This is a genomic window from Actinocrinis sp., from assembly GCF_035946395.1.
GTDB lineage: Bacteria > Actinomycetota > Actinomycetes > Streptomycetales > Catenulisporaceae > Actinocrinis.
In genome coordinates, this window is record NZ_DASYZI010000140.1 from 1 (window position 1) to 57,671 (window position 57,671).

Here is a 57,671-nt window from a genome sequence, read left to right on the forward strand (position 1 = left end):
CGCGCTGGTTGGCGCGCTCGTGGTCGTCGCACTGCCGAGCACCGCCAGTGCTGCGGCTGGAGCCGGCACGTACACCATCGTCAACAACGCCAGTGGTCTGTGCCTGGACCTGCCCGGCTCCAGTACCGCCGCCGGCGTGCAACTGGACTTGCAAGCCTGCACCGGGGCAGCCAACCAGTCCTGGACCCTGACTGCTTCCGGTAGTGGGTTCGCCATCACCACTCCGGTCAGTGGTCTGTGTCTGGGCATCATCGGCAACAGCACTTCCGCTGGCAAAGCTGTTCAAACCCAGGCCTGCAACAACACCACCATCCAGCAATGGACCCCCACCCCCAGCACCACCGGCAGCACGTTCTACCACGTGATCAACACCGGCGCTGCCAAATGCCTCAACGCCAGCAGCAGCGACACCACGCCCGGCACCCTGGTCGTGCAAAACAGCTGCGACACCAGCGCCACCAAATCCTGGGACCTCAACCCCACCACCACACCCACCAACACCCCCAGCACCACCCCCACCAGCACACCCAGCCCCAGCCCCAGTTCCAGTCCCACCGCATCCGCAACACCCACCCCCACCACCACAACACCACCACCGCAGCCCGGAGAACCGAGCGTGCCCGGTACGTGTGCGACAGTGGCGGCGCAGCTGGCCAAGCCGAGCAACGAACTGTTCACCAGCGCGCAGGAGTCCGCGCCGCCGGACACCTCCCGCATCCAGTCGGCGCTGAACACCTGTGCCGGCACCGGGAAGGCGGTGGAGCTTCAGGTGAGCGGCGGCAACTCGGCGTTCCTGTCCGGGCCGCTGACGATCAACGCCAGTGAGGTGCTGCTGGTCGATACCGGCGTCACGCTGTACGCCTCCCGCAACCCCGCCGACTACCAGATCTCCGGCCAGCCGACCTGCGGCACCATCGGCGCCGCGGACGGCAGCACGATGGGCACCGCCACCGGCTGCCTGCCGTTCATCGCCATCCGCGGCGACAGTTCCGGCGTCATGGGCACGCAGAGCGGCTCCGGTTCGCAGGGCACCATCAACGGCCGCGGCGACCAGGACATGCTCAACACCAGCACCACTTGGTGGGCGCTGGCCGAATCGGCGCACAGCGACACCACCAAGCAGCAGGAGAACCCCAAGCTGATCACGGTCTACGGCGCGTCGAACGACACGCTGTACCACATCAGCCTGACCCAGTCGCCGATGTTCAACGTGCTGGTCGACGGCGGTAGCGGGTTCACCGCGTGGGGCATCCGGATCGACGAGCCGGACAACGCGCGCAACACCGACGGCGTCGATCCCGACAGCGCCAGCAACGTCCTGATCACCGACAGCTTCATCAACGACGGTGACGACGGCGTCGCGGTCAAGGCGGACGCCGGCGGCCCGGCGACCAACATCACGGTCAGCAACAACAACTTCTGGGGCATCCACGGCCTGTCGGTCGGCAGCCAGACCAACGGCGGGGTGTCGAACGTCACCTTCTCCGGCAACAACATCCACGGCGGCACCGACATCCACGGCACCACCGCCTCCAGCAACAACGGCGCGCGGGTCAAGAGCGACACCAGCTTCGGCGGCACCGTCACGGGCGTCAGCTTCGTCAACACCTGTGAGACCGGCGTCGAGCACCTGATCCTCATCGACCCGCAGTACCTGAGCGGCAACGGCACGACGACCCCCAACTTCGCGGGCATCACCGTCAACGGCCTGAAGGCGGTCAGCTCCTCCTCCGGGAAGTCGACCCTCAACGGCTACTCCGCCTCGTTCCCGCTGAACCTGACCCTGGAGAACGTGCAGCTGGACGCCACCAGCGTCGCGTCCCAGTATGCCAATATCAAGATGTACAACTCCAACATCTCGCCCTCGGGCACCGGCGTCACCGTGACCAGCTTCACCGGGACCGGCAGCGTTCCCAGCTGTAGCAGCCTTCCGGCCTGGCCCGGCCTGTAAGCCGATCCGGACCGCCTGAAGCGCGCCGAGCGGCGGGCCGCCGGTACTGGCCGGCGGCCTGTCCGCACGGAACGGCCCGCAGGCGCGCACTGGTATTCGAGACCGGACAGAGTCCTCTTCGAGACCTGCACGCAAGCCTCCCGCGCTCCGGGGCGGCGGTGTGACGATGACTCGCATGTCAGTGAGCGCTCCGATCGGCGTCACGCCGTCTGCCGTGCCGCCCGGCTTGTTGTCGGCCTGCCGGGACCTCGCGGTGCGCTATCGGGGGATCTACTCGCCGGAGACCGTCCTGCGTACGGCGTATGAGTCGTATCAGCTGTTCGTCGCAACATCGGGTTCGGCAATCCGGACGGGTGAAACGGCTGACGCTGTGGACAGTGATGAAACCGTGGACAGTGCAGGGGAAGCCGCGGTCGTTCACGCGACCCGTTTCGCGGCGGACTGGCTCGCTGACGCGGCGCGTGGCCGCATGGTTCAATGCGCAGTCCAGCGCGCGGTTTCACCGATGGCGCGGCGGCCGCGCGTGCTGTTCGTATGCTTACATGGCACGGGCCGCGCCCAGATGGCGGCGGCGCTGCTGCGCCGACGTGCCGGCGGCCGGGTCGCCGTGCTGTCGGCCGGGCCGGTGGCGGGCCGTGCGATTCAGCCGACGGTCGTACGGGCCATGGCTGAACTCGGTATCGGCATATCCGAGGAGTATCCGCAGCCGCTGCTCGACGACATCGTGCGAGCCACGGATGTCGTCGTCACGATGGGTTGCGGTGACATCTGCCCGGTCTATCTGGGCAAACGGTATCTCGACTGGCAGCTGCGCGATGCGGTCGGGAACGGCGTCGCGGCGGTTCGATCCGTCCGGGACCAGATCGATGAGCGCGTGGAACACCTGCTGGAGGAGATGACGGCGAATCGCGCGCGGCGATCCGGACGTGCGGACCATTCGCAGAATACGCACCGTGGTGAGGCCATCGAAGTGATGGCCTCACCACGGTCGTGCCCGAACTAGGAAAGCTTGGAGAAGGCCGGGATCCGGCCGCCAGCAGGAGCCGTCAGGAGCTGTCAGGAGCCGAGAGCGGCCTCGACGGCCCTGGCCATCGCGGCTTCGCCTGCCGCGTTCGGATGGAAGGGCGCGGCGGCCGCGAGCGGTATGGCGCCCTCGATCCACTTCGTCCCGGGCAGCTGGCAGATGTCGTGCCCGATCGTCGGCGTGTACGTATCTACGTACCGTGCGTTGTTCGCGGCGGCGACGGTGGCGAGCATCGCGTTGAGCCGCTTCTCGGTCGCCCTCAGGTACGACACGTCGCCATACGCGAGAGGCTGGAGCGGCCAGCAGCCGTTGTTGTACTCGGGCAGGATGTCCGGATAGCCGACCACCAAGACCCCGGCCTGCGGGGCACGCTGGTGGATGGCTTGCAGCACGGCGGCGACTTTCGGCGCGGTCGCGTTGATCGCGGCGGTGAGCTGGTCGGTGCCGCCCGTGGTGTAGTGATCGGTGCAGGGGTCGCCGAACGGGCTGGTCAGGCTCTCGGCCGCGCAGGTCAGGATGATGTTGAGGAAGCCGATGTCGTTGCCGCTGATGCCCAGGGTGACCAGGCTGTCGGCGGAGGTGACCGCGTTCAGCTGCGGACCATTGATGGTGATCGGGCCGTCGGCCTGGGAGTGTGCCATGTTGTCGGTGGTCGCGCCGGCGCAGCTGGCGTCGGAGAACGCCGAGAAGCCGCGTGCGCCCGCGACCAGCGACGGGTAGTTGCGGTCGGAGCGAAGACAACCGAGGTCGACCTGGTTCGGGATGAGCGGGCCGGACACGTACGAGTCGCCGAGGGACACGTATGCGCCGGTGGGAGCAGCCGCGGCGGCGGTCGCGGTCGTGGCGGCGAGTAATAGCGCGCCGCCGATGACCGCCGCGGTGCGAGTGCGCATGGCGAGAGGCATGGGGGACTCCAAGCGCGACAAGATGAAGGTTGACGAGTGCGAGTAGTGGGTTACTCGCCAGTAGCTATGCAGCTGCCGGTGATACTGGACGCCCCGTTACCTCACGTCAACAAGGCTGCCGTGCTCAACGTCCTGCTTGGCCAGGTCTTTACGCGCCGTCACGTGCCGCCGCAACAGCGTCCTTACGGTCCGCTGCGCGATCAGCGCCGCGACGAGCAGCACCACCGCGACGATCCCGTCGGCCCAGTAGTGATTCCCGGTGGCCGTGACGACGAATATGGTCGCAGCCGCGTGCGCCATGCCCAGGTAACGCCATCGTGAAGTGCTGACCCGGTATGCGCACACGGCGACCAGCACGGCCCAGCCCACGTGCACCGACGGCATCGCCGAGAGCTGGTCGGGATCGAACCCGCCGGCCGCGCTGTAGACCGACTGCCCGTACTTCACCGCGGTGTCGACCATGTCCAGGCCCGGGATCATCCGCGGCGGGGCGACCGGGATCAGCTGGATCAACAGGCACGCCGCGGTGACCAGGGCGATCGTGGTGCGCCAGCGCGAATAGGCCTCCTGATGCCAGGCGAACAGCCAGACCAGGAAGAAGATCATCACGCCGAAGTGCATGATGTCGTAGTACAGGTTCGCGGCCTGGACGATGACCGGATGGGGCAGGATCCACCCCTGGACCGTGCGCTCGCTCGGCAGCAGCGCCGAGCGCTCGGTGTTCCAGATCCACTGCCCCCGCCCGACCGCGGCGTACGTTCCCGAACCCGCCAGCGAGCCGGCGAACTGCCATAGCCCGTACAACCCGATGATCAGCGCGGTCTCGCGCAGAAACGGCTGGGCGCGCTGCCAGGCCCGCAGCCGCCGCAACACGACCCAGCCGGCCGTGAGCAATCCGGCGACGGCCACGGCCTCCTGCCAGGTCCACATCAGGTTCGGCATGCTCGGCCATTCTGCTAAGCGGTGATCCGGACTCGGCTGATTATCCGATCTTATGAGTCAAGGGACTTGGATGAGTGTTGCTGCCGGATACTCGGGCCCGGGCGGCAAGATGGGGCTTATGTTCTGGATTGTTGCCCGTACCCTGTTTCGTACTGCCGGCGAAGTGATGATCACATGCGGCGTGGTCATTCTGCTGTACATCGTCTACCTGCTGTGGTGGACCGACGTCGTCGCACACCGGGCGGCTGCGGGCAATGTGTGCGAGCTGGGCCGGGCGTGGGCGAAGTCGGAGTCGATCGTGCCGGCGCCGGGACAGCCGTTCGCCACGATCCAGATCCCCGGCATCCGCAATCCGGAGACCTGGCCGGTGCTCGACGGCATCAAGCAGCCGGAGCTGATGCAGGGCGTCGGCTGGTATCCGACGACCCAGCTGCCCGGCCGGGCCGGCAACTTCGCGGTCGCGGCGCATCGGCGCACGTGGGGCGACATGTTCCGCTACCTCGACGAGGTGAAGGCCGGCGACAAGATCGTGGTGCGCGAGGGCAACACCGTGTACACGTACCGCATCGTCAAGGATCCCGTGTACATGCCGGCGACGGCCGTCGAAGTGCTCGCCCCGATTCCCGGCCGCTCGGGCCTGAGCCGGCCGGGCAGCTACATCACGCTCACCACCTGCGATCCGGTGTTCAACGCCTACCGGAGGATGGCCGTGTTCGGCACGCTGGAGTCCGAGCACACGACCGCGAGCGTTCAGGTCTGCTGAATGCGCAGTGCTGATCGCGGGCAGGCTGCGTGCTTCACATCTGCGGTTAACGGTCCGTTCCCACGGTCCGGTTAGACTCCGCGATCATGCGCTTCGAGGTGGACGCCCTGCTGTTCGACATGGACGGAACGCTGGTCGACTCCACGGCTTCGGTCCTGCGCAGCTGGGACACGGTGTCCGCCGAGTTCGCGATTCCCGGCGAACTTCTCGCCGTGGTGCCCCGGCACGGCCGCCCGGCTACCGAGATCCTCGCCGATCTGGTGCCTCCCGACGTCATCGGTCCGGCCGCCGCACGGCTGGACGAGTTGGAGATGACCGATACCGCCGACGTCAAGTTGCTGCCCGGTGCCGCGCAGCTCATGGCTGCCGCTCCGCTCGGGCGCTGGGCCGTGGTCACCTCGGCCGGGCGCGCGCTCGCCCGGATCCGGCTGGCTGCCGCGGGGATCGACGCGCCGCGCGTCGTCACGATCGACGACGTGAGCCGTGGCAAGCCGGACCCCGAGCCCTTCCTGCTCGGCGCGAAGCTGCTCGGCGTCTCGCCGGAACGGTGCCTGGTCTTCGAGGATGCTCCGGCCGGGCTCGCGGCGGCGCGCGCCGCCGGGGCGAGCACCGTCGCCGTAACGACCACGCACACCGCCGATCAGCTTGAAGCCGATCTGATCGTCCCGGATCTGACGGCGGTCCACATCGAGCGGGGCGGCGACGGGCAGCTTGTCGTACTGCGGCGGTGACGTTCGGTTCGCAGCCATTCAGCGACTATTCCGCGACTATTGCGCCGCAATGCCGCCGAGGCCGGGCTCTGACTTGCGCCGCCGCCTGATCCACCACGCCTCGCCTATGACAACAGCCACCAGGATCACCGCCGTCCCGGCCGTGAGCGTGTACGCGATGGTTCCGTGCGGTGCGGCGAAGTTCAGGGTGACGGTGTGCGTTCCTGCCGGGACCGAGACGGCTACCACGCCCTCGTCGGCGGGGAGCAGTGGTGCCTTCTTGCCGTCCACGGCGGCCGTCCAGCCGACCTGGTCCGCGTCCGCAACTACCAGATAGCCCTGGCCGTTCGCGTTCACCGTGGCGGACACGGTGTCGAGGCCGTCCTCGTCCACGTCCACCGAGGCGGGCTGGCCGGCGGCCTGCGGGCCGCCGCTGGAGAGCAGCACCGAGTCGCCGTCAACCTGCCCGGCGGCGAGCATCTGCACGCGCTGGTTCTGATCGGTGACGACCTGGCTGTTCGACGCCCAGCGGATGCGCGGCTGCGCGGTCGTGCGCTGGTAGATCGCGCTGGTGCCCACGTGCACCAGCTTCAGGCCGTCGGCGGCCCCGGCCACCGTGGTCAGCGCCGGAGCGGCGCCGTTGGTCGCGGCCAGCGTCAGCGGGGCGGTGGCGTGCAGGGTGATCGTCGCGGTCAGCCGGGTGCCGGAGGCCACCGAGTCGGCCGTCACCGGGAACAGGAACGGGTCGCTCGTGTTCAGCTCGTTGGTCATCCGCTTGGACTGGGCCACCTGCGTCCCGGACGGGTCGCGCAGCGTGACCTGGATCCAGCTGTCCGGATCGCTGGCGCCCAGGGCGTCGGGGATCGTGCCCTGTGCCGTGATGCCGACGCCGCGCAGCGCCCCGATCGCCGGGACCGGCTCGCTGACCGACTGCCCGGGGCGCAGGGTGAGCTGGGAGCCGTCGCTCTTCGCCGCGGTCTCGGTGCCCAGGATCGGGTCGCTGAGCGCGGTCACGAAGTACTTCGTGCCGAGCGTGTCGAGGATCGGGCTGGTGGCCGCGGCGGTCGAAGCGTCGATGTCGATGTAGGTCGCGAACGGCACCGGGTTGCCCGGGATGCCCTTGAGCAGCGCGGTGAACGCGGTGTTGATGAACGCGTGCCCGTCGACCGAGCGCAGGTCGTATGCCACGTTCGTGCCGAAGACCATTCCGCTGCCGCCCGCCGCGTACCGCTGCTCGCCGAGGTTCGCGGCCAGATACGAGTGGGTGTCGGTGACCGGGTAGAACGTGTCGGTGCTCGACTTCGGATAGTACTCGGTCAGCAGGTTGATGCTCTGGCCCGCGATCAGCAGCGGCAGCGCCGCGGCGGCGGCGAAGCGGATCCTGCGCCACGTCCGCTCGCCGCCGGGCAGTTCCCGCCGCCGCGCCGCGATCCACAGCAGCGCCACGCAGGCGATCGCGGCCAGGATCAGCAGCCACGAGTAGATCATCTGGTGCCAGAACGTCGGCCACGGCGTGCCCGGGGCGTGCGCCTGCCTGAGCAGCCGCTGCTCGGTGCGCGAGTCCTTAACGCCGAAGTACATCAGGACCGCGGTGACCCCCGTCGTGACCACCACGACGCCGGCCGCCCAGCGTGTGCCGGACCGGGACCGGGCCGCCGCGCGGTGCCGCAGCAGCAGTTCGAAGCCGACGCCGGCCAGCACGGCCAGCAGGAAGCCGAGCACGCTGCGGGAGCGGCCGATGTAGTTGATCGAGAACACGGAGCGCAGTCCCGGCAGGTCCTGCACCGCCACCAGCGGCCAGCCGCCGAGGTAGATCAGCCCGCCCCAGGCCAGCGTCGCGGCGGCGAAGAAGACCCACACGCCGCGCGGCAGCATCGCGCGCGCCGAGCGCTGCAACGCGAAGGCCACCAGCACCAGGACCGCCGCCGCCGCGCTGATGTAGCTCAGCGACTCGACGAGGTTGGGGCCGACGTAGGACACCGGCGGGTTGTTCGCGTTGACACCGCCGAAGGCCCAGGGGGCGAACGCGGTCAGCAGGGTGGTCGGGTCGAGGTGCTGTGCACCGTTCTGCGCACGGCCGTCGGTGTACCAACTGTGCAGGAATGCGGAGAACGGCAGTAGCTGGAACGCGGCCAGCCCCACGCCCGCCGCCGCGCCCAGGCCGGTGCCGACGAGCGGCCGCCATGCCTTGCGCAGCGTGGAACGGTGCTCGACGGCGATGCGCGTCAGTGCGTACGCACCCGCGGTCAGTACCGCGTAACCGGCGACTGCGGGGAAGCCGCCGAGCAGCATCGAAGCGAGCGGGAGGGGGATCAGCGCCGCGTCGCGCAGCCGCCGCTCCTGAAGGTACCGCTCGATCGTCCAGAACAGCGCTGGAATGAAGGCCGCCACCCGGGTCTGCGGGAAGTTCAGCCACGCGACCACGAAGCCGCTGGTCGCGAACACCATGCCGGCCGTGATCGCGGCTGGACGGGACAGCTTGAGCCGGCGCAGGAACAGGTAGCAGCCGCCGACGCAGACGAGGACCTCAAGCAGCCGCTCGTAGGCCGGGGCAAGCCACGTCGGCAGCGCGTAATAGACGAGCGAGAGCGGGGAGGCCAGCGCGTAGTTCGGCGTCGAGGCGAGCGGCACGCCGCCGCTCATGTACGGATCCCACTGGCCGTTGGTCAGGCCGCCCTTGAGCGCCGACTTGTACAGGATGACGCTGGGAAAGAGCGAGGTGTACGTATCGTCGAGGTATGCGTTGGTTGTCGTGCTCCCGACGAATCCGGACTCGGCGTAAGGACTCTCGCCGACCATCTCGCTGGTCGAGGTCAGGGACGAGGTGCCGATCAGCGGAGTGCCGATGCCCCAGAGCGCGAACAGCGCCACGGCGAGGAGCGAGACCACGGTCAGCGCGGCCGGCCGCCGCCGTGCGCCGGAGCGGGCCGCCTGGCCGTCCCCGCTCGCCGCGCCGTCGGGCACCTCGCCCGGACGGCCCTGCACAGCGCTGGGGTTCTCGGTGGTCACGGCGTCGGTTTCCCTGGTCATCTGTTCCCGTTGCAAGTTCGGAAGCGGCGGCGTGCGCGGCCGGGACTGAGCGAAGATAGAGAGCCAGCATGAAGGCTAGCTGAGCCTCTCCTGCCGCAGGGCGAAGAGTTCCGGCGGGCGCGTGGCCAAACGTTAGCAGCGCTGACTACCCTGGGGACGCCCACGGTCCAACTGGAAGGGAACCTGCACGAGTGTTGCTCACAGATCCGGCCAAGCCGACGGCCGCCGCGGCGTCGGCTGACGGCACGCCATCCCGCGGCGGCGAAAATCCGCACGTCACGGTGGTCCTGCCGTGTTACAACGAGGACGCCCACGTCCTGATGGAGATCAAGCGGATCAGCGCGGCGCTGGACGGCGCCGGGTACAGCTACGAACTGCTCGCCGTGGACGACGCGTCGACCGACACGACGCTCCAGGTGCTCCTCGCCGCCGAGGAGGAGTTCCCGAACCTCAAGGTGGTCGCCTTCCGCCGCAACGGCGGGGCCGGCACGGTGCGCCGGATCGGGTCGCAGATGGCGCGCGGCGAGATCGTCGTGTGGACCGACGCGGACATGACGTATCCGAACGAGCGCATCCCCGAGCTGGTCCGGATGCTCGACACCGACCGGAGCATCGACCAGGTCGTCGGCGCGCGCACCACCGAGGAGGGCACGCACAAACTGCTGCGCGTCCCGGCGAAGTGGCTCATCCGCAAGATCGCCGAGCGGCTGGTCAACCAGAAGATCCCGGACCTCAACTCGGGTCTGCGGGCGATGCGCCGCGAGGTCGCGCAGCCGTACCTGCGGCTGCTGCCCCCGGGGTTCTCCTGCGTCACGACGATCACGCTGGCGTTCCTGTCCAACCAGCACGACGTGGCCTACGTGCCGATCGAGTACGGCAAGCGCTCCGGCGTCTCGAAGTTCAAGTTCGTCAAGGACGCCTACCGCTACATCCTCCAGGTGCTGCGGATGGTCATGTACTTCAACCCGCTCAAGGTCCTGATGCCCCCGGCGCTCTGGCTGGTCGGTATCGGTGCCGCGAAGGGCGTCTACGACCTGGTGGCGCACCCGCTGCGGATCGCCGGGGACACGGTGCTGGTCTTCCTGACCGGAATGATCATCGGCGCGATCGCGCTGCTCGCGGACCTCATCGTCCGCTCCCGGGGCGAGTGACACCCCGGTGCAAGTAGGTGGTAGCGCTGTGGGCGGCGTTACCACCTAGTGCTGTAGCGGCCGGCCTTAGCTTGCAACAAGGCGCGCCAGGGCAGGGCTAAGGTCGGCCGCCACAGCACTAACCAGCAGCCCGCTGGCTCGCCGGCAGTTGCGCCCTGGCGACCAGACCCGTGCCGTTGCGCGGGAATCCGCGCTGCATGTACCGGAACGGGGCGGTGCCGAAGCGGGCGACCCCTCCGTACAGCGAGCCGCGCGGCTGGTACAGCCGGGCCGAGGCGCCGGTCAGTTCCTCCATCGACGCCTTGGGCGCCGCGGCCAGCCGCCGCCGGCCGACCACGTTGCGTCCGGCCTCCAGCAGGAAGCCCAGCGGCATCCCGTACTCGCGTACCTCGACCCGCTCGAAGCCGGTCTTCTCCAGCAGCGCGGTCAGGCCCGCGGGCTCGTAGCGGCGGAAGTGCCCGGCGATCTCGTCGAAGGCGGAGAAGCGGGCCTGGTGCGCCGGGACCGACAGCAGCAGCCAGCCGCCGGGGCGCACCCGGCTGGCCCAGGACTCCAGCGCCCCGCCGTCGTCCTCGATGTGCTCCAGCACCTCGAAGGCGCACACCAGGTCGAAGCACTGGTCGGCGGGCAGGTCCTCGGCAAGCACGTTGCGCACCTCGCCGCGGCCGCTGCTTGCGATACGCGCCTCGGCCACGGCGAACGACTCAGGGCTCGGCTCCAGCCCGAGGTAGTCGTACTGCGCGGCGAGGCGCACACCGACCGCGCCCATGCCGCAACCGATCTCAAGGACGTCCCGTACGGTCGGCGGGATCATCCGGCGGACCAGGTCGTACCGCAGCCAGGCGTTCGGCGCCAGCGGGGCCAGCCGGTCCAGCGCAGTCCGGGTCGGCGCGATGCTCGGTCCGTTCGCGCTGTGGTCGCTCATTGCGGGGCCTCTCAACAGCTCACGTGGGTCGTCGTACGGCGGCGGGGACGAGTTCGTCGAGCCGCTTGATCAACGGTCTGACGATCTGCTCGGAGGCGAACGAGCTTAGCGCGAGGTGCGCAGCCGCCTCGCGGGCCCGGCGCAGCCCGGCCCGGTCGCCGGCCAGCCGCAACAGCGCCTCGGCGAGCGCGTCCGGGTCTCCCGCCGGGACGAATACGGCGGCCTCGCCGAGGGTCCGGCGCTGCGGGGCGGTGTCGGAGGTGACGATCGCGCAGCCGGCGGCCGCTCCCTGGAAGACCTTGTTCGGCACCACGCGCAGCGCCTTCGGACCGGTGCCGAAGATCCCGAGACACACGTCGTGCGCCGCGACCAGCGCGGGCAACTCGTCCGGGGCGACCCAGTCCAGCCAGCGCACGGCGCCGTTGGCCGAGGCCGCCTGCCGGGTCTCCGCCGCGTCCTGGCCCTTCCCGATCATGGTCGCCTCGACCGGTGAGCCGGAAAGGCGCGCAAGGGCCTTTCCGATGACCGGTGTTCCCTGGAGCGGGGTGTACAGCCCGAAGAACAGCACGCGCAGCGGCGGATGCTCCCGCGTGCCATCGGCTGGATCATCAGCTGGCGTAAGGGCGGCGTCGAACCACGTACGCGGCGCACCGACCGGCACCACCACGGCGCGGTCGCGGTACTCCGGAGGCAGAGTGCTGAGGTGCTCGTCGGTGTCCACGACGACCAGGTCGGCCGAACGCAGGGCGCCGGAGTCGATCGCGCGCAGCAGAACCTGCCGGAACCCGCCGGACAACTGCCGGTCGCGCGCCGTGTCGCTCGCGCCGATGAGGTGGTCGAGGACGATCGGGGTGCGCCGGAACAGCAGGCGGGCCAGCCGAACGTCGAAGTGTCCGAGGTAGCCGACGAGCACGAAGTCCGGCCGCGGCTGGCGGCGGGCGATGCCGATGAGCCGCAGCCAGCGCCGTGCCAGTGTGCCGAGCAGCACCGGCACTCGCCACGGTTGCGCGAGAATGGCCACGCGCGCGGCGGTGTCCAGGCCGAGCGGGGCGTTGCACTCCTGCACCTCGTAGCCGTGAGCGCGCAGGCCGTCGGCGATGATTCCGACGCGGGGGTGCGCTTTGACGTCATAGGTGCCGAACACCGTCACTCGCATGCCACCAGACAATAGCCGGGATGCCTGATGCGGAATGCCCGTTAAGCTCGCCCTGTGAGAGAGCGGACGACCATCGTGCGTGAATCGGCTGACGGCGACGCCACGGCCGAGGCGCAGCCCGCAGAGATCCCGTCCCGGTCGCTCACGTCACGCGTCACCGCGCTGCTCGGCAGCAGGGCCGTGCGCGTCGTGTTCGTCCTGGCGACCGTGGCGCTCGGCGGTTACGCGGTGGCCGATCAGTGGCCGCAGGTGCGCTCGGGTTTCGCCGACTTCGGCGTCGGCGCGCTTCTCGGATCGTTCGCGTTCGTGCTGCTTTCGCTGGTGGCGACGATGCAGGTGTGGCGCTCGCTGCTGGCCGCCGCCGGGTCACGGGTGCCGGTCGCACCGGCGGCGCGGATCTTCTTCGTCGGGCAGATCGGCAAGTATCTGCCGGGTGCGGTGTGGCCGGTGCTGGCTCAGATGGAACTCGGCCAGGCACAGCGGATTCCGCGGCGCCGCTCGGCGACCGTCGCCGTGGTCACCATGCTCGTCTCGCTGGCCGCCGGGCTGCTGACCGCGGCCGTGGCGGCCGTGGCGGGCCTGACCGGCTCGGCCACCGGGGGATACGGCTGGGCCTTCCTCGCCACGCCGGTGCTGCTCGTCGGCCTGCATCCGCGCGTGCTCAACCCGATGATCGACCGGCTGCTGCGGCTGGCCCGCCGACCGCCCCAGGAGGTGCCGCTGACCGGTCGCGCGATCGTCGTGGCGACGCTGTGGGCCATCCTGTACTGGGTGCTGAACGGCGCGGCGGTCTGGCTGCTCGCGACGCGGCTCGGCGCGGCCGACGGCCGCACTTTCCTGCTGGCCACCGGCGGATTCGCGTTCGCGTGGTGCGCCGGCTTCCTGGTCGTGCTGGCCCCGGCGGGCGCGGGCGTGCGTGAGGTCGTGCTGGTCGCATCGCTCTCGCCGGTGCTCAGCGTGGGCAAGGCCACCGCGGTCGCGCTCGCCTCCCGCCTGCTCACCACCGTCGGCGATCTGCTGTCCGCTGGGTTGGCCGCCTGGGTCGGACGGCGTCGAGGGCACGACCACGACTAAGCGGGCCGGGTCAGCAGGTGAGCAACTCCGCCTCGACCAGGCGGCGCAGTTGATCCCGGATGCGGTCGAGTTCGGCGCGCTGCGCGGACCACGCGGCGTAGGCACGCAGCCGCCAGCGGCTCGGCCGGGCGGCCAGCCAGGCGTCCCGCGCGACCCGCCAGCAGACCTCCTCGACGGCCGCCTTCAGCAGCGTCGGTGACTTGGCCACCATCGCCGCCGGAATGCGGATGCCGATCGACTCGAAGCGCAGGTTCCACGACTCGCCGTCCGGCTGCTGGTCGCGGCGCCGCTCCCGGCGCCCCCGCCGGCCCCTGCGGCCGCGGTCGCTGCTTTCGGGTTCCATGTTCGCCTCCTGACGCCGAGCCGCTCGCGCGAGGCTCCGCCCCTTCACGATCGCATACGGCACGGGGTTTAAGCACGCTTCGAATGGCATCGGTCAAACACGCGCCGAGCTTCGCCAGGCGTGCCAGTGTTCGTAGTGCGGCGGTGGAACGCGAGTGCGCCGCGAGGAGCACGGTCGTCGGGTGACGATTCACCCGACGAAGGCGGCGCCGACGTGCGCGTCTTCATCGTGGACGACCGCAAGATCGTCCGGCGCGCTGATCAGGACACGGCATCCGTTCAGCGCCGTGTGCGTGCGCTGAGTTCGCACTCTTACAGTCCGCACTCTTACAGTTGCGTGCTCTGATCGGGAAGAAGAGCTATCGCGTCGGGCGCACCATGCTGCCCCGCTGCCCCGGCGCGGCGCGTTAATCACGTACCGCGTGCAACAATCGTCGGCATCCCTGACCACATGCATTGTCACAGCTGTCACAAGCGTCACTGAGGAATCAGGTTGCGAGTAGACGTCCACCAGCACCTATGGACGGCGGGGTTCATCCAAGCGCTGCGCGAGCGTACGGCGCCGCCGTTGCTCGATGGATGGACGCTCGTCCTCGACGGCGAGCCGGACTACCCGATCAACCCGCGCGACCACGACGTACCGCACCGGTTAGGGTTGAACCGCGCCGACGGGCTAGGTCTCGCCCTTGTCTCGCTCTCTTCACCACTCGGCATCGAACTGCTGCCGGCGGACGAGGCCGCGCCGTTGCTCGATGCGTATCACCTTGGCGCGCTCGCGCTGCCGGAGGGCTTCGGCGCGTGGGCTGCCGCCTGCGTCACCGAACCGGACCGCTCAGCACTCGGCGCCTGGCTCGATGCCGGGTGCGTTGGCCTCCAATTACCGGCGACCGTGCTGGCGGACCGCGCGGGCTTTGCGCGCTGCGAGCCGCTGCTGCGGGTGCTGGAGGAGCGCGGCAAGCCGCTTTTCGTGCATCCCGGGCCGGCGACCTCGCGCAACGCTCCCGCGTGGTGGGCCGCGAATGTGGACTACGTCCAGCAGATGCATACGGCGCACCACGCTCTCGCCGCGTTCGGGCGCGCGGCGCACCCGACGCTCAAGGTGTGCTTCGCCATGCTCAGCGGCCTCGCGCCGCTGCACCGGGAGCGTGCCGCGGCGCGCGGCGGCCCGGACCTCGCCGCCGATCCGGCGGTGTGGTTCGACACCTCTTCTTATGGCGCGGTCGCGATCGCGGCGGTCGGCGCGGCGCTTGACGCGGCGCGTGGCGGTTCTGCGTCACTCGTGCTCGGCTCCGACCGGCCGTATGCCGTACCCGCCGTGCTCGCGGACGAGGCGGGTGCCGAGCGCGCGACCGCCGAACTGCTCGGCCTGCCCACAGGGCTCAGTTGTGAATAGTCAGACAGGCCGTCTGGTTCAGCGTGGTGTCGGTGAAGCAGAAGTTGTCCCCGTTGGCCAGCCACACCCCGCCGCCTGACGCCCAGCTGACGGTCAGGTGGTGGTTCGTCGGGTGACCGTAGATGCTGATCACTCCGGCCGTGTCCCACAGGTGTCCCCAGTCTGAGTCCGGACCGTCGGTCTCGCCGGTGACCGATTGCACGTTGAGGCCGCTGCCGACGACGGTGATGCAGACGTGCGCGCCACTCCAGTAGTCATAGGTGTGGCAGCCCGTGCCGGTGAACGGCCGGACGAGATGGGGCCTGATCGCACCCGTGTTTGTACTCGGCGACGCTGTTGACGCCGTTTTCGCGGCGGCGGTGCCCGTCGGGCCGGCCAGCGTGCACAGCAACACCGCCGCCACGACCAGGACGGAGCGCCCGGCTCCACCGAGAATCCCGCTGTGCATCAGGCCCTCCGCCACTGCTGCGCCACTGTGTATGACACTGCCGTCCACCGGGACGCGGTGGACGGCAGCCGTCACTTGTGGCACAGAGTACGTGGGTTGCCTTGTGCGAACCAGGTGGGGGAACCGGATCGGCCAGTTCCCGCCACTTTCACGCAGATAATCTGCCTGCTTAGATAAACCGCGCCTAGATCAGGCCCTGAGACGTCAGCCAGTCCTTGGCCACCGTGGCCGGGTCCTGCTTCTGCGACTGCACCTTCACGTCCAGCGAGAGCAGCGTCGCGCTGTCCAGCTTGGCGTCCACCGCGTTGAGCGCCGTGACGCCGGACGCGCTGAGCGCACTCTTGTTCACCAGCGGCAGCACGTTCTGAAGCCCGAAGATGTTCTTCGGGTCGGCCAGCGTGACCAGGCCGTTCTGACTGATCGTCGGGTCGGTGGTGAACAGGTCGCCCGCGTCCACCGCGTTCTGGGACAGCGCCGTCTCGGTCAGCGTGCCGCCCGCGTCCAGCGACTTGAAGGTGATCTGCGAGGCCTTGAGCCCGTAGGCCTGCTCCAGGCCGAGGATGCCCTGGTAGCGGGTCTGGAACTCGGCCGCCGCGCCGATCGACACCGGGCCGCCGTTCAGCGCCGTGACGAAGTCGGCGATCGACGCGCCCGCCTTCAGGTTGTACTTGCCCGCAGCGCTCTTGCTCAGCGTCAGGGTGTCGTTGTCCTGCGCCTGCGCCGGGTCGAGGACCTCAAGGCCCGGCGCGAGCTCGGTGACGATCGCGCTGTCCACCTGGGCCGTCGAGGTCTGCGGCGAGGTCTTGCCGGCCAGCTTGTCCAGGTATGCCAGCAGCGCGCCGTTGTACTCCGGCTTGAGGGTGATCTGGCCGTTCTTGAGCAGGCCGTAGGTGACCTCACGGCTGGCGATGTTCAGCTTGTAGCTGACCTTGTAGCCCTTGGCGGCCAGCGCCTGGCCGTAGACGTCGGCGAGCAGCACGCTCTCCAGGAAGTTGTCCGACCCGACCACGATGGAGCCGCCGGCCTGGTTCCCGCCGCCCCCGGTGAGCGGGTTCGACGTCGTGCCGCCGCTACTGCTGCTGCAACCCGCGAGGAACGCGCCGGTCAGAAGTGCAGCGGACGCGGCGGCGGTGAACCGCGTGGTAACCCTGGAATTCACAGTGGCTCCTTCAGCCCGGAGGTCCGCGGCGGGCGGGTTCCCGGCGCGGAATGCAGGAAATGCCCTTATGCAATCCAATCGACCGGGCCGACGGGCAGTCAACCAGCGTTCGATCACCGATAGGTATCGCTTGCGCACTCAAACAACCACGGTCAACAACCGCGACCAACGTCGACAACCGCCGTCCCGCGGCTGTTAATCCCGCCGGAACAAACCGCCGAGTGACCGGATGGCGACAAACCGGCGCCTGATTCGATACTGTGCTGCCCGGCTCGGATCTAAAGTCTGATCATCATGTCGAGGCCGCCCAATTTGCACTCGGACGGCGTACTCGGCGCCCGGGGAGGCAAGCACTGTGACTGTGCGCAGCGGGCAGGAGCAGGGACGTCCGGCGCACGGCCGCAGACCGGAACGGCGGCTCGACCGGGTTCCGTTCCGGCGCAAGCTCGACGCCCTGATCGCGCTGCCCGCCGTCGGCATCATCGTGCTGCTCACGCCGCTGGTGACCCAGCAGGTCAACTCGGCCCGCGACTGGGAGAGCGCGGCCTCGTACATGAACACCACCGAGCAGGTCAGTACACTGATCAACGACCTGAGCCTTGAGCAGGAGGACGGGCTCGGGGTGATCGGCAGCATCCAGCTCGTCGACATCACCGCGTACGACCGCGCCATGGAGACCACCGACAAGCAGCGGGTCGTGGTGCTCGCGGCGTACAACGACAACCCGCCGCAGAAGATGCGCGACGCGCTCGACCAGGTCGGCAAGCTCGCCCACGTGCGCAAGCTGGTACACAGCGGGTCGATCAACGGCACCATCCTGTTGGATTCCTACACGAAGACGATGGGCGACCTCAACGGCGCGATCGGCCTGGAGCAGATGGCCTCCGACCCGGTCCCGTCCGCCGTCCCCGCCGCCGAGCTCAACACCCTCTTCGCGACCGACCTCGCCGCCAACGAGCGAGAGGCCGCCCTCACCGACATCGCGGACAACCCGACCGAGGCGGCCGTCCAGTACCCGCTGGCCGAACAGTACGACGGCGTGGCCTCCGCGTACGCCACGTCACTGGAGGGCTTCGTCCCGCACGCCGACTACGTGATGTTCGCGGGCATCCACGACAACTCGCAGCAGGAGACGATCGACCAGTTCGAGGAGAGCGCCGGCGCGGCGTTCATCTCCGGCGACAAGGTCGCGCTGATCCAGCTGACCGGCTACTCCCGCCAGATCAGCGACGACGTGCTCGCCCAGAGCGATGCGCGGTCGATCATGGAGCACACCATCACGGACAACGTGGTGAGCCGGGCCGCGCACAGCGCGTCGGTGGCCGCCTGGACCGCCGTCGCGCTGGTCCTGCTGGCCCTGGCGCTGCTGACCGGCCTGGTCGTGCTGAGCGTGATAATCCGGCACTCGATCGCCCGCCCGGTCCTGAGGCTGACCAGGGCGGCCACCCGCATCGCCACCGTCGCGGAACAGGATCTCCAGCGGGTCGCCGACGACGATCTCGGGCAGGACGGCGGCGCCCCCGAGTTGGAACACGTCTCGATCGCCACCCGCGACGAGATCGGCGACCTGGCCGAGTCGTTCAACCGGCTCCAGGGCACCGCGGTGCGGGTCCTGGAGCGCCAGGTGCTCGTCCGGCGCAACACCGCCGAGATGTTCGGCAACGTCGGGCGGCGCATCTACAACCTCACCGGCCGCCAGCTCGCGCTCATCGACGCGATGGAGCGCAGCGAGACCGACCCGGTGCTGCTCGAACGGCTCTACCGCATCGACCACCTCGCGGTGCGCCTGCAACGCGGCGCGGACAGCCTGGTGCTGCTGTCCGGGGAGCGCGAGCCGGCCGTCGACGCGACCCCGATGCGGCTGACCGACGTGGTGCGCTCGGCGATCGGCCGGATCGAGGGCTACCAGCGGGTCGTGCTCGGCACCGAGGGCGACTCGATGGTCACCCCGTCCGCGATCGGCGACCTGACCCTGATGATCGCCGAGCTGGTGGAGAACGCGGTGGCGTTCTCGCCGACCTCCAGCACGGTGGACGTGGCGGTGCGCAGCGCCTCGCACGGCGCGGTGGTCGAGATCGTGGACCGCGGCGTCGGGATGACGACGCAGCGCCTGATGCAGGAGAATGAGCAACTGGTCCGGCGCGAGCGGCTGGACCTGGTTCCCACCAAGGTGCTCGGCCTGTTCGTGGTCGGGCGGCTGGCCCAGCGCACCGGAGCGCAGGTCACGCTGTTGCAGACCGCGGGCGGCGGGCTGACCGCCCGGATCGCCGTGTCCGACGAGCTCCTGCTCGGCCCGGTGGAACTGGCGCAGCGCGGTACGGGCGGGTCCGCCCCCGCGCCCCGCACCGTCCCCACCCCGCCGATGCCGGAGCAGCGCCGGGACCAGGAGACACCGGTGGCCGCGGGATTGGCGCCGCGTCCGGCGGGCAGGCAGTTGGAGGGATCGATGGCGCAGCGGCCGCCCACGCTGCCGCGCCGGGTCCGCGGCGCGGGACCCGCACCGCAGACCTCCGCCGCCGGGGGCATCTCGCTCGCCCCGGCGACGCAGCTCGACGCGGAGGCGGCGCGCGCGGCGATCGAAGAGTTCGAAGCCGGGGTCGACCAGGCGTTGCGCGACAGCGCGCAGGGTCTGCCGATCCAGCCTCCCGGGGCGGACGGTGACGTGCCGCCGCCCATGGGGGACACCGACGAGGAGAAGGGAGAGAGGCAATGACCGCCTCCACCACCGACGCGGACGGCATTCGTGCCGCGGCCGCCGATTTCACCTGGATGGTCAGCCGCTTCGCCGCGGAGACCGCGGGCGTGGTCGACGCGATAGCGGTCTCCTCCGACGGACTGCTCATAGCCGTGTCCCGACCGGGGGACCAGGCCGACTCCGAGCGGCTGGCCGCCATCGTCTCGGGCATCACCAGCCTCGCGATGGGGGCTGCGGGCAACTACGGGCTCGGCGCGCTCAACAAGGTCATCATCGACATGGCGGGCGGCCACCTGCTGGTCTCCTCTATTGGCAGCGGCTCGGTGCTCGGCGTGGTCGCCTCGAAGGACGCCAAGCTCGGCAACGTCGCGTACGAGATGACCCTGTTCGCCAACCGGGTCGGCACCATCCTGAGCCCGGCGCTGATCGTGGAGTTGAAGAACACCGTCGGCGCCGCCGGAGCGACGGGGTGAGCAAGCAGGGCGGGCGGCAGCAGAACCCGGCGGGCCCGGCGGCGGGGCGCGACGGGGCGCCGCAGGGCGCCGGCGCGGATCGCGCCTCGGCGGTCCGCCCGTTCATGGTCACCGACGGCCGGGTCGCCGCCGAGGCGGGCCTGCCGGTCGAGACGCAGGTGGTGGCGACCGCCGAGGGACTCGGGAAGATCGGCGCGCTGGCCTTCGAGCGGCGCGCGATCGTCGAGGCCTGCGGCGCCCCGCTGTCCCTGGCCGAGGTGGCCGTCAAGCTTCGACTGCATCTCAACGTGGTCCGGGTGCTCGCGGGGGACCTCCGGGCCGGCCAGTTCCTGGCGGTGCACGTGCCGCGTGCCGGCACGGCATCGGACATCGACGTACTGCGAAGGGTGATCGATGGACTCCGCGCCATCCCCACTTCCGTCGGCTCACGGGATGCCGACTGAGGTGTACACAGAGACGGTGCCGGCCACGCGACCGCCGCTGCCGGTCAAGATGGTCGTCGCCGGCGGCTTCGGGGTCGGCAAGACCACGGCCGTCGCCTCGGTCTCCGAGATCGAGCCGCTGACCACCGAGGCCTCGATCACCGAGGTCGCCTCCGGCGTCGACGACGTCTCGCTGACCCCGAACAAGACCACCACCACGGTGGCGATGGACTTCGGCTGCCTCACGCTCGACCCGACGCTCAAGCTGTACCTGTTCGGCACGCCGGGCCAGGACCGCTTCGGCTTCATGTGGGACGACGTGACCGAGGGCGCGCTCGGCGCCCTGGTCGTGGTGGACAGCCGGCGCCTGGACGACTGCTTCCCCGCGGTGGACTACTTCGAGCGCAAGGGCATGCCGTTCGCCGTCGCGGTCAACACGTTCGACGGTGAACTCACCCACCCGATCGACGCGGTACGCGAGGCACTGGATGTGGTCGACGAGGTACCGGTTATCTCATTCGACGCGAGGGACCAAGGCTCGGTACGCGATTCACTGGTCGTGGTGCTTGAGCACGCTTTGGCGCGAGCAGTCGCCGCCGCATGAGGCAGTACGGGATCAGAAGCGTGCGCCGAAAATGCGGCGGTAGGAATTTCGAACCAATCGAGTGCACGTTTGTGCAAACGGCCCCGGGATGAATTTCCCGGGGCCGTTTGCACAAACGTGCGATGGCGGGTACTGATTCGGCTTTTCCGCTTTCCGCCCGGGTGACCGGTTCAGTCGCGGCGGCGCAGGCCGGGTGAGACCAGCAGCCGGGAAAGCAGCGCGAACAGGGCGAGCGTCGCCAAGGAGAGCATCGTGACCAGGAACGCCCCGCCGACGACCTGGTTGTAGTCGTACTCGAACAGGCCGTCCACCACGTAGCGGCCCAGGCCGCCGAAGGAGATGACCGCGGCGATCGTCGTGGTCGCCACCACCTGCACCGCCGCGGTGCGCAGCCCGCTGAGGATCAGCGGCAGCGCGGAAGGGACCTCGACCCGCAGCAGGATCTGCATCGGCCGCATGCCCATCCCGCGCGCCGCGTCGACCACCGAGCGGTCGACCGCGCGCAGCCCCTCGTGCGTCGTCAGCAGGATCGGCGGAACGGCCAGCGCCACCAGCGGGATGAGTGCGGCGTAGAAGCTGAACACGCCGATCTTGACCGCCAGCAGCACGATGAGCCCGAGGCTCGGCATGGCCCGCCCGACCGCGGCCAGCGCCGAGATCGGGCCGTCGCCGCGCCCGGTGTGCCCGGTCAGGAAGGCCAGCGGCAGCGCGATCGCGGCGGCGCAGGCGATCATGATCAGCGAGTACCAGCAGTGCTCGGCCAGCCGCTGCCAGATGCTGTCGTAGCCGGAGTGGAACTTCGGGTCGCCGAAGAAGGCGCGGATGTCGTTGACCAGGTTCACGCGCGTGCGCCTCTCCGGTCGGCCCACGGGGTCAGCAGCCGCTGCACGCCGCGCAGCGCGACATCGGTCAGCAGGCCCAGCGCGAACAGGGTGAACAGGCCGAGCCAGACCAGGCGCTGGTCGAAGAAGCGCAGGCCCGTGATGAACAGCTCGCCGAAGCCGCCGAGGTTGCCGAGCACCGCGCCGACGCTCATCAGGCTGATGCTGGAGACCGCGGCCACCCGCACCGCGGCCATGATGTTCGGCGCGGCGATCGGCAGCTCCACCTGGAAGTAGCGGCGCGCCGGGCCGAAGCCCATGGCGTCCGCGGCGATGCGCACCTCCGGCGGCACCGCCCGGATGCCGTCCACCACGCCGGGCACCAGGACCGCCAGGCTGTAGACGGTCAGCGGGATGAAGATCGTGGTGTCGGTCAGCCCGAAGTAGTCGACCAGGAACACGAACAGCGCCAGCGACGGGATCGAGTACGCGATGGTGACCAGCGAGAGCACCGGCGGGTAGACGAACCGCCAGCGCGCGCTCGCCTGCCCGATCGGCAGCGAGATCAGCAGGCCCGCCCCGGTCGCGCCGAACGAGACCTTCAGCTGCTCGCCGAGCAGCCCGAGATAGGAGTGCTGGATGTAGCTCGGCAGGTCGAAGATGCTCATCGGGCCTGCTCCATCGGCGCCGCGGCCGTGTCCTGCGGCTGCGCCTCCTCGCGCTGCTGCTCCGCGCTCTTGCTCTCGTGGGCGTGCGCGGCGCGGATCGCCGCGGCGATCGCCTCCTGGCTGATCACGCCGAGCACCCGGCCGTCGGCGTCGGTGCCGACGGCCCAGCCGGTGGGGGAGAGCACCGCCGCGTCGAGGGCGGCGCGCAGCGAGTCGGTACCCGCGGCGAACGCGTGCCCGAATCCGGTCAGCCGGGCCCGGCCGATCGGTCCCTCGCCCGGCAGCGCGGCCGGGTCCGCCCAGCCCAGCGGTCGCCGGCCGGCGTCCACGACGAGCAGCCACGGCGTCCCCGCGGCGAGCGCCGCGTCGCGGGCGGACAGCGCGGGCGTGTCCGCCGCGACCACCGGCGCCTCGGTCAGGCTCAGCCCGTCGCTCGGATAGAAGGTGAGCCGGCGGATGCCCCGGTCCACGCCGAGGAACTGCTCCACGAACGCGTCCGCGGGCTCGGCCAGCAGCCGGTCCGGCGGGTCGAACTGGGCCAGCACGCCGCCGGCGCGCAGCACCGCGATCCGGTCGCCGAGCTTGACCGCCTCGTCGATGTCGTGCGTGACGAACAGGATCGTCTTGGCGATCTCCGACTGGATGCGCAGGAACTCCTCCTGGAGCCCCTTGCGTACGATCGGGTCCACCGCGGAGAACGGCTCGTCCATCAGCAGCACCGGCGGGTCGGCGGCCAGCGCTCTGGCCACCCCGACGCGCTGCTGCTGCCCGCCGGAGAGCTGGTACGGATACCGCTTGGCCAGCGCCGGGTCGAGTCCGACCAGGGCCATCAGCTCGTGCGCCCTGGCCCGCGCCGAGCGTTTGTCCCGGCCGAGCAGCCGGGGCACGGTGGCGATGTTGTCCACGACGGTCCGGTGCGGGAAGAGCCCGGCGTGCTGGATCACGTAGCCGATGGACCTGCGCAGCTCGGCGGCGGGCCGGGCGCGCACGTCCACCCCGTCGATCGCGATGCGGCCCTCGGTCGGCTCGATGAGCCGGTTGACCATGCGCAGTGAGGTCGTCTTGCCGCAGCCCGACGGGCCGACCAGCACCGTGATCGCCCCGTCCGGCGCGACGAGGCTCAGCTCGCTCACCGCGACCGTGCCGTCCGGATACCTTTTCGTCACCCGCTCGAAGGATATCAAGGTACTCCCTAACCAGGGCGGCCCGCGAAGCCTCAATCGTTCCCGGACGAAGTCGGGACTGTCAACCTGCGATATTAGCCGCCGGCGCAGACGGCATCGCGGCGGCTCTTCGAACAGGGATCCCGGCTACTGGTCACCGCTGCGGCGCGCCGGGGGCGCCAAACGGTCGCCAACCGGCAGGGTGTGGGATAAATGTTGAATATGGAACTCGCCGCCTCGCACCGCCGGCCGCTGCCCAACTCCGAACTGCTCGGTCCGGTCGATCCCGACGAGCACATCCAGGTCTCGCTTTATCTGCGGCGCCGACAGAACCTGCCCGCCGACGTGGCGGCCGGCCGGCTCCGGCTGACCCGCGACGAGTTGCGCACCCGCTACGGCGCGCACCCCGACGACGTCGAGCACGTCCGCGAAGCCCTGGTACGGCACGGCATCGAGGTCGTCGAGGCGGACCCCGGCGCGCGCCGCATGGTGCTTGCGGGAGCTGTGTCAGCCTTCTGCGAAGCGTTCGGCACCGCGGTCTCCCGGGTGCGCACGGCGCACCCGCAGGCCCCGGACGGCGTGGCCCACCGCTACCGCACCGGGCCGCTGAACCTGCCGAACGCGCTGTCCGGTGTGGTCACCGCCGTGCTCGGGATCGACGACCGGCCACAGGCGCGCGCGCACTTCCGCTTCGCCGCCGCCGCGAGCGCCGCGACCTCGTACACGCCGGTGCAGGTCGGCACGGCCTACGGCTTCCCGGCCGGCTTCGACGGCTCGGGCCAGATCCTGGCGATCATCGAGCTCGGCGGCGGCTTCGCGCAGGGCGACCTCGACACGTACTTCGGCGGCCTGGGCCTGGCGACCCCCGCGGTGACCGCCGTTGCGGTGGACGGCGGCGCGAACAGCCCCACCGGCGACCCGAACGGCCCGGACGGCGAGGTCCTGCTCGACATCGAGGTCGCCGGCGCGCTGGCCCCCGGCGCGGGCCAGGCGGTGTACTTCGCGCCGAACACCGACCAGGGCTTCGTGGACGCGGTGGCCGCCGCCGCGCACGCCACCCCCGCCCCGGCCGCCATCTCGATCAGCTGGGGCGGCCCGGAGGACTCGTGGACCGCGCAGGCCCGCGACGCGCTCGACCAGGCCTGCGCCGACGCCGTGGCGCTCGGCGTGACGGTCCTGGCCGCCTCCGGCGACAACGGTTCGAGCGACAACGCGCCGGACGGCGCGCCGCACTGCGACTTCCCGGCCTCCAGCCCGCACGTCCTCGGCTGCGGCGGCACCCGGCTGACCGTCGACGCGGCCGCATGGAACGAAACCGTGTGGAACGAAACCGTGTGGAACGACGGCACCGGCGGCGGCGCGACCGGCGGCGGCGTCTCCACCGTCTTCCCGGCTCCGGACTGGCAGACCAACGCCGGCGTCCCGTCCTCGGGCCGCGGGGTGCCTGATGTCGCGGGCAACGCGGACCCGCAGACCGGTTATCAGATCTACGTTGACGGCCAAGAGGGGGTCGTCGGCGGCACGAGCGCGGTGGCCCCGCTCTGGGCCGCGCTGGTGTGCCGCTTGGCGCAGCGGGCCGGCAAGCCGCTCGGCCTGCTCCAGCCGACGCTCTACGCGAATGTCGCCCCAGGCGTCGCGCAGCCCGGATTCCACGACATCACGCATGGCAACAACGGGGCGTATCGCGCAGGACCGGGCTGGGACGCGTGCACCGGCCTCGGCACCCCGGACGGTGGGACGCTCCAGGCTTTGTTCTGACGCTGTCTTTGTTCTGACGCCGTGCTCTTCTGACACTGTGCTTGTCTGACATCTTTGTCCCATGCGCGAACTGGTGGTGCTCGGCACGGCGAGCCAGGTCCCGACCCGCACCCGGAACCACAACGGCTACTTCCTGCGCTGGGACGACGAGGGTTTCCTGTTCGACCCCGGCGAGGGTACGCAGCGGCAGATGACGTTGGCGGGCGTCTCGGCGTCCGACGTTGACCGGATCTGCGTCACGCACTTCCACGGCGACCACTGCTTCGGCCTGCCCGGTGTCCTGGCCAGGGTCGCGCTCGACAACGTCGATCACCCGGTGCACTGCCACTATCCGGCGTCCGGACGAGAAGCCTTCGCGCGGCTGGCCTGGCGGTTCCCTGATCCGGACATGATGCTGCCCGGGGATCGCATCGAAGGGCCCGCAGAGGGGGAGCGGGCCGTCCTGGCCGACGAGCGCTTCGGCCGGCTGAGCGCGGTCCGCCTGGACCACGGCATCGATGCCTACGGCTACCGCCTCACCGAACCGCGGGTGCTACGCATGCTGCCCGAACAGTTGGCGGCGCGAGGCATCAGCGGTCCGGCAGTCGGTCGGCTTCAGCGAGAGGGCACGATCGAGCATGGCGTCCGGACCGTCACCCTCGGCGAAGTGAGTGTCATGCGTCCGGGCCAGGCCGTTGCGTTCGTCATGGACACGCGGTTGTGCGACGGCGTCTACGAACTGGCCGAAGGCGTGGACCTGCTCATCATCGAGTCGACGTTCCTGGCCGCGGACACCGCGCTCGCCGCCGCGTACGGCCATCTGACCGCGGGCCAAGCCGCGCGCGTCGCCGCCGAATGCGGGGTGCGCACGCTGGTGCTCACCCACTTCTCCCAGCGCTACCAGGACTCTGCCGCGTTCGAACTCGAAGCACGGGAGCACTTCGACGGCGAGCTTTACGTCGCCGAGGATCTAATGCGCGTGCCGGTACCCAAGCGCCGTGCGTAAAGCCTCAGTGCACCGGTGCGGACGCGCGTAACCCGGTCGCCAGGGGCAGGGTGTGCGCGAAGGCCAGATGATGCCGCCGGTCGCAGAACTCGACGAATCCGTCCCGCTCCTCCGCCGCGGCGTGCGTCGCGACCCGGGCGAGTTCGACCTCGGCCGCGTCGTGCCCGGAGACCGTCACATAACCGGCGATGGCCGGGCCGCGATCCTGCGGCGGGCCGGCCATGCCCACCACCACCGAGGTCGCGCCGCTCACCCCGGGCGGCAGGAAGGCCGAGCACGCGGCCGCGTCGAGGCCGCCGACGCCGCGCGGCCAGCGCTTGACCCAGCTGGTGGCGTGCCACCAGCTGGACAGCTGCCGCGGGCCGACCAGCCCGGTGATCGCCACCGACCGGGGCGCGGTGGCGTCCACCTCGGTCGGCTGCCACGCGTTCTCGCCGGGGCGCGGGCCTATCGCGCCGCGGCCGGGCAGGATGAGCGCGCCGAGCAGCGCGGTCACCGCGTTGCGGTCCAGCGGCACCAGCGGGCCCAGCCGCGCGCCGCCGGTGCCGTTCGCGCTCAGCCGGGCGAAGACCTCACCGGCCGCCTGCGCCGCGATCGCGGTCAGCCCGCGCTCGCCCTGCGCGAACCGGGTCGCTTGGCTCACCAGTTCGGCCGTGTACGCAAACCCCGCGACAGCGTACGCGCGGGTACGCCCCGCCGGACCCGGTACCTGGCACAGCAGCTGAAGCCGGGTCAGCGGGACCGGGCTGGAGCCGGCGGCGACCAGCATCTCGCCGAGGCGTGCGCCGAGATCCCCGGCCTCGGGACCGCGCATCACCGCGGGGGAGATCTCGGCGACCGCCAGGATCGTGCCCGCGCCGCCGTGCAGGAACAGCGCCGGGTCTCGCGAGCCGGTGGGCGCCGGAAGCCAGTGCAGGCCGCCGATGCCGAAGGGCTCGGGGCGCCGGGCGGTCCACTTGGGCAGGTGCAGCAGATGCGAACGGGTGCGCCGGCGCCGGATCCACAGCGTGAAACCGCCGGGTGCGGGTCCCGGGGTGATCGCGGACCTGGCCGCGGGCCGGGCCACCGTGTCCCGGTGCTGGGTCTGCGGGTTCATGGTGCCCCGCCCGAGCGGCCGCCGAGGCACGATGAGCGAGTTTGTGGCGCCACGTGCGCAGTGTCGCACAGCCTCGGGGCACCTCGCAGGCGACCTGCCGCGCCGGGTCGCGCCGAGGTCACGCTCGGCTGACGTCTTGTCTGCCCAGCGTAGCGCTGGTAACTTGCGGATCGGTGCTCTGCGATGGCCGGTATCGGCCGCCGCCGGGCCCGGGAAAGTCCGTGTCCCAGGGGGAGCAGGCGGCACGTCGGCTCCGCCGCCGCCAGCAGCCCTCGCTCGTGTAGGGGGAGGACGATGCGTGTGCCGGACCGATCGGCCAAGCGGTCGGAACGGTCGATCCTCGCCGCGCTCGCGGCCTGGGTCCTGCTCGCGGTTCTCGTCCTCGGCGTCCCGCTCGGCCTCGCGTACCTCATCGGCTGGCCGCTGAGCGGCGTACACGTCCCGCTCGGCCTGCCGCACCGGCCTTGGACGGCGCACACGCTGTTCCGCGTCGCGATGTTCGTGATCTGGCTGCTGTGGGCGCAGTTCGCCGCCAGCGTGATCGTGGAGTTCCGCTCCGCGCTGACAGGGATCGAAATACCTACGCGGATACCCGGCGCGGCGCTGAGCCGGACCGCGGCGCGTGCGATCGTCGCCGTCGCGTTGACGGCTTCCGTGGCGGGCGCCACGGTGACTGCCGCGTCCGCGCGCCCCGTGGCCGCGGTGAGCATCGACGTCGGCGGCGTTCGGGCCCACCTCCCGCAGCAGGCGAGCGGACCCCTGGCCAGAACACCGCAACCCGTGGCGCAGGCGCAGACCAGGCAGCCTGCCGTCCTGACCGACTTAGCCGGCCCGCACGTCGCCTCGAACACGGTTGCAACGAACACGGTTGCAACGAACACAGAGGCCGCCGCGATGGCGACCCTGAAGTACTACGTCGTCGAGCCGCCGGGCGGGCGGCGCCACGATTCCCTCTGGGATATCGCCCAGCGCTATCTCGGCGACGGGCGCCGGTACCGTGAGATCTTCGCCCTCAACGTCGGCCGCTTGCAGCCCGACGGCACGCAGCTTCAGCACGCGAGCCTGATCCGGCCCGGCTGGGTGCTCGTGCTGCCCTCCGACGCGCAGGGCCCGGGACTCAGCGTGCAGCTGCCCGCGAGCGCCTCCGCGTCGACACCCTCGCCCCAGTTGCCGCAAACGTCGCTGCCGCCGATCCAGTCCACGCCCGTGCACGATCCCACCACGTCCGCCACACAGACGAACGGCGACGGTGAAGCGCCGAAGACCTATGCGATGCCAGGTTCGCAGAACGGGACGAACCCGGCCACCGTGACCCCTGGCTCGGGCGCCATCCCGCACCCCGTCGCCTCGCGTCCCGCGTTGCCGCACGAGCAACCGGCCGGACCGCACTCCTCGGACGGCTCGGTCCTGCATTCGATCAGCGACGTGCTGCCGTACGTCGGGCTGATCGGGTCGCCGGTGCTCGCCGCCGCGCTGCTGGCCGGACTGACCGCCGCGGCCCGGCGCCGCCGCCGCGACCACCCGGCCGCGACGATCGCCGCCCCGCCGGACCCGGCCATCGCCGAGGTCGAGCGCACCATCCGTGCCGCAGCCTCCTGCGACACCATCGACTTGGTCGAGCGGGCGATGCGTGCGCTGCGCGGCGGGTGCGAGGTCGAGGGCCGAGTGCCGCCGGACCTGCGTTACGTGCGCACCGACCCGGACGGCCTCTACCTCGTGCTCGGCCGACCGGACACGCGGGCCCCCGCGCCGTGGTCGGTGCTCGCCGGTGACCAGCAGTGGCGCTTCGACAGCGAGGCGCCGCTCCCGGACGAGCCGACGCGCCACGCCGTGCCGTATCCGCTGCTGCTCGCGGTCGGCTCGCTCGGCGAGGAGCAGATCCTGGTCAACCTGGAGGCCTCCGCCGGCCGCTGCACCGCCGTCACCGGACCCAGCCGGCAGCGCCGTGCCGTGCTGGCCGCCGCCGCGGCGACCCTGGCCGCCGCGCCGTGGGCCGACCAGATCCGGATCGAGGCGGTCGGCCTGCCCGCAGAACTCGCCCTGCTCGCGCCGGAGCGGCTGCGCGTGCATCCCGACCTGCCCGCGGCGCTCGGCGCCCTTGAGGAGCAGGCCGCCGCCACCAGCCCGCACCTGGTCCGCCTGCTGATCGCGGAGAGCGTCGCGCCGGAGGATGCCGACCGGCTCAGGGTCCTGACGGCTGGGGCGGACGGCAGCACCGCGGCGCTGGTCGGCACGGAGCAACCGTGGCCCGACTTCACCGTTCTGACCGTGGACCCGGTCGGCAGGCTGCGCGTTCCCGGCGTCCCCGGCGACCTGACAGCCGCCCGGCTGCCCGACGCGCTGGCCGCCGCACTCGGCGCCCTCTTCCGCGTTGCCGCCGCGCCGCGCTACGCGCCCGCGTTCCGGCCCGCCGACGCGGAGGCGTTCGGCGGCGCAGACCTGGCCGATCAGCCGGTGGGAGTACGCGCGCGCATCCTCGGGCCCGTCGAGCTGACCGGCGTCGGCCCGGCCGACGCGGCGCGTGGACCGCTGTTCACCGAGGCGCTGGTGCTGCTGCTGTTCCACCGCGCCGGGCTGCCGGCGCCGGTGTTCGCCCGCGCGCTGTGGCCGCGCGGAATCACCCCGGCGGCGCGCGACCGGATGCTGCGTGACATGCGCGACTGGCTCGGCGAGGGCGTCGACGGCCCGCGCCTGACCGTCGCTCAGGACGGGCTGGTGCGCCTGACCGACGACGTGCGCGCCGACTGGGAGGAGTTCCAGGCCGCCTACCGGGACGCAGGGCGCTTGGCCGACGGTGCAGCACACTGGGACGCAGCCGAGGCGGCTCTCGTCCGCGCGCTTCACCTGGTGCGCGGCGAACTGCTGGCCGATCGGCCGGCGGGCCGGTACTCCTGGCTCGGATTCGGCACGCAGGAGACCGAGGTCCCCGCCGTCATCGCCGACGCCGCGTACCGCCTGGCGGCGCAGCGGCTCGCCCGCGGCGACGCCGCCGGCGCGCAGTGGGCTGCGGAGAAGGGCCTGCTCGGCGCCCCCGACGACGAGCGGCTGGTGCAGATCAAGATCCGCGGCATCGCGGCGCAGGGCGACCGGGAGCGGCTGCACGACGTCATCGCCGACCTCAAGGTGCGCGCGTGGTACCGCCACGGCGAGACCGACCTGCACCCGAGCACCAGCGCCGTCGTGACAGAGCTCTTCGAAGGACTCCAGGGCCTGCGCGCATGAGGGGCCTGATGAGAATGAGAAGCCTGAGGAGCCGCTGTGGTCAGTTCCGCTAGGGCGAACCCGCCCGCCGGCGGCCCGGCGGGCGGCGCGTTGGTGCTGCCGCCCGACCGGCGGCTCGTGGTGCCCGTCCTGTCCGGCAGCGGCGGCGTCGGCCGCACGACGGTCGCCGCGCTGCTCGCCGCCACCCTGCACCGGCACACCGTCGGCGCGCTCGGCGACACGCGCGGGAGCGCCGTGCTCGACTGCGCCGCACGCGGCCACACGCCGTGGCCCGCATGGGTGACGACCCCGGCGTCCTCGGGCACCGGCACGCTCGCCGGATACCGGGGTTCGGCGGCCGGCGCGGATGCCGACCTGGCGGAGCTCACCGACGCGGCGACGTCACACCTCGCCGTGGCCACGCACAGCCCGCTGTGGGTGCTCACCGACACCGGGCCGGCGTCAGGGTCCTACCTCGGCGGCGATCCCGGCCCGCGCTGGTGGCTGCCGGTCCTGCCGTCGCTGCGCGTGGCGGTCGTGGACGGCGACGCGCTCGAAGGCGCGCGCTTGGCCGCGCAGACGGTCGGCGGGCCGCTCTCCACGATCGGATCGTGGTTCGCGACACCGTTCCTCAACACCGCCGCCGTCTGGGTGACCGACACCGGTGAGGCGTCGCTTCAGCGCACCATCGACGCCCTGACATGCATCGCGGAAGTCCGCCTGCCCGCAGACCGCATCGTGGTCGCGATCACCGACCGTCGTGGCGTACGCCGTCGCGGCGGCAGCTCCCTGCCGGAGAGCTGGCACGACCTGATCGCGGGCCGGGTCGGCGCCCTCGTCGACCTCGGCCACGACCGTACGCTCGACGACCAGGGCGGCTGCCCGTCGCTCGACGCCGCCGCACTGGACCGCCCTGAAGTGGTCGAACTGGCCCGCGCCGTGGCCGTCGCGGCGCGCCTGCACTGGATCCCGGAGGGCGAGCCCGCCGTCTACGACCCGGCCAACAGCGTCCCTGCGTCCGACCTGACCGAACTGATGCTGCGTCAGGCGGGCCGCGCCGCGCTGCGGTAACTCGCGGTAACTCGCAGGGGCTATGCCGGTTGCGTCACCTTCGTCACCTTCTCGCGAAGTCGGCGAGTGCTTCTTCGAGCACGCGGGCCATCGTCGTGCTCCCGGTGTGGCCGGAGTCCTCGACGACGACGAGACGGGCGTCCGGCCACGCCTGAGCCAGTTCCCAGGCGGTGCCGATCGGGCTGCCCATGTCGAGGCGGCCGTGCACCAGCAGCCCGGGGATGCCCGCGAGGCGGTCGGCGTTGCGCAGCAGCACGCCCTCTTCCAGCCACGCGGCGTGCGAGAAGTAGTGCGCGCAGATGCGCACGAACGCGAGTTTCGCGGTGTCGGGGCGGTCGCTGTACGCGTTCGGCTTGCCGTTCGGCTCTGCCGAGATGACTGCGTCCTCCCAGGCGAGCCAGCTGTTCGCCGCTTTGGCGCGCGTGTCGGGATCCGGGTGCTCCATTAGCCGCGCGTACGCGGCCACGAGGTCGCCGCCCCGCTCGGCCTCCGGCACGCCCGCACGGAAGCGGTCCCACGCCTCGGGAAAGAACCGGCCGACGCCCCGGTAGAGCCAGTCGACCTCCGAGCGGCGCGTGGTCGTGACGGCCGTGATGATGATCTCCGAAACGCGCTCCGGGTGCCGCTCGGCGTACGCGAGGATCAGCGTCGAGCCCCACGAGCCGCCGTTCAGCAGCCAGCGCTCGACACCCAGGTGCGTGCGCAACAGTTCCATGTCCGCGAGCAGATGCTCCGTCGTGTTCACGCTCATGTCCGTCGCCGGGTCGCTCGTGTGCGGGGTGCTGCGTCCGCAGCCGCGCTGATCGAAGACGATGACGCGGCAGCGCTCCAGATCCCACCCCGACGGCCGTCCGGGCGCGAACCCGCTGCCGGGGCCGCCGTGCACCTTGAGCACCGGTTTACCGCTGGGATTGCCCCAGGCCTCCCAGTACACGCGGTTGCCGTCGCCGACGTCGAGCATCCCGTGCTCGTTCGGCCGCTCGGAGTCGTTCTCGGTCATGCCTCGCCAACCTCCCGGGGAGCGTCGAATAAAGTCGGATCATTGCAAGCAACGACACGAGACGCAGGGAATTCATGACCGTGACCGGCCCCGAGTGCGCCTCCGCCACTGCTTCTTCCAGCACTGTTTCTTCCAACAGTGCCACTTCACCTGGCACCGTCACTTCGTCCGGCGCCGCTTCCGCCACGACGGTTCCGGCCCAGTCGGCGCCGCCCGCCGACGAACCACGACCCTGGTGGCGCGACGCGGTGATCTACCAGGTCTACGTCCGCTCGTTCGCCGACGGGAACGGTGACGGGGTCGGTGACCTGCTCGGCATCCGCACCCGGCTGCCGTACCTGCGCGAGCTCGGCGTGGACGCGGTATGGATCACGCCGTTCTACCCCTCGCCGATGGCGGACGGCGGCTACGACGTGGCCGACTACTGCGCGGTCGATCCGCTGTTCGGCACGCTCGGCGACTTCGACGCTCTCGTCGCCGAGGCGCACGGCGTCGGCCTGCGCGTCATCGTGGACCTGGTGCCGAACCACTCCTCGGACCGGCATCGCTGGTTCGCCGAGGCGCTCGCGGCCGGGCGGGACGCAGCGGCCCGTGACCGGTACATCTTCCGGCCCGGGAAGGGCGAGCGCGGCGAGTTGCCGCCGAACGACTGGGAGTCGGTGTTCGGCGGTCCGGCCTGGACTCGCACGCTCGACCACGACGGCACGCCCGGTGACTGGTACCTGCACCTGTTCGACTCCTCGCAGCCGGACCTGAACTGGCGGGATCCGGCGGTGCGCGCCCAGTTCGAGCAGATCCTCGGGTTCTGGCTCGACCGGGGCGTGGACGGCTTCCGGGTGGACGTGGCGCACGGCATGATCAAGCACCCCGACCTGCTCGACGTCGGCCGCACCGGCCAGCTCACCATGCTCGGCAGCGCGGTGCTCCCGTACTTCGACCAAGACGACGTGCACGATATCCACCGCTCCTGGCGGCGCATTCTTGACGGCTATCCCGGCGGACGGATCGCGGTGGCCGAGGCCTGGGCGCCATCGCTCGAACGGCTGGCCGCATATGTGCGGCCTGACGAGTTGCATCAGGCGTTCAACTTCCACTACCTGACCACGCCCTGGGACGCCGAGGCGTTGCGCGCCGTCATCGACCGGTCGTTGCGCACTGCCGGGCTGGTCGGCGCGCCCTCGACCTGGGTGCTCTCCAACCACGACGTGCAACGGCACGTTACCCGGTACGGCGGGGGACCGGCCGGAGTGCGTCGGGCGCGTGCCGCCGCGCTGCTGATGCTCGCGCTGCCGGGCTCGGCGTACGTGTACCAGGGCGAGGAACTGGGCCTGGAGGAGGTCCTAGACCTGCCGACAGAGCTGTTGCAGGACCCACAACGCCTCCGCTCGACGGATGGTGAGCGCGGGCGGGACGGCTGCCGGGTGCCGTTGCCGTGGAGCGGATCGGCCCCGCCCTTCAGCTTCACGCCGCTCAACATCGTCGACGGCTGGCTGCCCGCCCCGGCTCACTGGGCCGAACTCACCGTCGAGGCGCAGTGGCATGACCCCGGCTCGATGCTCGGGCTCTACCGCGAGGCGCTACGGCTGCGCCGTGAGCACCCGGCGCTCGGCGACGGCAACCTGGAATGGACGGACTCGCCGGACGGCACGCTGGTCTTCTCCCGCGAACCACGCTTCGTGTGCACGGTGAACACCGGGGACGAAGACGCAGCCGTGCGACTGCCGGCTCCCGGCACGGTCCTGCTAGCCAGCGGACCGATCCGCCAGCCAGCGCCGGAGCCGATGCCAGTGCCGACGTCGGAGTCAGCGCCCGTACTCGTGCCGGAGTCAGTCTCGGTTTCGGTGCCGGTGCCGGTGCCGGTGCCAGCGTCGGCGTCGGAGTCGGTATCAGAGTCGGCGTTCGTGTCTGCACTGGTGTCCGCGTCGGCGTCGGCCGGAGAAAGTGCAGCGGTCGTGGTCCTGCCTCCGGACACCGCCGTCTGGTGGACCATCGACCGCTGATATGAATTTATATACAGGCTGACATGCGGATTATCGGATCATATGGATTCGAAACCTCTGGACGGCGCCCTTGCCCCGGCACATTTGAAACGAGCCTTGTTGCCTCGCCAGCCTGTGCTGTCTCGCGAGTTGGTGCTGTCTCGCGAGGTTGCGTTGTGAGGTGGCACTGTGTCGTGGGCCTGTGTTGTCTCCCGAGCCGGTGTTTTCTCGTGGGCGGATTTTGTCGCTGTCTCGTGGGGGTGTGTTGCCCCGCGAGCGCGCGCCATCCGCCAAGCGAGTGCCGTGCCGCCACGCCGCAAGCTCGTCTCGCCTAGCAAGCCCGTGTCGCCGCCCCTTGGCTGATCACCATCCGTGGCAGATCACACCCACAGTTGCTCGTTACCGGCGACTGATTGTCGCCGACAGCTGCCCGTCACTGACAGCTGCTCGCCAGTGACGGCTGCTCGTCACCCGCTCGTCCGCTGCCCGTCGTCTCCGGTGCCTTCGTCTGCGGTGCCCCTGTCCTGCCCCTGTCCTGTCCTGCCCTGTCCCTGTTTTCCCTGTCCTGCCTCAGGCCGCGATCGAGCGTGGCCGGGGGATCCGGCGGCCGAAGGAGCGGCCGAAGCCGATCTCGCGGTCCGTCTCGCTCAGGCCGCCCCAGATGCCGAACAGCTCCGGGGTCTGGAGCGCGTGGTTCCGGCACTCGCGCAGCACCGGGCAGCTCGCGCACACGCGCTTCGCCGCGCCCTCCCGGGCCTCGCGGTCACGGATGCGCTCCTTCTCCGGCCCGAAGAACAGCCGCGCGTCGGAGCCCTGGCAGGCCGCCCGTTCCTGCCAACCCAGCCGCAGTTGCGCGACCGGGGGGATGCGCGCCGCGTTGCGCGCCGAACGCCGCTCCGGCAGCAGCGCCACCTGCTGGTTCTCCGCCCGTACGCCCGCCTTCCCCACGCGCGCCGAACCGCCAGCCCTGTCGTTGTCGTCCGCCAACACAATCCCCTCCGAGTGTGTCCTGTCCGTTACAACGGACGCGGCGTCGCCGGTGTTCCTGGCGCCGCCACGCCTTGTTCCCTCCCCCTCGCCGTTGAGACGACCGAAGTGGCGCGATCGTTCCCGCGTTCTGGGCGAGTCGCGCCGATGGACCGGCGGATGTTCGACGGCGAGTCTCGTCGGGTTTCCCCCGTACCTGGCGCAACTCGCGGAATCGGCCGTGCCACGTGCGATGGCTGGAATCGTGACATGAGGACTCGCACAGGACGTCCCGTAGCACGATCGAGTGGAATCGCCCCCGCAGCTCCCTGATCCGGGCTACGTTACAACCCGGGTTCAGTCGGGGCCACTCTGCGCTGATCCCGCGCACGCGCACCGTGAACGCCGCAGGAAGGAGTCCGGGCGATGCCCCAGGCGACGCCGCCACGGCAGGGTCATGCGCGCACCTCGTCCCACACGACGCACGGGATACCCGGGCCGTCCGTCCCCCCGCCGCCGAGCGCGAGCGGTGCAGCCGGGGGTGCGGGCGAGCCCGGGGCCTCGGCGGGTCAGGGGAATCAGGGCGGCCAGGGCAACCAGGCGCTGCGGCAGCTGCGGCTGCGGCGCTTCTGGACTCAGGCGGACTTCGCGTCTGCGTTCGAGGCGCGTTCACGGCAGATCGGCCGCCCGCTGTCGTTGTCGGTGCGGCAGGTGCGCCGGTGGGAGAGCGACAGTCCGCCGCTGCCACTCCCGGCGTACCAGGCGGTGCTCGAAGCGCTGTTCGGTGTGCCGATCGAGCGGATGGGCTTCCAGCCGCAGTGGGTGCGCGAGGAGGTGGCCGGTCCGTTCGATCCGGGCTTGAGCGCGACGGCCGAACCGGCGTCGGCCGATTGGGTCTGGGCCGCCGGGCCCGGTCCGGTGACGCGCGGGGGAGCAGGGGTCACTCGGTCGCCGCAGGACGACCACGAGAGGCACGACCCGGTGAAGAGACGACAGTTCATGACCAGCGCGGTGGCGCTCGGCTCCGGCGGGCTGGCCGCCGCTGTGCCGACAACCGCGCGCGCTTCAACGTACCCGCAGCCTCCGGCGCAGGCGGACCCACCCGCGTTCGCCGAATCAGGCGCCGCGTACCGACTGGCCGAATACACGAACGGCGACTCCGGCGCGTCCAGCGCGTCGAGTGTCGATCCCACGCTGGTGGCCGGATACGCGGTGATCACGGCCCAGCATCGGGCGCTGTACTGGAGCGTGGCCGCCTCGGCGATGTTCGCCCCGGTGGCCGCGCACTCCGAACTCGGCCTCGGCCTGCTGCACGCCGCCGGCTCCCCGGCGCTGCGGGCCCGGCTCGCCCTCCCCGTCGGCGAGACCGCGCTGCTGGCAGCCCGGCTGGCCTTCTTCGACCTGCAACAGCCGCAACTTGCCGACGGCTACTTCGCCGTCGCGCTCGACGCCGCCCGCGAGTCGGCGGACCGGGCGCTGATCGGCGCGGTGCTGGCACACCTGGCGTTCGCCCCGGCCTTCGCGGGCCAGGCGCGGCGTGCACGGGACCTGATGGCCGAGGCGCACCGGCAGGCGCGCGGCGCCGTCGGCCCGGTGCAGCGCTCGTGGATGTACGCGGTCGAATCCGAGATCGAGGCCCGCGTCGGCGGCGGCTTGGCGGCGAACGACTTGATCGCGCGCGCGGAGGGCGAACTGTCGCCGGTCGGCGGCGACGGTCTGGCCGGGGACGAGCCGGAGTGGCTCGACTACTACGACGCCTCGCGGCTCGCCGGATTCAAGGGCTACTGCCAGCTGAGCACCGGCCGCAACGGCGAAGCCGCCGCCTCGCTGGAGCACACTCTGCGCACGCTGCCCCCCACGGGGGTGAAGCAGCGCTCGATCGTGCTCGCCGACCTGGCGCAGGCACGCGCGCAGCAGGGCGAGTTGGAAGAGTCGGCGAGGCTGCTCGGCGGTGCCATCGCCCAGCTGCGCCGCGCCTGGTACGCGACCGGCCTGGACCGGGTGGACTCGGTGCGGCGCGGGCTGGCCGCGGTCAACGCCCCTGTCAGGGTCCTGGCTCCGGTGGAGGAGGCCAGGCACGCCCTTGAGGCGGTAAGGCCCTGAGCGTACTGCGCAAAGTCCGCCCGAGGTCCGGTCCGAGGCCGGTCGCAGACCCCTTGATCAAGGTAGCGCGCCACGGCCGCACCGTGCCAACGTAGCTACTCGTCACAAGTCGGATCCGCCCGGTTGCAGCACGTGAGCGGGTGGATCACCGACAGTTCCGGTCCGGAGGGACGTACTCGTGGTCATGGCCCTGAAGTCTTTGACGTCCCAGACTGCCGGCCGGGGTTCTGCTATGGACGGCTGCCCGGTGTATCCGGGCGCTGCGAAGTCCGCGCGGCAGCTTCCGCCGGGCGCCGTGCCCGCGCCGCGGCACGACTCGGCCGCCCCGGTCGATCCGGACGAGGCGGAGGAGTTCCTCGCCCTCTTCCACACCGAGACCGGGCGGCCCGGTCTGGCCGGCCGCGTGGCCGAGGTGCGTACGGAGATCGATCGGCGCGGCACGTATGAACACACTGGCGAAGAACTGGAGTTCGGCGCCCGTGCCGCCTGGCGCAACGCCAACCGGTGCATCGGCCGCCTCTACTGGCGTTCCCTGCGTGTCAGGGACCGTCGACACGTCGGCACGCCCGAGGGCGTGGCCGCCGAGTGCGCGGTGCATCTGCGCGAGGCCGGCAACCACGGCCGCATCCGGCCGGTCATCACGGTTTTCGCGCCGGACACTCCGCGGCGTCGAGGCCCGCGCATCCACAACGAACAGCTGATCCGGTACGCCGGCCATCTGCGCGCGGACGGCGCGGTGCTCGGTGACCCGATGAACGTCGCGCGCACGATGCAGGCCCGGGCCCTCGGCTGGGGCGTCGAGCAGCCCACTGCGTTCGACATACTGCCGCTGGTCGTCAGCGGTGAGTCCGACGCGGACGAGCCGCTGCCCGAACCGCTTATGTTCCCCCTGCCGCCGGAAGCGGTCCACGAGGTCGACCTCGTCCACCCCAGGCTGCCGTGGTTCGCCGAGCTCGCACTGCGGTGGCACGCGGTGCCCGCCGTCAGTGACATGTGCCTGGAGATCGGCGGGCTCTGCTACCGCGCCGCGCCGTTCAACGGCTGGTATCTGGGCACTGAGGTGGGTGCCCGCAACCTGGCCGACGAGACGCGCTACGACCTGTTGCCCGAACTCGCCAAGCGGCTCGGCCTCGACGTGTCCGACGAGCGCTCGCTGTGGCGGGACCGCGCGCTGGTCGAGCTCAACCTGGCCGTGCTGCACTCCTTCGACCTCGCCGGCGTCACCATCGCGGACCACCACAGCGAGTCGCACCGCTTCATCAACCACGTCCAGCGCGAGGAGCGGGCCGGGCGCTCGGTTCCCGCGGACTGGACCTGGATCGTCCCGCCGCTCTCCGGCGGCGCGACAGCGGTCTTCCACCGCTACTACGACAACTCGGACCTGCGTCCGGCGTACGTCCGGCACCAGGACGCCTGAATCAGCACTCGCCCTTCGTCGGCAACCGCTCGATCCGGCCCGATGTCAGGGTTTTGCATGATCTGTGCGCCAAACGGCAGCGGCCATCAGTGTTCTCTGTTGAAGAATCGGGAAAATCTGCCGCCGCCGACCGGCGCCGTGCGCTATGGTCTCGACGCCGGTGCGGCGGCATCGCCGGGGAGTGCCGCCGCACCGGGTGTGAACTCGTTGTTAACTCATTCAGTGGGCTTATTTCGTGGGCTCATGCCACGACTGGCCACCGTCCAGGCACGTGCTCTCAGGAGTGGTGCCAGGTCGCCGAGAACGACGTCCCGCTGCTGGAGATCGCGCTGACCGACACCTTCGTGGCGCCCGTGCTGGTCACCATGGTGATCGCCGTGGGGCCGGACGCGGCCAGGGTGCCGCCGTTCACGTCGCAGCTGTTGAAGGTGACCGTGCCGAAGTTCGCCAGCGGCAGCACGCCGGTGGACGACGACGGGGCCTCGGCGATCACCTCGGCCGAGGAGCGGGCCAGCAAGGAGTTGGTCTGGTTGACCGTGTGGCTCCAGCCCTTGGTGGTGTCGGCGAGGTACAGCGTGAACGCGCCGGTGGAGGTGGAGGTGACCCGGGAGACGATGGTGTCGCCCTTGGACAGGGTGTTGTTGAAGTAGACCGGGGCGGCCGGGTACATCTCGTACCAGGCGAACTGCTGCGCGACGCCGCCGGAGCACTGGACGAGGGTGCCGTCCTGCTCGACCGAGTTACTGGCGTAGCCGTCGAGGCCGGTCCAGAACGCCGCGTAGCTCGTGCCCGAACCACAGGTCGCGCCCGGCTCGACCCACGTCGAGGTGACCGAGGTGTACTTGGTGGAGTGGGCGGCGTAACCGGCCCAGTTGGAACTGGTGGCGAACTTCACGTGGGAAGCGGCGCCGGAGTGAAGCTGGGCCGTGGCCGTGTGCGGGTTGAAGTCCAGCCCGACGGGCGCGGCGGCCACCGCGACGGGCGCGGCGGCGAACAGGACGGACGAACCGATCAGCATGGCGGACAGCGTCGCCTTCGCTGATCGGCGCGCGGGGGATACGGACGGTTGGCCGGTGTGGGTGTGTCGGCTCAAACGCATGGGTGTGCTCCCTGGGTCGCGCAGCGCGAAACGCGGACGGCGGGGTCGCCGCCTCAATCGTTTGCACGGCTGCGACTGACGTTAACTCAGAACCCGATGACCGGAAAGATTCGGTAGGCCCGATTCGATGGCGCTCGGGTAAAATCCGCGCGCTCGGGCGGTGGCACGGTGGCGTGGCGGCGGCCCCTGCTGCCGGGACCCGCCGGGCCGTGGTGCGACCATGGTCGTCATCACCGCGGCGGCGGGCCCGACGACGGCGCCGACCGGCGGCGAAGACAAGGAGTTGCCGGCATGGTCCGCGTTCTCGTGGTCGACGACGAGCCGCAGCTGCTGCGCGCGATGCGGATCAACCTCGCGGCGCGTCACTACGAGGTCGTGCTCGCCGCCGACGGCGCGGGCGCGCTCGACGCCGCGAGCCGCCACCTGCCCGACGTGGTCGTGCTCGATCTCGGCCTGCCCGACATGGACGGCACCGACGTGATCGCCGGCCTGCGCGGCTGGACCAAGGTCCCGATCCTGGTGCTCTCCGGGCGCGCGGACTCGGCCGACAAGGTGGACGCGCTCGACGCGGGCGCCGACGACTACGTCACAAAGCCCTTCTCCATGGACGAACTCCTGGCGCGTCTGCGGGCGCTGATCCGGCGCAGCGAGTCGGAGGCGGCGGACGAGCCGGCCGTGACGATCGGCCACTACACCGTGGACCTGGCCGCCAAGACCGTGCAGCGCCGCCCCGGCGCGCCCGCGGACACACCCGAACAGGTGCACCTGACCAAGACCGAGTGGGCGGTGCTTGAGGTACTCGTGCGCAATCCCGGCCGCCTGGTCTCCGGCCGGCAGCTGCTCCAGCAGGTCTGGGGACCCGCCTACCAGTCGGAGACCAATTATCTGCGCTTCTATCTGGCGCGGCTGCGGCAGAAGCTGGAGCCAGAGCCCTCGCACCCCAAGCAGCTGCTGACCGAGTCCGGCATGGGATACCGCTTCCAGCCGTGACCCGGCGCGGCATCTTGACGGCGGCCTGACGAGGGAGGATTCCGTCCCTGGTCAGTCATCGTATGGGTGTACGGAGCCGGATCTAGCGCGGTGGGCGCCCAGGGTTTCGCAGAACCCATATATCAGTGGCGCGCCACGGCGCACTGGCCGAGGGGAGGCGATGATGGATCCCAGTAGTCCCGGCCATAGTACGGGCCCTGTGAGAACGGCACCCGTCTACGCGCACACGCCCTCATCCGTTTCCGGCGTGCGCCGCGAGCCGAGCCGCTGAGCCGGACACCGCCCAACCGCACGTACGTGCTCGCCCGTGCCAAGATCCACCCTGGCGCGGACGTGTGCGTGGCGTGAGGAAGGACCGCGCCACCATGACCGACCTCGTCATTGCCCCGGACGCGACCACCACCCCCATTACCACGACCACCAAAACCGCAGTGCTCGACGACGCGCACGTCGGCGACATCCGCGGCGCGCTCGGCACCATCAGGCTCGGTGACACCGCGGCCCGCCGCGGGCTTTCGGCCAAGCTCAGGACCCTGCTGGCGATCGTCGGCCCCGGCCTGATCGTCATGGTCGGCGACAACGACGCCGGCGCCTTCTCGACGTACGGGCAGACCGGCCAGGACTACGGCACGCGGCTGCTGTGGGTGCTGCCGCTGCTGATCCCGGTGCTGTACGTCAATCAGGAGATGGTGGTGTGGCTCGGCGCGGTCACCGGCGTCGGGCACGGCAAGCTCATCATCGAGCGCTTCGGCCGCTTCTGGGGCATGTTCAGCATCGTCGACCTCTTCCTGCTCAATGCCCTGACCCTGGTCACCGAGTTCATCGGGATCATCCTCGCGGTCGGCTACCTGGGCCTGCCCAAGGCGCCCTGGTGATCGCCGCCGGGCTGGTGATCGTGGCCGCCGCGTCCACCGGCTCGTTCCGCCGAGCCGATCGACCGTTCCGGAGCCGAGGGCTGGCGGATGCCGCCGCTGGCGCAACTCGGCCGGGCGACGATGTCGACATGCCGCCGGATCGGCATGGGCGCGCTGCGCTGCTATCTCGTGATCGCGTCGATACTCGTCGTAGTGAAGATCGTGCAACTGGCGCTGATTCACTGACCCAATCGCCTCTTACGTCACAGGTGTTAACTCGAAAGTGTGAAAATTAATCAACAGTCCTGGGTCGACAGCGGGCGCGGCCAGTAGTATCGCCGCCCGAACGGGCTGTGCACGTGCGTCCGCACGTGCTGATGGCTCGCGCGCGCCGAGCGTCAGGAGAGCAGACCGTGCACACGCCCGCCCGCACCCACCTCGCAGTCCCGGTCGCCCGCTCCCGCACGATCGAGGCCGTGGTCTTCGACGTCGGCGAGACCCTGCTGGACGAGACCTTCGAGTACCACGCCTGGGCCGACTGGCTCGGCGTGCCCCGGCACACCTTCTCCTCCGTGTTCGGCGCGGTCGTCGGCGCCGGCCGCGACCACCGCGAGGCGTTCGAGTACTTCCGCGAGGGCTTCGACCTGGACGCGGAGCGCGGGCGGCGGGCCGCCGCCGGGCGGCCGGAGAGCTACGGCGAGCACGACCTGTACCCGGACGCCAGGCCGACGCTGGCGGCCCTGCGGGAGGCCGGGTACCTCGTGATCATCGCGGCGAACCAGACCGGGCGCTCGCACCGCATCCTCGACTCGCTGCACCTGCCGGTGGACCTGGTGACCACCTCGGACACCTGGGGCGTGGCGAAGCCCGACCCGCGCTTCTTCCGCAAGGTCATCGAGGTCTGCCAGGACCTGCGCCCCACCGCGACGGCGGGACGGATCTGCTACGTCGGCGACCGGCTGGACAACGACCTGCGGCCGGCCTGGGACGCCGGCCTGCGCACCGCGCACATACGTCGCGGGCCCTGGGGCCACATGGCCGCGTACGACAGCGATCTGATCGCCAAGGCCGACTTCCGGCTGACCACGCTCGCCGACCTGCCCGCGCTGCTCGCCGAAGTGTGACCGGCCCGCCCGGGGAATATAAGGTGAGGGGCGCTCACCGAGACGGCGGGGCATGGCGGGATGGGGGACGAGCGGTTGACAGCGGCGGCACGGATCCGTCTTTACCGGCTCGGAACCGGGACAAACTCCAGCGCTGCATACACCGGTGCGACGGCGACTGCATCGCAGCAGCGCTGGGCGCAATACGCTGGCTGACGTGGTGGCGATGGCCTTCCCCGCTTACGGTCCGCCGACGCGCGAGGCGGTCGACGCCGAGCTCGCGCGGCTCGGGCAGGATGCTGCGCGGGTTTCCGAGGCGCTGCTCGAACTGGCCGACAACAGCGGTTACAAGCTGCTCGACAGCGCGGCGCTGACCGGGGTCACCGCGCAGCGCTGGCAGCGTGCCGCCGGCCGGATCGCGGGGCTGTGGGACAACTACACCGCGTTCCAGGACGTCCTCAACCGGGCCGGCGAGATCCGTGGCCGCCGCGCCAAGCCGCGGCCCGAGGAGCTGAACGCCATCGCCGAACTGCTGCGCGGCAAGTCGATCACGCTGTCCACCAAGGCGGTCGCGCTATCCGAGCGCACGCTGCTCGGCCCGAGCATCGTCACCGAGCAGGCGACGCTCGCCGAGACGCTGAAGCAGATGAACAGCGACTTCCAGCTGGCCGCCGACTTCGTCACCGCGGCGGAGTCCACCTGGAACCGGCTGTTCGAGCAGGCCGACCCGGTGCAGCAGCGGCTGCGGGACGTCATCGGCGTGGTGCGGGAGATCGGCGACCGGACCCTGGCCACCGCGGTCGCCGGGATCGGCGACGAGTACACCAAGCTGCGCCGCGAGGTCTACGCCGACCCGATCGGCCTGGCCGCGCCGAACTCCGGCTTCCCGCAGCGGCTGGCCCGCGTCCGCGAGGACCTCGAATCGGTTGCCGCGACCGTGACCGGGGCGGCCGACCTGCGCGCCGACTTCGAACGCCGGGCCGGACAGCTGGCCCGGCTGATCGACCGGATCGCGGACCTGGAGGACGCGCAGCGCGTCGCCGAGGCCGCTGCGCGGGAGAAGATCCTGGTCGGCACGCTGCCCGCGCCCACCAATCAGGCCCCTGCGCTAAGAGCCCGGCTGGCCGCTCTCGGCGACCTGCGCGACCGCGCCCTGTGGCGGCGGCTGTCCGAGGAGGCCGGCGCGCTCGAAGCCGCGCTGGACGAGGCGCTGGCCGCCGCGAGCCGGGTGCACGGCGCGATGGCGGGCCTGCTTGAAAGACGCGAGGAACTGCGCGGAAGACTGGCGGCGTACCGGGTGCGCGCGGCAAGATCGGGGGCTGCGGAACAACCGCGGCTCGAAGCGCTGTACCAGGCGGCGCGCGACCTGCTGTGGTCCAGGCCGTGCGATCTGGCGGCGTCCACCAGGGCGCTGTCCGCGTACCAGAAAGCCGTGCTGGCGTTGAATCAGCCAGGCCGAGGGGGAGGGGTCCAGGGATGAGCGGGGTCAAGTGCGGCCGTCCGGGCTGTGACGGCACGATCGTGGACGGGTACTGCGACACCTGCGGGCTCGCACAGAGGAGCGGGACGGGCGCCGGTGCGCAGGCCGTCGCCTCCGGCCCGGCGCGCTGCACGCGGCCCGGCTGCGGCGGAACCATCGAGGACGGGTACTGCGACACGTGCGGCATGGCGGCGGCGGGCGGTTCTCCGGGCGCGTCCGGCACGGCCTCCGCGCGCACCGGCTCGGTCCGCGGCACCTCGTCGACCGGCCGGACCTCCACCGGGCGCACCCGCGGATCCGCCGTCTCCGCGCGCACCGGCACCTCGCGCAGCGGTTCGAGCCGGGGCGCCCGGTCCACCGGGCGCGGCGGCCTCGGGCTCGGCCTGGTCGAGATCCCGCAGGTCGAGTACCGCGACCCGAGCGAGGCCGTGCTCTCCGACCCGCAGGTGCCCGAGCACAAGCGGTACTGCTCGAAGTGCGGCGAGCAGGTCGGCCGCTCGCGCCAGGGCCGCCCGGGGCGCTCCAGCGGGTACTGCGCCAAGTGCGGCAACGGCTACGACTTCAGCCCCAAGCTGTCCGCGGGCGACCTGATCGGCGGCCAGTACGAGGTGCTCGGCTGTCTGGCCCACGGCGGTCTCGGCTGGATCTACCTGGCCCGGGACAACAACGTCTCGGGCCGCTGGGTCGCTCTCAAGGGCCTGCTGGACACCGGGGACGAGGACGCGATGGCCGCGGCGGTCGCCGAGCGGCAGTTTCTCGCCGAGGTCGAGCACCCGAACGTGGTCAAGATCTACAACTTCGTGCGGCACCTCGGCGACGACTACATCGTGATGGAGTACGTCGGCGGCAAGTCGCTCAAGCAGATCGCGCTGGACTACAAGAACGAGCACGGCGGTGCGCCGCTGCCGCTGGAACAGGTGCTGGCCTACGCGGTGGAGATCCTGCCCGCCTTCGGCTACCTGCACTCGATCGGCCTGCTGTACTGCGACTTCAAGCCGGACAACGTCATCCAGTCCGAGGAGCAGCTCAAGCTGATCGACATGGGCGCGGTGCGCGCCTTCGACGACGAGGACTCCGCGGTCTACGGCACCGTCGGCTACCAGGCGCCCGAGATCGCGCAGGACGGCCCCTCGGTCGAGTCCGACCTGTTCACCGTCGGCCGGATGATGGCCGTGCTCTCCTTCGACTTCAAGGGTTACACCTCCACCTTCGTCACCACGCTGCCGAAGCGCGGCACGGTGCCGCTGCTGGCCGAGTACGAGTCCTTCGACCGCGCGCTGCGCCGGGCCACGCACGCGCGCCGGGAGCGCCGCTTCTCCACCGCGGGCGAGATGGCCGGGCAGCTGACCGGGGTGCTGCGCGAGGTGCTCGCCCTCGGCGACGGACAGCCGCGCCCGGCCGTCTCGACCCTCTTCACCGGCGAGCGGCTGGCCGTGGGCACGGACCTGGAACTGCCGTCCGTCACGCAGTTCGCCGACGCGCTGCCGATCCCGACCGTCGACTCCGGCGACCCGAACGCGGGCACCCTGGCCACCCTCGGCGGCGCGCCCCGCCAGATCATCAATGCCCTGAAAAGCCTGCCGAACCCCTCGACCGAGGTCTACTACCGGCTGGTGCGGGCCGGGATCGAGGAGCGCGAACTCGGGCAGGCCGAGCAGTGGCTCGACCTGCTCAAGCGGCAGGACCCCTACGACTGGCGGGTGGTGTGGTACCGCGGCCTGGTCGAGTTGACCCGGGGCGAGCCGGAGAAGGCGCAGGCGCACTTCGACGCCTGCTACGACGAGTTGCCCGGCGAGCTGGCGCCGAAGCTCGCCCTGGCCGCGGCGGCGGAGCTGGCCGGGCGCGAGCAGCAGGCGGCGCTCTACTACCGGCTGGTCTGGACGGTGGACCGCTCGTACGCGACCGCGGCGTTCGCCCTCGCCCGGCTGCGCATAGCGCAGAACGACCACGCGGGCGCGGTGGAGGTGCTCGGCCAGGTGCCCGAGTCGTCGATCCACCGCACCGCCGCCGAGGTCCAGTCGATCACCACCCGGCTGCGGTCCCCCGGCTTCGCCGACTGGGTCGCCCCGGCGGAGCTGAACGAGCTGAGCCTGCGGGTGCAGGCGCTCCACCTGGACGGCGAGGCGCACGAGTCGATGGTGTGCAAGGTGCTGCTCGGCGCGCTGGACTGGATCGACGCGCACCCGCCGGCATCGGCCACGACCCGCAACTTCTCGCAGGGCCGGGTCTTCGACTCCGACCTGACCGAGCGGGACGTGCGCCTGGCGCTGGAACGCTCGTTCCGGGCGCGCGCCCGGATGGCACCCGACCGCCGCAGCCGGATCGACCTGGTGGACCGGGCCAACTCGCTGCGTCCCAGGACTCTGGTATGAACGGACGCAGCATGAACCGACCCCGGTGCGAACGGACCCCGGCATGACCGACAGCGACGAATCCGCCCCGGCGGGCGACCCGGCCGAGGCGCCGACCATCGAGCTGGACCTTCCGGGCCTGGCGTCCGGGCTCGCCTGTCCGTCCTGCGGCGCCGAGGTGCTGCCCGGGGACGGGTACTGCGAGGAGTGCGGCGCCGACCTGATGGTGCGCCGGGCCGCGCCGCCCGACGCCGCGCAGGCACCGTGCCCGGACTGCGCCGGGACCGCGTTCACCGACGGGTACTGCGACAACTGCGGCCGGCTCGCCCCCTCGTCGCGCGACCGGATCGAGCGGGACCTCGGCACCGTGGCCGGCGTGACCGACCGCGGGCTGCGGCACAGCCGCAACGAGGACGCGATGGCCTTCGCCGTGATCGGCGCGGACTCGGGCCGGACGGCGAGCGTCATCGTGGTCTGCGACGGCGTGTCGACCTCAGCCGAGCCGCAGCTCGCCTCGCAGATCGGCGTGGACACGTCGCTGGAGCACGTGGTGCACGCGCTGCGCCGGGGCGAGAGCGCCGCCGCGGCCGTCACCGCCGCGATCGACGCCGCGCAGGTCGCCGTCAGCGCCCTGGCCGACGACTATCCGGACCGCTCCACCGCGCCGTCGTGCACCATCGTCACCGCCGTGGTCGAACCCGGCCTGGTCACGGTGGGCTGGGTCGGCGACAGCCGGGTCTACTGGCTGGCCGCCGACGGCGGGAGCTCGCGCCGGCTGACCGAGGACGACACCTGGGCCGGGCAGCTGATCGCCGGGGGAGCGGTCGAGGAGGCCGAGGCGTACAAGGCCCCGCACGCGCACGCGATCCTGCGCTGGCTCGGCCCGGACGCCCCGCCCGAGCCGGCGCACGTGCACGAGCTCCTCCCGGACGGCCCCGGCCTGGTGCTGGCGTGCAGCGACGGGCTGTGGAACTACGTCTGGGACGCCGACGAGCTGGCCCGGCTGGCCGCGGGTCACCACGAACTGCTTGCCAAGGCCGCCGCGCTCACCACGGTGGCCCTCGACGGCGGCGGCCAGGACAACATCACCGCAGTGCTGGCCGTCTACCCGCCCGACCCGCCCGCAGAGCCGTCCGAGTCCGAGTTAGAGTCCTGAGGTGATCGAACAGTGAGCACCGGCCTGCCGCAGTTCAGCGTCAGCGTCTACCAGAACGAATACCTGCCCGAAGGCGCGAACGAGGTCAACGCGATCGTCACGGTGACCTCCTCCGGCTCCACCGCCGGACCGTCCAACGCCCGCGCCGCCCAGGTCATCATGGTGGACTGCTCCGGCTCGATGGACTACCCGTCGACGAAGATGTCCGCCGCGCGGCAGGCCACGAAGGCGGCGATCGACGCGATCCGCGAGGGCGTGCCGTTCGCCGTGGTGGCCGGGACGCACGTGGCCCGGATGGTGTTCCCCAACACCGAGTACCTGGTGCCCGCCGACGCCTCCACCCGCGCCGCCGCGAAGGCCGCCGTGGACCGGCTCACCTCCGGTGGCGGCACCGCGATCGGCCAGTGGCTCGCGATGGCCGACCGGCTGTTCACCGGGCACGAGGACGCGATCAGGCACGCGATCCTGCTCACCGACGGCAAGGACGAGCACGAGAGCCCGTCCGACCTCGACCAGGCCATCGCCCGCTGCGAGGGCCGGTTCACCTGCGACTGCCGGGGCGTCGGCACCGACTGGGTCGTCGCCGAGCTGCGCCGGATCGCCGCGGGGCTGCTCGGCACGGTGGACATCGTGGCCGACCCGAGCGGCCTGGCCGCCGACTTCCGGCAGATGGTCGAGGGCGCGATGGGCAAGGCGGTCGCGGACGTGCGGCTGCGCCTGTGGTCCCCGCAGGGCGCATCGGTCAAGTTCGTCAAGCAGGTCGCGCCGAGCGTGGCGGACCTGACCGGCAAGCGCCTACAGACCGGCCCGCTGGCCGGTGACTACCCGACCGGCGCGTGGGGCGCCGAGTCGCGCGACTACCACGTCTGCGTCGCGGTGCGCGCCGGATCGGTGGGCGACGAGATGCTGGCCGGCCGCGCCTCGCTGGTGTCGATCGACTCCTCCGGGCAGGCCGAGGTCCTCGGCCAGGGCCTGGTGCGCGCGGTGTGGACCGACGACGCGGCGCTGTCCACGAAGCTCAACCGGCAGGTCGCGCACTACACCGGGCAGGCCGAGCTGGCCGACGCGATCCAGGAGGGCCTGGAGGCGCGCAAGAACGGCGACTTCGACACGGCCACCGCGAAGCTCGGCCGGGCCGTCCAGCTCGCGAGCGAGTCGGGCAACGAGGAGACGACGAAGCTGCTGCGCAAGGTGGTCGACGTCGAGGACCCGGCGACCGGTACGGTGCGCCTGAAGGCGCGCGTCAACGACGCGGACGAGATGGCCCTGGACACCAGGTCGAGCAAGACCGTCCGGGTCGGCAAGGGCAACAACCAAGGCTGAGCCGGACGGCAGGAACGCGACGAGAGGATCGGGGTGGCTTTCGATGGCGCTGTGTCCCGCCGGGCATGAGTCGCAGACCGCGGACTACTGCGACACCTGCGGCGCGCTGATGGGCGGCGCGCCGGTCACGGCCGCGCCCATGTCGGCCGCGGCCGCACCGGCCGTGCCGGCCGCAGCGCAAGGCGCGGGCGGCACATGCCCGCAGTGCGGAGCCGAGCGCGGCGGCCGTTTCTGCGAGGAGTGCGGGTTCGACTACGAGATGGCTGAGCTCGTGCCGCCGCCCGTGACATCCGGGCCCGCGCAGACACTGAGTCAGCAGACATTGAGTCAACAGGCACCAGGTCAGCAGACACTGAGCCAACAAACACCGGGCAAACAGACACCGGCTCAGAACTCGGATCCGCTCGCGAAGACCGTCGAAGCCGGCCCGGACTACGACTTCGACGCCGAGTTCGAGAAGGCCGAGCGCGAGTTCGCGGCCTCCGGCAGCCGGCCCGGGACGTCGACCGCGCCCGAACAGGCTGGTCCTGCCGTTGCGCCGCGCCAGCTCGCGGCCCTGGTCGTCGCCGATCGCGCGTACTACGACGCGCAGATCGAGCGCGGCGACATCGTCGAGGGCGAATTCCCGTTCCCGAAGTACCCCGGCGAGCGCCGCTTCGTGCTGGACGCCGACCGGATCAGGATCGGCCGCGCCTCGGTCAGCCGGGGCATCGCGGTGGAGATCGACCTGACCGGGCCGCCGCTCGACCCCGCGGTCTCCCACCTGCACGCCCAGTTGCTGCGCGCGGCGGACGGCTCGTGGTCGGTGGTGGATCTCGACTCCGCCAACGGCACCCGCCTCAACGGCGCCGAGGATCCGCTGCCCGCCGAGACCGAGGTGCCGGTCGGCGTGGGCGACCGCATCCACCTCGGCGTGTGGACCACGCTCATTCTCGAAGAGGCCTGAGAAAGATGCTCCGTGATCCCGCCGCGCGGCGCCGACCGCGCGGCGGGATCACGGATGCCGCCCGTTTCCCGCACGGCCGGGCAGCGTGGTGCATTTCGGATGTCGGCTCAGGTCACGCGGTTCAGATCATGCCGTCGAACTCGCCGTCCTTGACTCCGGCGACGAAGGCGACCATCTCGGCGCGGGTGTAGACCAGCGCCGGGCCGTGCGGGTCGCGCGAGTTGCGCACCGCGACGGCGCCGTCCGCGAGCGCCGCGACCTCGACGCAGTTGCCGTTGTAGCCGCTGTGGCTGCTCTTGCGCCACACGGCGCCGTCCAGCCCGTCGGCCGACATGCCGTTGACGATGTTCTGGTTCTGCGCTGCCATGGCCCCTCGCTCTCCTCTGAATACACAGTCTTCTGAACACAGTCTTCTGAATACGCAGTTCAACCGAGTGCACGATCCGTATGCACGAGTCACTTGCACGTGCATCCGCCTAACGCAAAGTAGCACCGCCGCAGCCGGTTGCAAACGAGGACATGAGAATCAGAATGTTGCCGAAAGGGTGCCTGAAGGCCAGGTCCGGCGGAGCGTCAGAATAGGTCGGGACTTAGACGAAGAAGAAAGCGGCCCGCCTCGGCGCAGACGTGCCGCGGGCGGGGATCAGATCTCCTCGCGCACTTTCATCAGGAGCTGCCGGCTGCGCGCCGGGGTCTCCGCCTCCACGGCCAGCCGGTCCAGCGCACGGCTGTAGATCTCGACCTCCTCGGCCTTCTCCAGGTAGAGCGCGCCGGCCAGGTGCTCGACGTACACGATGTCCGCGAGCTCCGTCTCGGCGAACCGCAGCAGCGTGAACGGGCCCTCCGCGCCGTATCCGCTGGTCTGGTAGGGCACGATCTGCAACGAGATGTGCGGCTGCGTGGTCATCTCCAGCAGGTGGTCGATCTGCTTGCGCAGCACCCGCGGCCCGCCGAGGCGCCGGTAGAGCACCGACTCGTCGATGACGACCCACAGCTTCGGCGCCGACCTGCCGAGCAGGATCTTCTGTCGCTGCATGCGCAGATGCACTTTGCGTTCCGTCTCGCGGTTCGCGTTCTCCGGGCGGCCGCGACTGGCGATGGCCATCGCGTACTCCTCGGTCTGTAGCAGCCCCGGCACGAACTGGAGCTCGTACGCCTTGATCTGGGTGGCGGCCTCCTCCAGGCCCACGTAGTCCTCGAACCACTTGGGCATCAGGTCGCCGAAGGCGTGCCACCAGCCGTGCACGTTCGACTTCGCGACCAGGTCGAGGACCTTCGCCCGCTCCGTGTCGTCGATCACGCCGTAGAGGGTGAGCAGGTCGGCGACGTCGCGCTCCTTGAAGCCGACCCGGCCGCTCTCCATCCGGCTCAGCTTCGACTCCGACCCGCGGATGCTGTACGCGGCCGACGACCGGCTGATCCCGGCGTGCTCCCGCAGCCTGCGCAGTTGAGTGCCGAGAATCAGCCGTCTTACTGTCGGACCGAGCGGCTGATCCTCCTTGGGATCGTCGAACACGGCGATGAACTCCTCACATCGAACTTCTTGGCGCGTTTACGATTCTATTACGTGTCCTTACGCTAAGTTAAGTGCCGTCAGCTTTCTGGTTGTGCAAATGCGCCGGGAGACCGCATATGACGAAGAACACTGTCATCCCGTCCGAACCCTCCGTCCCGGTGGGCGTCGATCCGACCAGGGCGAGTATCGCCCGAGTGTACGACGCATTCCTCAACGGCAAGGACAACTACGAGGTCGACCGGGCGGTGCTGCGCGGGGTGCAGAAGGCCGCCCCCGAGGCGGTGGACCTGGCCTTCGAGAATCGCGGGTTCCTGATCCGCGCCTGCCGTTTCCTCGCCTCGCAGACCGGCGTCGATCAGTTCCTCGACTGCGGCTCGGGCCTGCCCACCGCGGAGAACGTGCATCAGGTCGTGCAGCGGCTCAACCCGGACGCGACGGTCGTGTACCTCGACAACGATCCGGTGGTGCTCGCCCACGGCCGCGCGCTGCTGGAGGAGAACGAGCTGACCCACCTGGTGTCCGCGAACATCTTCGACCCGCGCGAGGTGCTCGGCAACGAGGAGGTCCGCGACCGGATCGACTTCACCAGGCCGCTGGTGTTCCTCCAGATGGGCACGCTGCACCACTACAACGGCGGTCGCGAGCGGCCCGCGCAGATCATGCGGGAGTTCATCGACGCGCTGCCGTCCGGCTCGTACGTGGCGATAAGCCACTTCTTCGACCCGGAGAACCAGTACAGCGAGGTGGCCCGCAAGATGGAGGAGATGTTCCTGCACAGCATGATGGGCTCGGGCACCTTCCGCACGCGGGCGGAACTGCTTGAGCTGTTCGACGGGCTCGAACTGGTCGACCCGGGCCTGACCCTGTGCGCCGACTGGTGGCCGGACGGGCCGCGGCTCAAGCCGCTGAACCAGGTGCAGCAGTGCATCGCCGGGGCCGTCGGCCGCAAGCCTTGACCGGACGCCGGTCCACTCGCTGGGCCGTGTGCGCCCCTGCGGGGGTCCGGAGGCGCACACGGCTTCGCGATCCGGCCGTCAGCCGGTGTACTGGACGATGATCTTCGTGAAGTCGTACGGGTTCTGCGTGATGTTCGAGCACGTACCCGGTGCCCACGGCTCGACCGCGCCGGCCGGGCACTGGTAGTCCCGGTTCACCGACCAGAACGAGAACCAGGCCGGGTGGTTGGCCTTCACGAAGCCCAGCAGGGTGCTGAAATCGGACTGGGTGAACAGCTCCGAGGGCTGGTCGGTGTGGCCGTTCATGATCTGGAAGCCCATGTGCGACCAGGCCGTCGCGGCACTCCAGCCGTAGATCGACTCCAGCTGTCCCGCCGCGTCGTTCGCGACGGCCTCGGTCTGCGCGACCTCCGTGCCCGAAGTCAGGCCGGTGTCGAAGTCCATGATGTTGACGATGTCCAGCCGGGCGCCGTTCGCGATCGCCTGCTTGATCTCGTCGGTGCCGGTGCCGGGGAATCCGACCGTGGTCATCGGGATGGTCAGCGAGACCTTCAGGCCCGGGTTGTCCGACTCGATGATCTTGATCGCGCCGAACCGGACCGCGGTGTTCGAGTCCAGCGCGGTGTTCTCGTAGTCGAAGTCCACCCGGGTCAGCCTGTACTTGGTGATCATCTGCTGGTACGCGCCGGCCAGCGCGGAGGCCGAGCCGCAGGTCGAGCCGAGCTCGGTGCCGTTGTAGCCGCCGAAGGACACCGCGACGTCGCCGCCGGCCGCGCGGATCGTGTTGATGTCGGCCGCCACGGCCGTGTCCGAGGAGACCGGCATCGAGGAGTTGCCGTCCCACGCGGGCGTGCACCCGCCGGAGTCGAGCACGAAGGCGAGGTTGTACTGCGTCTCTCCGGAGCCGCTGATGATCGAGGACATCGCCGCCGGGCTGTTGTCGACCGGCATGAAGTACACCGGGTGCGTGAACGAGCCGGTACCGCCGGTCGAGGTGACTGACGCGGACGGCGACGGCGAGGCGCTCGGTGATGACGACGGCGAGGGCGAAGGCGAAGCGCTCGTCGCGGACGGCGACGGCGAGGGGGAGCCGCCGGTGCCTGCCGGGCCGGTGAGCGCGAGGTCGTCGGCGTAGTAGGTGCCCTGCGCGTACCAGCCGTGTACGTACACCTGCACGCTGGTCTGGCTCGCGCCGGTGGTGAACGTCGTCGAAAGCTGCTGCCATGAGGTCGCCGACGGGGTCCAGTTGGAGGTACCGCCGGTGATCCCGATGTAGACGTACGCGCCCTCGACATAGCCGGAAAGCGTGTAACTGGTGTTCGCGAGCACGGAGACGGTCTGCGTGCACTGAGCGTCGTCCGAGTTGGTCGCGGCGCCGGCCAGCGCGTAGCTGCCGGAGTGCACCGGCGAGCCGACGACGGACCCGGTGCCCGCGTCGCAGGACCAGCCGGTCAGGTTGCCGGACTCGAATCCGGGGTTCGCCAGCAGGTTGGTGGTCGCCGCCCCGGCGGGCACGGCGAGGGCCGCGACGAGCCCCATGCCGCCGGCCGTCATGGCGAGCGCGGCGGCCGCGGCGGCGAGGCGCCTCGGCGGCCGGGCACCGCTTCGGTGAGCACTGTTTAGGACTGGACGCACGAAGCGCTCCTTGTCATCGGTACAGCGGCATGCCGCAGAAGGCTGACGTGTACTGGAACGTGCGGTGATCCGGGTCGCCGTACCGGAGGAGAGCTGTTGCCGTGTGCATGTGTGCCGGGCACTGGTTCATCGCGCACGGGTGTATCGAGCACTGTGGTCCAGACCATTGTGCTCTGTCAAGGTATGGTCTGGACCAATTTCGGGCCGTCAGCGGCCGGACCGCCGTGCGACGCGCGCGAGTGCCACACCTGCCGCCAGTACTGACATGCCGAGCGCCAGCGGCCACTTCGAGGCGGTCCCGGTCGCGGCCAGTACGCACGGGTAGCCACACTCGTTGTGTTAGGGCCGTGCCGCGGCACTTCCACTCTTTCGGCGCAGCTCCGTTGCGGTGAAGGAGGGAGGAGACTGATATATCAAGCTATTAATTCTTGCTGCGCCGCCTACGCGATCAGGTCGGCCCGATGCTCCGCGGCCTGGCGCGGTCCCGGTGCCGTGCGGGCCAGCGCCAGCCTGCGTAACGCCTCGTGCAGCATCTCCGGCGGCTGCACGTAGGGCAGGCGCACGTAGCGCTCGAAGGTTCCCGGGTCGGCGCCGAAACGCGGTCCGGCGTGCAGCATCACTCCGTGCGTCTGCGCACGCTGCGCCAGCAGGGTCGCGTCCTCGCGGTCCATCCGCATCCACAGCGACAGGCCGCCCTCCGGCACCCGGTACGTCCAGTCCGGGAACGTCTCGCCCACGGCCTGCATCAGCGCCGCGCGCTGCTCGCGCCAGTCGCGCCGATGCCCGTCCGCGTAGTCCTGGTCGCCGCGCAGCACGGCGGCCGCGGCCAGCTGGTCGAGCATCGGCGAGGCCAGGTCCATCGCGGCGCGCGCGGCGGCCAGTTCGTGCACTATGCGCGCCGGGCCGCGCAGCCAGCCGATGCGTAGCCCGCACCAGAAGGACTTGGCCATCGAGCCGCACACCAGCACCGACTCCGCGTCGGCCGGCCGGATCGTCGTCGCGAACGGCGGCGGCACGGGCACGTCGAGCGCCACCTCGGTGATCGTCTCGTCGGCCAGCAGCCACGACCCGGCGCGCCGGGCCGCGCGCGCGATCGAGCCCTGCATGTCGGCGTCCATCAGGTGCCCGGTCGGGTTCTGGAAGTGCGGGATCAGATACGCCAGCCGGGGCCGCAGCTGCGCGAGCGCGTTCTCGTAACCGCCCGGTACCCAGCCGTGCTCCTCCAGCGGCACCGGCATCGGGCGGGTCTGCGCGTTCCAGAACGTGTCGAGCGCGTTCGGGTACGTCGGGCTCTCCACCAGAACCCGGTCTCCCGCGCGGCACAGCAGCCGGGCCACCATCGTGATCGCGCCCTGAGACCCGTTGGTGACCAGGATCTGGTCCGGCGAGGTCGGCAGCCCGCGCGCGGTGTAGTGGTCCGCGACGGCCTCGCGCAGCACGCCGAGCCCGTACGGCGCGTAGCCGCCTGCTCCGGAGTAGGCCGGCAGCTGGTCGGCCGCGGTGCGCAGCGCCGCCTGCAACACCGGCAGCGGGGCGGGTGGCGACGCGCACATCAGGTCGATGACGTCGGTGTCCGGCCAGCCGGTCTGCCAGCCGCCGCTGGTGCGTGCCGCCGCGCCGTCCGGCAGCGAGACGTACGTGCCCGAGCCCTGCCGGCTGACCGCGAACCCTGACTCGCGCAGCAGCGCGTACGCCACGGTGACCGTGGTGCGGCTGACGCCGAGCGCGGTGCTCAGCGTGCGCTCGGCGGGCAGCCGCGTGCCCAGCGCGAGCCGGCCGTCGAGCACCAGGCCGGTGATCCGCTCTGCGAGCGCGGCCTGTAGCGGCTTGCCGCGCCCGTCGCCGTCGGCGCTGCGCCACGGCCCGAGCCGCGCGGCGAGTTGGCCCGCCCCGATTGTCGCCGTCGGCACGACCGCTCCAGACATCAGGCCACCTTCTTCAAATTGGCTATCGATTGCCGGTCCAATCTGTGACCAGAATGGCATCGCCAGGCCAATCTCGGCAAGAGGGCCGAGTGCAAGAGGCCGAGTGCAAGAGGGCTGAGTGCAACAGAGCCGAGCGTAAGAGAGCCGAGTGCAAGAGGGGACACGACGATGGCCAAGCGGATCAACCAGACCGTACTCACCGACGCGCTGGAGCGGGAGTTCGCCGCGCGACAGACCGACCGGATCAGCCGGCCGGTCGACCTGCGGCGGCTGGGCCGTACGTGGGGCCGGGCCAGGCGCGCGGCCCGCCGCGCGCTGCCGCACGATCAGCCCGCCGCGCGGTTGGTCCAGCTGACGCTCGGCCTGCTGGTCTACGGCGTCAGCGAGGCGTTGATGCTCGCCCCGTCGGTCGGCGTCGACCCCTGGGACGTGTTCCACACCGGCCTTGCCCGGATCACCGGAATCCCGGTCGGCACGGTGCTGATGTTGATCGGCGGCGTCGTACTGCTGCTGTGGATTCCGTTGCGGCAGTCGCCGGGCGTCGGCACGGTCGCGAACATCTTCGTCATCGGCGTCGCGATCGACGTGCTGCTCGTCGTGATGCCGGTGCCGCACGCCTTCTGGCTACGCTGGGGCGAGTTCGTCGCGGGTGTCGCCCTCAACGCGGTCGCCACCGGCCTTTACATCGGCGCCGGGCTCGGGGCCGGCCCGCGCGACGGCCTGACCACCGGCCTCGGCAGACGCGGCCGCTCGATCCGGGTCGCGCGCACCGGGATCGAGCTGTCGGTCCTCGCCGCGGGCTGGCTGCTGGGCGGCAACGTCGGCGCGGGCACCGTCGTCTACGCGGTCGGCATCGGCCCGCTCGTACACGTGACGATCCCGTGGTTCGCCCGGGAACGGGTCTGGCCGGGCGCGCTTTCAAGATCTCCGTCGGGCTCCTAG

At 70.8% G+C, this 57,671-nt stretch carries 48 protein-coding genes and 1 pseudogene (1 of these 49 running past the window's edge); 29 read left to right on the forward strand and 20 right to left on the reverse strand.

What is annotated here, in order from left to right; translation table 11 throughout:
• Both VGS97_RS08665 and VGS97_RS08670 read left to right on the forward strand, forming a co-directional pair.
• Positions 1 to 1,951 (forward strand): glycosyl hydrolase family 28 protein (locus VGS97_RS08665; RefSeq protein ID WP_326852761.1); only part of this gene is annotated, 1,951 nt, incomplete at its 5' end.
• A gap of 181 nt (positions 1,952 to 2,132) precedes the next feature.
• Entirely contained in the window at positions 2,133 to 2,954 is an 822-nt protein-coding gene (locus tag VGS97_RS08670) for a hypothetical protein (RefSeq protein ID WP_326852762.1), read from the forward strand.
• Positions 2,955 to 3,007: 53 nt separating this feature from the next.
• On the opposite strand, the gene VGS97_RS08675 is transcribed toward VGS97_RS08670, so the two are convergent.
• Positions 3,008 to 3,880, reverse strand: coding sequence for an SGNH/GDSL hydrolase family protein (locus tag VGS97_RS08675; protein ID WP_326852764.1), 873 nt, complete (start codon positions 3,878 to 3,880; stop codon positions 3,008 to 3,010).
• A gap of 96 nt (positions 3,881 to 3,976) precedes the next feature.
• Complete coding sequence (locus VGS97_RS08680; protein WP_326852765.1) at positions 3,977 to 4,822, reverse strand: phosphatase PAP2 family protein; 846 nt, start codon at positions 4,820 to 4,822, stop codon at positions 3,977 to 3,979.
• Between the two features lie 118 nt (positions 4,823 to 4,940).
• On the opposite strand from VGS97_RS08680, the gene VGS97_RS08685 reads away from it, so the two are divergent.
• A complete protein-coding gene (locus VGS97_RS08685; protein ID WP_326852766.1) occupies positions 4,941 to 5,585 on the forward strand; it encodes a class E sortase in 645 nt (214 codons plus the stop codon).
• An 86-nt stretch (positions 5,586 to 5,671) separates the two neighbouring features.
• Positions 5,672 to 6,316, forward strand: coding sequence for an HAD-IA family hydrolase (locus VGS97_RS08690; RefSeq protein WP_326852768.1), 645 nt, complete (start codon positions 5,672 to 5,674; stop codon positions 6,314 to 6,316).
• 36 nt (positions 6,317 to 6,352) lie between these two features.
• On the opposite strand, the gene VGS97_RS08695 is transcribed toward VGS97_RS08690, so the two are convergent.
• Positions 6,353 to 9,325: a YfhO family protein gene (locus VGS97_RS08695; RefSeq protein ID WP_326852770.1), complete on the reverse strand. Its 2,973-nt coding sequence runs from the start codon at positions 9,323 to 9,325 to the stop codon at positions 6,353 to 6,355.
• A 281-nt stretch (positions 9,326 to 9,606) separates the two neighbouring features.
• Between VGS97_RS08695 and VGS97_RS08700 the strand changes: the two genes are divergently transcribed.
• The gene (locus VGS97_RS08700) at positions 9,607 to 10,476 is read left to right on the forward strand and encodes a glycosyltransferase family 2 protein (protein WP_349262054.1); all 870 of its coding nucleotides are present in this window, start codon (positions 9,607 to 9,609) and stop codon (positions 10,474 to 10,476) included.
• Between the two features lie 118 nt (positions 10,477 to 10,594).
• On the opposite strand, the gene VGS97_RS08705 is transcribed toward VGS97_RS08700, so the two are convergent.
• Together VGS97_RS08705 and VGS97_RS08710 are read right to left on the reverse strand one after the other, a co-directional pair.
• Complete coding sequence (locus VGS97_RS08705; RefSeq protein WP_326852773.1) at positions 10,595 to 11,401, reverse strand: class I SAM-dependent methyltransferase; 807 nt, start codon at positions 11,399 to 11,401, stop codon at positions 10,595 to 10,597.
• A gap of 19 nt (positions 11,402 to 11,420) precedes the next feature.
• Entirely contained in the window at positions 11,421 to 12,557 is a 1,137-nt protein-coding gene (locus tag VGS97_RS08710) for a glycosyltransferase (protein WP_326852774.1), read from the reverse strand.
• A 54-nt stretch (positions 12,558 to 12,611) separates the two neighbouring features.
• Here VGS97_RS08710 and VGS97_RS08715 point away from each other — a divergent pair, with 54 nt between their 5' ends.
• Positions 12,612 to 13,631 (forward strand): lysylphosphatidylglycerol synthase transmembrane domain-containing protein, encoded by a 1,020-nt coding sequence (locus VGS97_RS08715; RefSeq protein ID WP_326852776.1) that lies wholly within the window; start codon positions 12,612 to 12,614, stop codon positions 13,629 to 13,631.
• A gap of 10 nt (positions 13,632 to 13,641) precedes the next feature.
• On the opposite strand, the gene VGS97_RS08720 is transcribed toward VGS97_RS08715, so the two are convergent.
• Positions 13,642 to 13,974, reverse strand: a complete 333-nt coding sequence (locus tag VGS97_RS08720; RefSeq protein WP_326852777.1) for a hypothetical protein — start codon at positions 13,972 to 13,974, stop codon at positions 13,642 to 13,644.
• A 492-nt stretch (positions 13,975 to 14,466) separates the two neighbouring features.
• Here VGS97_RS08720 and VGS97_RS08725 point away from each other — a divergent pair, with 492 nt between their 5' ends.
• The gene (locus VGS97_RS08725) at positions 14,467 to 15,366 is read left to right on the forward strand and encodes a hypothetical protein (protein WP_326852778.1); all 900 of its coding nucleotides are present in this window, start codon (positions 14,467 to 14,469) and stop codon (positions 15,364 to 15,366) included.
• Here the strand turns inward: VGS97_RS08725 and VGS97_RS08730 are convergent.
• Both VGS97_RS08730 and VGS97_RS08735 read right to left on the reverse strand, forming a co-directional pair.
• Positions 15,353 to 15,814: a hypothetical protein gene (locus tag VGS97_RS08730; protein WP_326852779.1), complete on the reverse strand. Its 462-nt coding sequence runs from the start codon at positions 15,812 to 15,814 to the stop codon at positions 15,353 to 15,355. The genes VGS97_RS08725 and VGS97_RS08730 overlap by 14 nt on opposite strands.
• A 184-nt stretch (positions 15,815 to 15,998) precedes the next feature.
• Positions 15,999 to 16,973, reverse strand: coding sequence for an ABC transporter substrate-binding protein (locus tag VGS97_RS08735; protein WP_326852780.1), 975 nt, complete (start codon positions 16,971 to 16,973; stop codon positions 15,999 to 16,001).
• A 355-nt stretch (positions 16,974 to 17,328) separates the two neighbouring features.
• Between VGS97_RS08735 and VGS97_RS08740 the strand changes: the two genes are divergently transcribed.
• From VGS97_RS08740 to VGS97_RS08755, 4 genes are read left to right on the forward strand one after another with little or no spacing between them, the layout of a single operon-like run.
• Entirely contained in the window at positions 17,329 to 19,686 is a 2,358-nt protein-coding gene (locus tag VGS97_RS08740; RefSeq protein ID WP_326852781.1) for a HAMP domain-containing sensor histidine kinase, read from the forward strand.
• On the forward strand, positions 19,683 to 20,141 hold the full coding sequence (locus VGS97_RS08745; protein WP_326852782.1) for a roadblock/LC7 domain-containing protein: 459 nt from the start codon (positions 19,683 to 19,685) through the stop codon (positions 20,139 to 20,141). Before VGS97_RS08740 ends, VGS97_RS08745 begins: the two co-directional genes overlap by 4 nt.
• The gene (locus VGS97_RS08750; protein ID WP_326852783.1) at positions 20,138 to 20,584 is read left to right on the forward strand and encodes a DUF742 domain-containing protein; all 447 of its coding nucleotides are present in this window, start codon (positions 20,138 to 20,140) and stop codon (positions 20,582 to 20,584) included. The genes VGS97_RS08745 and VGS97_RS08750 overlap by 4 nt, the downstream gene beginning before the upstream one ends.
• Entirely contained in the window at positions 20,574 to 21,167 is a 594-nt protein-coding gene (locus VGS97_RS08755; RefSeq protein WP_349262051.1) for a GTP-binding protein, read from the forward strand. Before VGS97_RS08750 ends, VGS97_RS08755 begins: the two co-directional genes overlap by 11 nt.
• A 170-nt stretch (positions 21,168 to 21,337) precedes the next feature.
• Here the strand turns inward: VGS97_RS08755 and VGS97_RS08760 are convergent, their stop codons facing one another.
• The 3 genes from VGS97_RS08760 to VGS97_RS08770 are packed head-to-tail and all read right to left on the reverse strand — an operon-like array spanning position 21,338 to position 23,840.
• Entirely contained in the window at positions 21,338 to 22,009 is a 672-nt protein-coding gene (locus tag VGS97_RS08760; RefSeq protein ID WP_326852784.1) for an ABC transporter permease, read from the reverse strand.
• Positions 22,006 to 22,656, reverse strand: a complete 651-nt coding sequence (locus VGS97_RS08765; RefSeq protein WP_326852785.1) for an ABC transporter permease — start codon at positions 22,654 to 22,656, stop codon at positions 22,006 to 22,008. Before VGS97_RS08765 ends, VGS97_RS08760 begins: the two co-directional genes overlap by 4 nt.
• Entirely contained in the window at positions 22,653 to 23,840 is a 1,188-nt protein-coding gene (locus VGS97_RS08770) for an ABC transporter ATP-binding protein (protein ID WP_349262052.1), read from the reverse strand. The genes VGS97_RS08765 and VGS97_RS08770 overlap by 4 nt, the downstream gene beginning before the upstream one ends.
• Positions 23,841 to 24,032: 192 nt before the next feature.
• Between VGS97_RS08770 and VGS97_RS08775 the strand changes: the two genes are divergently transcribed.
• Positions 24,033 to 25,577: a S53 family peptidase gene (locus VGS97_RS08775; RefSeq protein ID WP_326852787.1), complete on the forward strand. Its 1,545-nt coding sequence runs from the start codon at positions 24,033 to 24,035 to the stop codon at positions 25,575 to 25,577.
• Between the two features lie 61 nt (positions 25,578 to 25,638).
• Positions 25,639 to 26,562, forward strand: a complete 924-nt coding sequence (locus tag VGS97_RS08780) for a ribonuclease Z (RefSeq protein WP_326852788.1) — start codon at positions 25,639 to 25,641, stop codon at positions 26,560 to 26,562.
• 4 nt (positions 26,563 to 26,566) lie between these two features.
• Here VGS97_RS08780 and VGS97_RS08785 read toward each other — a convergent pair whose 3' ends face one another.
• A complete protein-coding gene (locus tag VGS97_RS08785) occupies positions 26,567 to 27,658 on the reverse strand; it encodes a hypothetical protein (RefSeq protein ID WP_326852790.1) in 1,092 nt (363 codons plus the stop codon).
• Positions 27,659 to 27,958: 300 nt separating this feature from the next.
• Between VGS97_RS08785 and VGS97_RS08790 the strand changes: the two genes are divergently transcribed.
• Together VGS97_RS08790 and VGS97_RS08795 are read left to right on the forward strand one after the other, a co-directional pair.
• Positions 27,959 to 30,880, forward strand: a complete 2,922-nt coding sequence (locus tag VGS97_RS08790; RefSeq protein WP_326852791.1) for a hypothetical protein — start codon at positions 27,959 to 27,961, stop codon at positions 30,878 to 30,880.
• A gap of 36 nt (positions 30,881 to 30,916) precedes the next feature.
• Positions 30,917 to 31,930, forward strand: coding sequence for a hypothetical protein (locus VGS97_RS08795; RefSeq protein ID WP_326852793.1), 1,014 nt, complete (start codon positions 30,917 to 30,919; stop codon positions 31,928 to 31,930).
• Positions 31,931 to 31,973: 43 nt separating this feature from the next.
• Here the strand turns inward: VGS97_RS08795 and pip are convergent, their stop codons facing one another.
• Positions 31,974 to 32,930 (reverse strand): prolyl aminopeptidase, encoded by a 957-nt coding sequence (gene pip, locus VGS97_RS08800; protein WP_326852794.1) that lies wholly within the window; start codon positions 32,928 to 32,930, stop codon positions 31,974 to 31,976.
• Positions 32,931 to 33,004: 74 nt separating this feature from the next.
• On the opposite strand from pip, the gene VGS97_RS08805 reads away from it, so the two are divergent.
• Positions 33,005 to 34,930, forward strand: a complete 1,926-nt coding sequence (locus VGS97_RS08805) for a glycoside hydrolase family 13 protein (RefSeq protein ID WP_326852795.1) — start codon at positions 33,005 to 33,007, stop codon at positions 34,928 to 34,930.
• A 549-nt stretch (positions 34,931 to 35,479) separates the two neighbouring features.
• Here VGS97_RS08805 and VGS97_RS08810 read toward each other — a convergent pair.
• Positions 35,480 to 35,896 (reverse strand): WhiB family transcriptional regulator, encoded by a 417-nt coding sequence (locus VGS97_RS08810; RefSeq protein ID WP_349262053.1) that lies wholly within the window; start codon positions 35,894 to 35,896, stop codon positions 35,480 to 35,482.
• Positions 35,897 to 36,301: 405 nt separating this feature from the next.
• Here VGS97_RS08810 and VGS97_RS08815 point away from each other — a divergent pair, with 405 nt between their 5' ends.
• Together VGS97_RS08815 and VGS97_RS08820 are read left to right on the forward strand one after the other, a co-directional pair.
• Positions 36,302 to 37,978, forward strand: a complete 1,677-nt coding sequence (locus VGS97_RS08815; RefSeq protein ID WP_326852797.1) for a hypothetical protein — start codon at positions 36,302 to 36,304, stop codon at positions 37,976 to 37,978.
• A gap of 232 nt (positions 37,979 to 38,210) precedes the next feature.
• The gene (locus VGS97_RS08820) at positions 38,211 to 39,395 is read left to right on the forward strand and encodes a nitric oxide synthase oxygenase (protein WP_414641668.1); all 1,185 of its coding nucleotides are present in this window, start codon (positions 38,211 to 38,213) and stop codon (positions 39,393 to 39,395) included.
• 277 nt (positions 39,396 to 39,672) lie between these two features.
• Here VGS97_RS08820 and VGS97_RS08825 read toward each other — a convergent pair whose 3' ends face one another.
• Positions 39,673 to 40,494, reverse strand: coding sequence for a G1 family glutamic endopeptidase (locus tag VGS97_RS08825; RefSeq protein WP_326852799.1), 822 nt, complete (start codon positions 40,492 to 40,494; stop codon positions 39,673 to 39,675).
• A 291-nt stretch (positions 40,495 to 40,785) separates the two neighbouring features.
• Here VGS97_RS08825 and VGS97_RS08830 point away from each other — a divergent pair, with 291 nt between their 5' ends.
• The 9 genes and pseudogenes from VGS97_RS08830 to VGS97_RS08870 all read left to right on the forward strand — a co-directional run bounded on the left by VGS97_RS08830 (position 40,786) and on the right by VGS97_RS08870 (position 50,697).
• A complete protein-coding gene (locus VGS97_RS08830) occupies positions 40,786 to 41,484 on the forward strand; it encodes a response regulator (RefSeq protein WP_326852800.1) in 699 nt (232 codons plus the stop codon).
• Between the two features lie 365 nt (positions 41,485 to 41,849).
• A pseudogene (locus VGS97_RS08835) lies at positions 41,850 to 42,421 on the forward strand (divalent metal cation transporter); the annotation flags it as partial.
• A 25-nt stretch (positions 42,422 to 42,446) separates the two neighbouring features.
• Positions 42,447 to 42,584: a hypothetical protein gene (locus tag VGS97_RS08840; protein WP_326852803.1), complete on the forward strand. Its 138-nt coding sequence runs from the start codon at positions 42,447 to 42,449 to the stop codon at positions 42,582 to 42,584.
• Between the two features lie 167 nt (positions 42,585 to 42,751).
• Positions 42,752 to 43,462 (forward strand): HAD family hydrolase, encoded by a 711-nt coding sequence (locus tag VGS97_RS08845; protein ID WP_326852805.1) that lies wholly within the window; start codon positions 42,752 to 42,754, stop codon positions 43,460 to 43,462.
• 196 nt (positions 43,463 to 43,658) lie between these two features.
• Positions 43,659 to 44,921, forward strand: a complete 1,263-nt coding sequence (locus VGS97_RS08850) for a hypothetical protein (RefSeq protein WP_326852806.1) — start codon at positions 43,659 to 43,661, stop codon at positions 44,919 to 44,921.
• On the forward strand, positions 44,918 to 47,293 hold the full coding sequence (locus tag VGS97_RS08855; protein WP_326852807.1) for a serine/threonine-protein kinase: 2,376 nt from the start codon (positions 44,918 to 44,920) through the stop codon (positions 47,291 to 47,293). The genes VGS97_RS08850 and VGS97_RS08855 overlap by 4 nt, the downstream gene beginning before the upstream one ends.
• Positions 47,294 to 47,336: 43 nt before the next feature.
• A complete protein-coding gene (locus tag VGS97_RS08860) occupies positions 47,337 to 48,428 on the forward strand; it encodes a protein phosphatase 2C domain-containing protein (RefSeq protein ID WP_326852808.1) in 1,092 nt (363 codons plus the stop codon).
• A gap of 12 nt (positions 48,429 to 48,440) precedes the next feature.
• Positions 48,441 to 49,751, forward strand: a complete 1,311-nt coding sequence (locus tag VGS97_RS08865) for a VWA domain-containing protein (protein WP_326852809.1) — start codon at positions 48,441 to 48,443, stop codon at positions 49,749 to 49,751.
• A 43-nt stretch (positions 49,752 to 49,794) separates the two neighbouring features.
• The gene (locus tag VGS97_RS08870) at positions 49,795 to 50,697 is read left to right on the forward strand and encodes an FHA domain-containing protein (protein ID WP_326852810.1); all 903 of its coding nucleotides are present in this window, start codon (positions 49,795 to 49,797) and stop codon (positions 50,695 to 50,697) included.
• A 121-nt stretch (positions 50,698 to 50,818) separates the two neighbouring features.
• Here VGS97_RS08870 and VGS97_RS08875 read toward each other — a convergent pair whose 3' ends face one another.
• Together VGS97_RS08875 and VGS97_RS08880 are read right to left on the reverse strand one after the other, a co-directional pair.
• On the reverse strand, positions 50,819 to 51,064 hold the full coding sequence (locus VGS97_RS08875; RefSeq protein WP_326852811.1) for a DUF397 domain-containing protein: 246 nt from the start codon (positions 51,062 to 51,064) through the stop codon (positions 50,819 to 50,821).
• Positions 51,065 to 51,340: 276 nt separating this feature from the next.
• The gene (locus tag VGS97_RS08880; RefSeq protein WP_414641669.1) at positions 51,341 to 52,219 is read right to left on the reverse strand and encodes a helix-turn-helix domain-containing protein; all 879 of its coding nucleotides are present in this window, start codon (positions 52,217 to 52,219) and stop codon (positions 51,341 to 51,343) included.
• 110 nt (positions 52,220 to 52,329) lie between these two features.
• Between VGS97_RS08880 and VGS97_RS08885 the strand changes: the two genes are divergently transcribed.
• Positions 52,330 to 53,169 carry an SAM-dependent methyltransferase gene (locus VGS97_RS08885; protein WP_326852813.1) on the forward strand — a complete coding sequence of 280 codons (840 nt, stop codon included), beginning with the start codon at positions 52,330 to 52,332 and terminating at the stop codon, positions 53,167 to 53,169.
• A 78-nt stretch (positions 53,170 to 53,247) separates the two neighbouring features.
• Here VGS97_RS08885 and VGS97_RS08890 read toward each other — a convergent pair whose 3' ends face one another.
• Entirely contained in the window at positions 53,248 to 54,804 is a 1,557-nt protein-coding gene (locus VGS97_RS08890) for a carbohydrate binding domain-containing protein (RefSeq protein WP_326852814.1), read from the reverse strand.
• Between the two features lie 440 nt (positions 54,805 to 55,244).
• Positions 55,245 to 56,729, reverse strand: coding sequence for a PLP-dependent aminotransferase family protein (locus VGS97_RS08895; protein WP_326852815.1), 1,485 nt, complete (start codon positions 56,727 to 56,729; stop codon positions 55,245 to 55,247).
• Positions 56,730 to 56,897: 168 nt separating this feature from the next.
• Here VGS97_RS08895 and VGS97_RS08900 point away from each other — a divergent pair, with 168 nt between their 5' ends.
• Positions 56,898 to 57,671 carry a hypothetical protein gene (locus tag VGS97_RS08900; RefSeq protein ID WP_326852816.1) on the forward strand — a complete coding sequence of 258 codons (774 nt, stop codon included), beginning with the start codon at positions 56,898 to 56,900 and terminating at the stop codon, positions 57,669 to 57,671.
• Positions 57,668 to 57,671, reverse strand: partial view of a hypothetical protein gene (locus VGS97_RS08905; RefSeq protein ID WP_326852817.1) — the final stretch only. It continues 455 nt past the right edge of the window; the window shows 4 of its 459 coding nt (coding positions 456-459); its start codon lies off the right edge, out of view — the gene reads right to left on this strand; its stop codon occupies positions 57,668 to 57,670. The genes VGS97_RS08900 and VGS97_RS08905 overlap by 4 nt on opposite strands.

Bases quoted from the DNA above. Each gene is read 5' to 3' on its own strand.
- VGS97_RS08675 (WP_326852764.1), bottom strand. From the start codon at position 3,880: ATGCCTCTCGCCATGCGCACTCGCACCGCGGCGGTCATCGGCGGCGCG.
- VGS97_RS08680 (WP_326852765.1), bottom strand. From the start codon at position 4,822: ATGCCGAACCTGATGTGGACCTGGCAGGAGGCCGTGGCCGTCGCCGGA.
- VGS97_RS08685 (WP_326852766.1), top strand. From the start codon at position 4,941: ATGTTCTGGATTGTTGCCCGTACCCTGTTTCGTACTGCCGGCGAAGTG.
- VGS97_RS08690 (WP_326852768.1), top strand. From the start codon at position 5,672: ATGCGCTTCGAGGTGGACGCCCTGCTGTTCGACATGGACGGAACGCTG.
- VGS97_RS08695 (WP_326852770.1), bottom strand. From the start codon at position 9,325: ATGACCAGGGAAACCGACGCCGTGACCACCGAGAACCCCAGCGCTGTG.
- VGS97_RS08705 (WP_326852773.1), bottom strand. From the start codon at position 11,401: ATGAGCGACCACAGCGCGAACGGACCGAGCATCGCGCCGACCCGGACT.
- VGS97_RS08710 (WP_326852774.1), bottom strand. From the start codon at position 12,557: ATGCGAGTGACGGTGTTCGGCACCTATGACGTCAAAGCGCACCCCCGC.
- VGS97_RS08720 (WP_326852777.1), bottom strand. From the start codon at position 13,974: ATGGAACCCGAAAGCAGCGACCGCGGCCGCAGGGGCCGGCGGGGGCGC.
- VGS97_RS08730 (WP_326852779.1), bottom strand. From the start codon at position 15,814: ATGCACAGCGGGATTCTCGGTGGAGCCGGGCGCTCCGTCCTGGTCGTG.
- VGS97_RS08745 (WP_326852782.1), top strand. From the start codon at position 19,683: ATGACCGCCTCCACCACCGACGCGGACGGCATTCGTGCCGCGGCCGCC.
- VGS97_RS08755 (WP_349262051.1), top strand. From the start codon at position 20,574: ATGCCGACTGAGGTGTACACAGAGACGGTGCCGGCCACGCGACCGCCG.
- VGS97_RS08765 (WP_326852785.1), bottom strand. From the start codon at position 22,656: ATGAGCATCTTCGACCTGCCGAGCTACATCCAGCACTCCTATCTCGGG.
- VGS97_RS08775 (WP_326852787.1), top strand. From the start codon at position 24,033: ATGTTGAATATGGAACTCGCCGCCTCGCACCGCCGGCCGCTGCCCAAC.
- VGS97_RS08780 (WP_326852788.1), top strand. From the start codon at position 25,639: ATGCGCGAACTGGTGGTGCTCGGCACGGCGAGCCAGGTCCCGACCCGC.
- VGS97_RS08785 (WP_326852790.1), bottom strand. From the start codon at position 27,658: ATGAACCCGCAGACCCAGCACCGGGACACGGTGGCCCGGCCCGCGGCC.
- pip (WP_326852794.1), bottom strand. From the start codon at position 32,930: ATGACCGAGAACGACTCCGAGCGGCCGAACGAGCACGGGATGCTCGAC.
- VGS97_RS08805 (WP_326852795.1), top strand. From the start codon at position 33,005: ATGACCGTGACCGGCCCCGAGTGCGCCTCCGCCACTGCTTCTTCCAGC.
- VGS97_RS08815 (WP_326852797.1), top strand. From the start codon at position 36,302: ATGCCCCAGGCGACGCCGCCACGGCAGGGTCATGCGCGCACCTCGTCC.
- VGS97_RS08820 (WP_414641668.1), top strand. From the start codon at position 38,211: ATGGACGGCTGCCCGGTGTATCCGGGCGCTGCGAAGTCCGCGCGGCAG.
- VGS97_RS08825 (WP_326852799.1), bottom strand. From the start codon at position 40,494: ATGCGTTTGAGCCGACACACCCACACCGGCCAACCGTCCGTATCCCCC.
- VGS97_RS08830 (WP_326852800.1), top strand. From the start codon at position 40,786: ATGGTCCGCGTTCTCGTGGTCGACGACGAGCCGCAGCTGCTGCGCGCG.
- VGS97_RS08840 (WP_326852803.1), top strand. From the start codon at position 42,447: ATGCCGCCGCTGGCGCAACTCGGCCGGGCGACGATGTCGACATGCCGC.
- VGS97_RS08855 (WP_326852807.1), top strand. From the start codon at position 44,918: ATGAGCGGGGTCAAGTGCGGCCGTCCGGGCTGTGACGGCACGATCGTG.
- VGS97_RS08860 (WP_326852808.1), top strand. From the start codon at position 47,337: ATGACCGACAGCGACGAATCCGCCCCGGCGGGCGACCCGGCCGAGGCG.
- VGS97_RS08870 (WP_326852810.1), top strand. From the start codon at position 49,795: ATGGCGCTGTGTCCCGCCGGGCATGAGTCGCAGACCGCGGACTACTGC.
- VGS97_RS08875 (WP_326852811.1), bottom strand. From the start codon at position 51,064: ATGGCAGCGCAGAACCAGAACATCGTCAACGGCATGTCGGCCGACGGG.
- VGS97_RS08885 (WP_326852813.1), top strand. From the start codon at position 52,330: ATGACGAAGAACACTGTCATCCCGTCCGAACCCTCCGTCCCGGTGGGC.
- VGS97_RS08895 (WP_326852815.1), bottom strand. From the start codon at position 56,729: ATGTCTGGAGCGGTCGTGCCGACGGCGACAATCGGGGCGGGCCAACTC.
- VGS97_RS08900 (WP_326852816.1), top strand. From the start codon at position 56,898: ATGGCCAAGCGGATCAACCAGACCGTACTCACCGACGCGCTGGAGCGG.